The 43,607-nt window shown below is 71.6% G+C and carries 40 protein-coding genes and 4 pseudogenes; 24 read left to right on the top strand and 20 right to left on the bottom strand.

Annotation, left to right across the window (positions count from 1 at the left end; translation table 11 throughout):
• Window positions 1-95 precede the first annotated feature (95 nt).
• On the bottom strand, window positions 96-1,457 hold the full coding sequence (locus tag ACFP2V_RS23440; RefSeq protein WP_381215868.1) for a glutamine synthetase family protein: 1,362 nt from the start codon (window positions 1,455-1,457) through the stop codon (window positions 96-98).
• Window positions 1,458-1,863: 406 nt separating this feature from the next.
• Between ACFP2V_RS23440 and ACFP2V_RS23435 the strand changes: the two genes are divergently transcribed.
• On the top strand, window positions 1,864-3,051 hold the full coding sequence (locus ACFP2V_RS23435; RefSeq protein WP_381215865.1) for a globin domain-containing protein: 1,188 nt from the start codon (window positions 1,864-1,866) through the stop codon (window positions 3,049-3,051).
• Between the two features lie 22 nt (window positions 3,052-3,073).
• On the opposite strand, the gene ACFP2V_RS23430 is transcribed toward ACFP2V_RS23435, so the two are convergent.
• A complete protein-coding gene (locus ACFP2V_RS23430; protein ID WP_381215862.1) occupies window positions 3,074-3,541 on the bottom strand; it encodes an RrF2 family transcriptional regulator in 468 nt (155 codons plus the stop codon).
• A gap of 117 nt (window positions 3,542-3,658) precedes the next feature.
• On the opposite strand from ACFP2V_RS23430, the gene ACFP2V_RS23425 reads away from it, so the two are divergent.
• Entirely contained in the window at window positions 3,659-5,413 is a 1,755-nt protein-coding gene (locus ACFP2V_RS23425) for an NAD+ synthase (RefSeq protein WP_381215859.1), read from the top strand.
• Window positions 5,414-5,478: 65 nt separating this feature from the next.
• Here ACFP2V_RS23425 and ACFP2V_RS23420 read toward each other — a convergent pair whose 3' ends face one another.
• The 3 genes from ACFP2V_RS23420 to ACFP2V_RS23410 all read right to left on the bottom strand — a co-directional run bounded on the left by ACFP2V_RS23420 (window position 5,479) and on the right by ACFP2V_RS23410 (window position 9,243).
• The gene (locus ACFP2V_RS23420; protein ID WP_381215856.1) at window positions 5,479-6,534 is read right to left on the bottom strand and encodes an endonuclease/exonuclease/phosphatase family protein; all 1,056 of its coding nucleotides are present in this window, start codon (window positions 6,532-6,534) and stop codon (window positions 5,479-5,481) included.
• Window positions 6,535-6,809: 275 nt separating this feature from the next.
• Entirely contained in the window at window positions 6,810-7,535 is a 726-nt protein-coding gene (locus ACFP2V_RS23415; protein ID WP_381215853.1) for a TetR/AcrR family transcriptional regulator, read from the bottom strand.
• An 82-nt stretch (window positions 7,536-7,617) separates the two neighbouring features.
• Window positions 7,618-9,243: an MFS transporter gene (locus ACFP2V_RS23410; RefSeq protein ID WP_381215850.1), complete on the bottom strand. Its 1,626-nt coding sequence runs from the start codon at window positions 9,241-9,243 to the stop codon at window positions 7,618-7,620.
• Window positions 9,244-9,435: 192 nt separating this feature from the next.
• Here ACFP2V_RS23410 and panB point away from each other — a divergent pair, with 192 nt between their 5' ends.
• The 3 genes from panB to ACFP2V_RS23395 all read left to right on the top strand — a co-directional run bounded on the left by panB (window position 9,436) and on the right by ACFP2V_RS23395 (window position 12,569).
• Complete coding sequence (gene panB, locus ACFP2V_RS23405; RefSeq protein WP_381215847.1) at window positions 9,436-10,311, top strand: 3-methyl-2-oxobutanoate hydroxymethyltransferase; 876 nt, start codon at window positions 9,436-9,438, stop codon at window positions 10,309-10,311.
• 327 nt (window positions 10,312-10,638) lie between these two features.
• Window positions 10,639-11,664 carry an ATP-binding cassette domain-containing protein gene (locus tag ACFP2V_RS23400; protein ID WP_381215844.1) on the top strand — a complete coding sequence of 342 codons (1,026 nt, stop codon included), beginning with the start codon at window positions 10,639-10,641 and terminating at the stop codon, window positions 11,662-11,664.
• Window positions 11,661-12,569: an ABC transporter permease gene (locus ACFP2V_RS23395; protein WP_381215841.1), complete on the top strand. Its 909-nt coding sequence runs from the start codon at window positions 11,661-11,663 to the stop codon at window positions 12,567-12,569. The genes ACFP2V_RS23400 and ACFP2V_RS23395 overlap by 4 nt, the downstream gene beginning before the upstream one ends.
• Window positions 12,570-12,630: 61 nt before the next feature.
• On the opposite strand, the gene ACFP2V_RS23390 is transcribed toward ACFP2V_RS23395, so the two are convergent.
• Window positions 12,631-16,074 (bottom strand): AfsR/SARP family transcriptional regulator, encoded by a 3,444-nt coding sequence (locus ACFP2V_RS23390; RefSeq protein ID WP_381215838.1) that lies wholly within the window; start codon window positions 16,072-16,074, stop codon window positions 12,631-12,633.
• Window positions 16,075-16,343: 269 nt separating this feature from the next.
• On the opposite strand from ACFP2V_RS23390, the gene ACFP2V_RS23385 reads away from it, so the two are divergent.
• Complete coding sequence (locus ACFP2V_RS23385; RefSeq protein ID WP_381215834.1) at window positions 16,344-17,144, top strand: site-2 protease family protein; 801 nt, start codon at window positions 16,344-16,346, stop codon at window positions 17,142-17,144.
• A 52-nt stretch (window positions 17,145-17,196) separates the two neighbouring features.
• On the opposite strand, the gene ACFP2V_RS23380 is transcribed toward ACFP2V_RS23385, so the two are convergent.
• Both ACFP2V_RS23380 and npdG read right to left on the bottom strand, forming a co-directional pair.
• Window positions 17,197-17,427: a hypothetical protein gene (locus tag ACFP2V_RS23380; protein ID WP_381215831.1), complete on the bottom strand. Its 231-nt coding sequence runs from the start codon at window positions 17,425-17,427 to the stop codon at window positions 17,197-17,199.
• Between the two features lie 56 nt (window positions 17,428-17,483).
• Window positions 17,484-18,239 (bottom strand): NADPH-dependent F420 reductase, encoded by a 756-nt coding sequence (gene npdG / locus ACFP2V_RS23375; protein ID WP_381215828.1) that lies wholly within the window; start codon window positions 18,237-18,239, stop codon window positions 17,484-17,486.
• 149 nt (window positions 18,240-18,388) lie between these two features.
• Between npdG and ACFP2V_RS23370 the strand changes: the two genes are divergently transcribed.
• Window positions 18,389-18,991 (top strand): hypothetical protein, encoded by a 603-nt coding sequence (locus ACFP2V_RS23370; RefSeq protein WP_381215824.1) that lies wholly within the window; start codon window positions 18,389-18,391, stop codon window positions 18,989-18,991.
• Window positions 18,992-19,020: 29 nt separating this feature from the next.
• Here the strand turns inward: ACFP2V_RS23370 and ACFP2V_RS23365 are convergent, their stop codons facing one another.
• Window positions 19,021-19,266 (bottom strand): hypothetical protein, encoded by a 246-nt coding sequence (locus tag ACFP2V_RS23365; protein WP_381215821.1) that lies wholly within the window; start codon window positions 19,264-19,266, stop codon window positions 19,021-19,023.
• A gap of 60 nt (window positions 19,267-19,326) precedes the next feature.
• Here ACFP2V_RS23365 and map point away from each other — a divergent pair, with 60 nt between their 5' ends.
• Together map and ACFP2V_RS23355 are read left to right on the top strand one after the other, a co-directional pair.
• Complete coding sequence (gene map, locus ACFP2V_RS23360) at window positions 19,327-20,184, top strand: type I methionyl aminopeptidase (protein WP_381215818.1); 858 nt, start codon at window positions 19,327-19,329, stop codon at window positions 20,182-20,184.
• Between the two features lie 149 nt (window positions 20,185-20,333).
• Entirely contained in the window at window positions 20,334-20,999 is a 666-nt protein-coding gene (locus ACFP2V_RS23355) for a biliverdin-producing heme oxygenase (RefSeq protein WP_381215814.1), read from the top strand.
• A gap of 320 nt (window positions 21,000-21,319) precedes the next feature.
• Here the strand turns inward: ACFP2V_RS23355 and ACFP2V_RS23350 are convergent, their stop codons facing one another.
• Window positions 21,320-22,462 (bottom strand): ROK family transcriptional regulator, encoded by a 1,143-nt coding sequence (locus tag ACFP2V_RS23350; RefSeq protein WP_381215811.1) that lies wholly within the window; start codon window positions 22,460-22,462, stop codon window positions 21,320-21,322.
• A 91-nt stretch (window positions 22,463-22,553) separates the two neighbouring features.
• On the opposite strand from ACFP2V_RS23350, the gene ACFP2V_RS23345 reads away from it, so the two are divergent.
• Both ACFP2V_RS23345 and ACFP2V_RS23340 read left to right on the top strand, forming a co-directional pair.
• Window positions 22,554-23,852 carry a DUF1479 domain-containing protein gene (locus tag ACFP2V_RS23345; RefSeq protein WP_381215808.1) on the top strand — a complete coding sequence of 433 codons (1,299 nt, stop codon included), beginning with the start codon at window positions 22,554-22,556 and terminating at the stop codon, window positions 23,850-23,852.
• Between the two features lie 544 nt (window positions 23,853-24,396).
• The gene (locus ACFP2V_RS23340; RefSeq protein WP_381215805.1) at window positions 24,397-25,821 is read left to right on the top strand and encodes a sugar porter family MFS transporter; all 1,425 of its coding nucleotides are present in this window, start codon (window positions 24,397-24,399) and stop codon (window positions 25,819-25,821) included.
• Window positions 25,822-25,981: 160 nt separating this feature from the next.
• Here ACFP2V_RS23340 and ACFP2V_RS23335 read toward each other — a convergent pair whose 3' ends face one another.
• The 3 genes from ACFP2V_RS23335 to ACFP2V_RS23325 are packed head-to-tail and all read right to left on the bottom strand — an operon-like array spanning window position 25,982 to window position 28,423.
• Window positions 25,982-26,569, bottom strand: coding sequence for a DUF4276 family protein (locus tag ACFP2V_RS23335; RefSeq protein WP_381215801.1), 588 nt, complete (start codon window positions 26,567-26,569; stop codon window positions 25,982-25,984).
• Window positions 26,559-27,746, bottom strand: coding sequence for an AAA family ATPase (locus tag ACFP2V_RS23330; protein ID WP_381215798.1), 1,188 nt, complete (start codon window positions 27,744-27,746; stop codon window positions 26,559-26,561). The genes ACFP2V_RS23335 and ACFP2V_RS23330 overlap by 11 nt, the downstream gene beginning before the upstream one ends.
• A gap of 44 nt (window positions 27,747-27,790) precedes the next feature.
• Window positions 27,791-28,423 (bottom strand): ATP-binding protein, encoded by a 633-nt coding sequence (locus ACFP2V_RS23325; RefSeq protein WP_381215795.1) that lies wholly within the window; start codon window positions 28,421-28,423, stop codon window positions 27,791-27,793.
• Between the two features lie 184 nt (window positions 28,424-28,607).
• On the opposite strand from ACFP2V_RS23325, the gene ACFP2V_RS23320 reads away from it, so the two are divergent.
• Together ACFP2V_RS23320 and ACFP2V_RS23315 are read left to right on the top strand one after the other, a co-directional pair.
• On the top strand, window positions 28,608-29,480 hold the full coding sequence (locus ACFP2V_RS23320) for a helix-turn-helix domain-containing protein (RefSeq protein WP_381215792.1): 873 nt from the start codon (window positions 28,608-28,610) through the stop codon (window positions 29,478-29,480).
• Entirely contained in the window at window positions 29,477-29,671 is a 195-nt protein-coding gene (locus ACFP2V_RS23315; RefSeq protein ID WP_381215789.1) for a DUF397 domain-containing protein, read from the top strand. Before ACFP2V_RS23320 ends, ACFP2V_RS23315 begins: the two co-directional genes overlap by 4 nt.
• 2 nt (window positions 29,672-29,673) lie before the next feature.
• Here ACFP2V_RS23315 and ACFP2V_RS23310 read toward each other — a convergent pair whose 3' ends face one another.
• Window positions 29,674-30,318 (bottom strand): PhzF family phenazine biosynthesis protein, encoded by a 645-nt coding sequence (locus tag ACFP2V_RS23310; protein ID WP_381215786.1) that lies wholly within the window; start codon window positions 30,316-30,318, stop codon window positions 29,674-29,676.
• Between the two features lie 164 nt (window positions 30,319-30,482).
• Between ACFP2V_RS23310 and ACFP2V_RS23305 the strand changes: the two genes are divergently transcribed.
• Window positions 30,483-31,235 carry an SCO4225 family membrane protein gene (locus tag ACFP2V_RS23305; protein WP_381215783.1) on the top strand — a complete coding sequence of 251 codons (753 nt, stop codon included), beginning with the start codon at window positions 30,483-30,485 and terminating at the stop codon, window positions 31,233-31,235.
• A 110-nt stretch (window positions 31,236-31,345) separates the two neighbouring features.
• Window positions 31,346-31,807 carry a hypothetical protein gene (locus ACFP2V_RS23300; RefSeq protein WP_381215780.1) on the top strand — a complete coding sequence of 154 codons (462 nt, stop codon included), beginning with the start codon at window positions 31,346-31,348 and terminating at the stop codon, window positions 31,805-31,807.
• A gap of 86 nt (window positions 31,808-31,893) precedes the next feature.
• On the opposite strand, the gene ACFP2V_RS23295 is transcribed toward ACFP2V_RS23300, so the two are convergent.
• Window positions 31,894-32,367, bottom strand: coding sequence for a DNA-binding protein (locus tag ACFP2V_RS23295; protein ID WP_381215777.1), 474 nt, complete (start codon window positions 32,365-32,367; stop codon window positions 31,894-31,896).
• Between the two features lie 167 nt (window positions 32,368-32,534).
• Between ACFP2V_RS23295 and ACFP2V_RS23290 the strand changes: the two genes are divergently transcribed.
• The 4 genes and pseudogenes from ACFP2V_RS23290 (at window position 32,535) to ACFP2V_RS23275 (ending at window position 35,991) form a co-directional block, all read left to right on the top strand.
• Window positions 32,535-34,445, top strand: a complete 1,911-nt coding sequence (locus ACFP2V_RS23290; protein WP_381215774.1) for a hypothetical protein — start codon at window positions 32,535-32,537, stop codon at window positions 34,443-34,445.
• Window positions 34,438-34,674, top strand: a pseudogene (locus ACFP2V_RS23285) (hemin ABC transporter ATP-binding protein); the annotation flags it as partial. The gene ACFP2V_RS23290 and the pseudogene ACFP2V_RS23285, both read left to right, overlap by 8 nt.
• A 173-nt stretch (window positions 34,675-34,847) precedes the next feature.
• A pseudogene (locus ACFP2V_RS23280) lies at window positions 34,848-34,979 on the top strand (iron transporter); the annotation flags it as partial.
• Window positions 34,945-35,991: an SCO2278 family lipoprotein gene (locus tag ACFP2V_RS23275; protein ID WP_381215771.1), complete on the top strand. Its 1,047-nt coding sequence runs from the start codon at window positions 34,945-34,947 to the stop codon at window positions 35,989-35,991. The pseudogene ACFP2V_RS23280 and the gene ACFP2V_RS23275, both read left to right, overlap by 35 nt.
• A 41-nt stretch (window positions 35,992-36,032) precedes the next feature.
• Here the strand turns inward: ACFP2V_RS23275 and ACFP2V_RS23270 are convergent, their stop codons facing one another.
• On the bottom strand, window positions 36,033-36,770 hold the full coding sequence (locus ACFP2V_RS23270) for a bifunctional DNA primase/polymerase (protein ID WP_381215768.1): 738 nt from the start codon (window positions 36,768-36,770) through the stop codon (window positions 36,033-36,035).
• 183 nt (window positions 36,771-36,953) lie between these two features.
• Window positions 36,954-37,643: a TetR/AcrR family transcriptional regulator gene (locus ACFP2V_RS23265; RefSeq protein ID WP_381215765.1), complete on the bottom strand. Its 690-nt coding sequence runs from the start codon at window positions 37,641-37,643 to the stop codon at window positions 36,954-36,956.
• 122 nt (window positions 37,644-37,765) lie between these two features.
• Between ACFP2V_RS23265 and ACFP2V_RS23260 the strand changes: the two genes are divergently transcribed.
• Window positions 37,766-37,981, top strand: a complete 216-nt coding sequence (locus ACFP2V_RS23260; RefSeq protein ID WP_381215762.1) for a DUF6243 family protein — start codon at window positions 37,766-37,768, stop codon at window positions 37,979-37,981.
• 11 nt (window positions 37,982-37,992) lie between these two features.
• On the opposite strand, the pseudogene ACFP2V_RS23255 reads toward ACFP2V_RS23260, so the two are convergent.
• The 3 genes and pseudogenes from ACFP2V_RS23255 to ACFP2V_RS23245 form a co-directional block, all read right to left on the bottom strand.
• Window positions 37,993-38,703 (bottom strand): annotated as a pseudogene (locus ACFP2V_RS23255) (transposase); the annotation flags it as partial.
• Between the two features lie 121 nt (window positions 38,704-38,824).
• Window positions 38,825-39,481, bottom strand: coding sequence for a response regulator (locus ACFP2V_RS23250; RefSeq protein ID WP_461090157.1), 657 nt, complete (start codon window positions 39,479-39,481; stop codon window positions 38,825-38,827).
• Window positions 39,478-40,677, bottom strand: coding sequence for a sensor histidine kinase (locus ACFP2V_RS23245; RefSeq protein ID WP_381215759.1), 1,200 nt, complete (start codon window positions 40,675-40,677; stop codon window positions 39,478-39,480). Before ACFP2V_RS23245 ends, ACFP2V_RS23250 begins: the two co-directional genes overlap by 4 nt.
• A 178-nt stretch (window positions 40,678-40,855) precedes the next feature.
• Here ACFP2V_RS23245 and ACFP2V_RS23240 point away from each other — a divergent pair, with 178 nt between their 5' ends.
• The 4 genes and pseudogenes from ACFP2V_RS23240 to ACFP2V_RS23225 form a co-directional block, all read left to right on the top strand.
• The gene (locus ACFP2V_RS23240) at window positions 40,856-41,371 is read left to right on the top strand and encodes a YceI family protein (RefSeq protein WP_381215755.1); all 516 of its coding nucleotides are present in this window, start codon (window positions 40,856-40,858) and stop codon (window positions 41,369-41,371) included.
• Window positions 41,372-41,407: 36 nt separating this feature from the next.
• Window positions 41,408-42,349 carry an ABC transporter ATP-binding protein gene (locus ACFP2V_RS23235; protein ID WP_381215752.1) on the top strand — a complete coding sequence of 314 codons (942 nt, stop codon included), beginning with the start codon at window positions 41,408-41,410 and terminating at the stop codon, window positions 42,347-42,349.
• Window positions 42,346-43,152 carry an ABC transporter permease gene (locus ACFP2V_RS23230; protein WP_381215749.1) on the top strand — a complete coding sequence of 269 codons (807 nt, stop codon included), beginning with the start codon at window positions 42,346-42,348 and terminating at the stop codon, window positions 43,150-43,152. The genes ACFP2V_RS23235 and ACFP2V_RS23230 overlap by 4 nt, the downstream gene beginning before the upstream one ends.
• Window positions 43,153-43,403: 251 nt before the next feature.
• Window positions 43,404-43,523: pseudogene (locus tag ACFP2V_RS23225) on the top strand (carotenoid oxygenase family protein); the annotation flags it as partial.
• Between the last annotated feature and the right edge of the window lie 84 nt (window positions 43,524-43,607).

Below are 43,607 nucleotides of genomic sequence, written 5' to 3'. Positions count from 1 at the left end.
GGCGCTGAAGTTCCCCCGCCGAGCCGGGCACCTGGACACCGGGTGGTGAGCCGGGGTGATCGCCGGGACTTCCGTCTCCGCGCCGCAGCGGAGCGCTACAGCACCGGCAGGTTCTTGCGGAGTTCGAAGGCGGTGACCTCGGAGCGGTACTCGTGCCACTCGGCGCGCTTGTTGCGCAGGAAGAAGTCGAAGACGTGTTCGCCCAGGGTTTCGGCGACCAGGTCGCTGCGTTCCATCAGGGCGAGGGACTCGCCGAGGTTCTGCGGGAGGGGTTCGATGCCGAGGGCGCGGCGTTCGGCGTCGGAGAGGGCCCAGACGTCGTCCTCGGCGCCGGGCGGGAGTTCGTAGCCCTCCTCGACGCCCTTCAGGCCGGCGGCCAGGAGGAGCGCGTATGTCAGGTACGGGTTGGCGCCGGAGTCGATCGAGCGGACCTCGACGCGGGCGGAGCCGGTCTTGCCGGGCTTGTACATCGGGACGCGGACCAGGGCCGAGCGGTTGTTGTGACCCCAGCAGATGTACGACGGGGCCTCGCCGCCCGCGCCCGCGGTGCGCTCGGAGCCGCCCCAGATGCGCTTGTACGAGTTGACCCACTGGTTGGTGACCGCGGAGACCTCCGCCGCGTGCCGCAGCAGGCCCGCGATGAAGGAGCGCCCGACCTTGGAGAGCTGGTACTCCGCGCCCGACTCGTAGAACGCGTTGCGGTCGCCCTCGAAGAGGGACAGGTGCGTGTGCATGCCGCTGCCCGGGTACTCCGAGAACGGCTTCGGCATGAACGTGGCCTGCACGCCCTGCTCCAGCGCCACCTGCTTCATGACCAGGCGGAACGTCATGATGTTGTCGGCCGTGGACAGCGCGTCCGCGTAGCGGAGGTCGATCTCCTGCTGGCCGGGGGCGCCCTCGTGGTGGGAGAACTCCACCGAGATGCCCATCGACTCCAGCATGGTGATGGCCTGCCGGCGGAAGTCCATGCCCACGTTGTGCGGGGTGTGGTCGAAGTAGCCGGAGTTGTCCGCCGGGGTCGGGCGGCTGCCGTCGACCGGCTTGTCCCTCAGCAGGAAGAACTCGATCTCCGGGTGGGTGTAGAAGGTGAAACCCTGGTCGGAGGCGCGGGCCAGCGCGCGCTTGAGGACGTAGCGCGGGTCGGCGAAGGACGGCGAGCCGTCCGGCATCAGGATGTCGCAGAACATGCGGGCGGTGCCGGGGGCCTCGGCGCGCCACGGCAGGATCTGGAAGGTCGACGGGTCCGGCTTGGCGATCATGTCGGACTCGTACACCCGGGCGAAGCCCTCGATGGCGGAGCCGTCGAAGCCGATGCCCTCGTCGAACGCCTGCTCCAGTTCGGCCGGGGCCACGGCCACGGACTTCAGGAAGCCCAGCACGTCCGTGAACCACAGCCGTACGAACCGGATGTCGCGCTCCTCCAACGTCCGGAGCACGAATTCCTGCTGCTTGTCCATCTTCCGCTTCCCCATCCTCGCCGGTCAGGCCGCCAGCCCCTCCCGCGCCGGGGGGCCTCCTCGGGCGGCGGTCGGGCACTCGGGTCATCCCACCACATCCGGGTTTCGCCCGTGTTGCCGACCTTGATCGTTCCACGGGTCCCCGGCATGGCGTGAAGGGACTCCGCCGCGCCGGACGTATCACCCTGTGGCCCGCTCCGCCCACTGTCCATCCTGCCCTCTTGGGCCCGCATCCGTAACGGTCGGCCCGGTTCCGGTCCAGCATGCCCCGGCCTCCCTCCGGCGCACGCCTTGTACACGGTCGGCCCCTCGGCCCGACGCCCACCCCCCTTAATTGGTATTTAAGATGCAAGTTTTAATGGGTGGCGCAGGCAGTCGAGAAGGCAGTCGAGAACGAGGAGACCTGATGCTGTCCGAGCAGTCCGCCGCCACCGTCCGCGCCACACTTCCCGCCGTCGGCGGGGCCCTCGGTGAGATAACCGAGCGGTTCTACGCCGGGATGTTCGAGGCCCGCCCCGAGCTGCTGCGCGACCTGTTCAACCGCGGCAACCAGGCCGCCGGCACCCAGCGCGAGGCCCTCGCCGGGTCCATCGCGGCCTTCGCCACGCACCTGCTGGCGCACCCCGACACCCGGCCCGACGCGCTGCTGGGGCGCATCGCCCACAAGCACGCCTCGCTCGGCATCGCCCCGGACCAGTACGCGATCGTCCACGAGCACCTGTTCGCCGCGATCGTGGAGGTCCTGGGCGAGGCCGTCACGCCCGAGGTCGCGGCCGCCTGGGAGGAGGTCTACTGGCTGATGGCCAACGCCCTCATCGCCATCGAGAAGCGGCTCTACGAGGAGCAGGGCGGGCCCGGCTGGCGGGAGTGGGAGGTCGTCGGGCGGGTCACCGAGACCGCCGACGTCACCTCCTTCCGGCTGCGCCCCGCCGACGGGGGCCCGGTGCGGGACTTCCGCCCGGGCCAGTACGTCTCCGTCCGCGTCACCCTCGACGACGGCGCCCGGCAGATCCGCCAGTACAGCCTCTCCGGCGCGCCCGGCCCCGACGAGCGGCAGTTCAGCGTCAAGCGCGTGCACGACGACGGGACGCCCGAGGGCGAGGTCTCCGGCCACCTGCACGCGCGCGTGCGGGCCGGCGACGTCCTGGAGCTGTCCGAGGCGTACGGCGATCTCGTCCTCGACACCGAACCCGCCGCCCCCCTGCTGCTCGCCTCCGCGGGCATCGGCGTGACCCCGATGACCGCGATGCTGGCCCACCTCGCCGACCACGGCTACGACGCCCCCGTCACCGTCGTGCACGGCGACCGCTCCCCCGCCGACCACGCCCTGCGCGCGGACCACGAGACATACGCGGCGAAGCTGCCGGACGCGGCGGCCCACCTCTTCTACGAGCACGACGCCCCGGTCGGCGCGTCCACCGGCTACGTCGACCTCACCGACGTACCGGTCGCGGCGGGCACCCGCGCGTACCTGTGCGGTCCACTGCCGTTCATGCGCGGGGTGCGGGAGCAGCTGATCGGCAAGGGCGTCGCACCGGCCGACATCCACTACGAGGTGTTCGGCCCGGACCTCTGGCTGGCCAAGCAGGGCTGAGCGCGCCCCGCACGGCCGCGGGCTACAGCGGCAGCCGAGGCGTGCGGGAGATCTCCAGCAGCAGCGGGCCCGTCGGGCTCGCGACGATGTCCGACACGGTGAGCGGGTCCAGCGAGGCGAAGAACGCCTCCTGGGCCCGCCGCAGTGCGCCGCGCAGTCGGCAGGCGGACCGGAGCGGGCAGGGCGTGCCCGCTCCGGACGCGGACGCGCCCTCGCAGTCGACGACCTCGCCATCGCCCTCGAAGGCGCGCACCAGGGCGCCCACCGATGCCGTACGGCCCTGTTCCGTGAGGGCGAGGCCGCCGCCGCGACCGCGCCGGGCCGTGAGCAGCTCCATGTGCTGGAGTTCGGCGACGACCTTCGCGGCATGGGTGTAGGGCACGCCCATGGCCTCGGCGACCTCACGCGTCGTCGGGTTGGCGTCCCCTCCGGCCACGGCGAGGCGCATCAGGACCCGCAGGGCCAGGTCGGTGGAACGCAGCAGCCTCATACCGGGCAGCGTAGGTAATACGCATCTCGCGTTCAAATTTTCCGGCACTCGGTGGTCCACGGTTCGTCCGAAGCCCGCCGACCCCATAGCGTCGAATTGACGATTACACTGGGCCGCGTGCCTCAACTTCGTCTCGCTCTGAATCAGATCGACTCGCGTGTCGGCGACCTCACCGCCAACGCCGACACGATCGTCCGCCGGACCCGACACTGCGCCGAGCAGGGAGCCCACCTCGTGGCGTTCCCGGAGATGGCGCTGACCGGGTATCCCGTCGAGGACCTCGCGCTGAGGTCGTCCTTCGTGGAGGCCTCCCGCGAGGCCCTGCGTTCCCTCGCCGCGCGGCTCGCCGAGGAGGGCTTCGGGGAGCTGCCCGTGCTCGTCGGCTACCTCGACCGCAGCACCGCCGCCCAGCCGAAGTACGGCCAGCCCGCCGGTGCGCCGCGCAATGCCGCGGCCGTGCTGTACGGCGGCGAGGCCGTGCTGAGCTTCGCCAAGCACCATCTGCCGAACTACGGGGTCTTCGACGAGTTCCGGTACTTCGTGCCCGGCGAGACGCTGCCCGTCCTGCGGCTGCACGGCGTGGACGTCGCCTTCGCCATCTGCGAGGACCTGTGGCAGGACGGCGGCCGGGTCCCGGCCGCGCGGTCGGCGAAGGCCGGGCTGCTGCTCTCCGTCAACGCCTCGCCCTACGAGCGGGAAAAGGACGACACCCGGCTCGAACTGGTCCGCAAGCGGGCCCAGGAGGCCGGCTGCACGACCGCGTACCTCGCGATGACCGGCGGACAGGACGAGCTGGTGTTCGACGGGGACTCGATCGTCGTCGACCGTGACGGCGAGGTCGTGGCGCGCGCGCCGCAGTTCACCGAGGAGTGCGTGGTGCTCGACCTCGACCTCCCGGCGGCCGCCGCGGAGGCGCCCTCGGCCGGCGAGGTGGTCGACGACGGGCTGCGGATCGACCGCGTCGTCCTGTCCGAGGCACCGCTGCCCGCGTACGCGCCGGAGCGGCCCGGGGCATCCGCGCCCCCTCTCGAGGACGACGAGGAGGTGTACTCGGCGCTGGTCGTGGGGCTCCGGGCGTACGTCGAGAAGAACGGGTTCAAGTCGGTGCTGATCGGCCTGTCCGGCGGGATCGACTCGGCGCTCGTCGCCGCGATCGCCTGCGACGCGGTGGGCGCGGAGAACGTCCACGGCGTGACCATGCCGTCGAAGTACTCCTCGGACCACTCCAGGGGCGACGCGGCGGAGCTGGCGCGGCGGACCGGGCTGAACTTCCGGACCGTCTCCATCGAGCCGATGTTCGACGCGTACATGGGGGCGCTGGGGCTGTCCGGGCTGGCGGAGGAGAACCTGCAGCCCCGGCTCCGGGGGACGATGCTCATGGCGATCTCCAACCAGGAGGGCCACATCGTCCTGGCGCCGGGCAACAAGTCGGAACTGGCGGTCGGCTACTCGACGCTGTACGGGGACTCGGTGGGGGCGTACGGGCCCATCAAGGACGTCTACAAGACGTCGGTGTTCCGGCTCGCCCAATGGCGCAACCGCTCCGCGGCGGCGCGGGGCGAGACCCCGCCCATCCCCGAGAACTCGATCACGAAGCCGCCGAGCGCGGAACTGCGGCCGGACCAGGTCGACACGGACTCGCTGCCGGACTATCCCGTCCTCGACGCGATCCTCGAGCTGTACGTGGACCGGGACCGGGGTGCGGACGAGATCGTCGCCGCCGGGTTCGACGCGGAACTGGTGAGGAAGACACTGCGGATGGTCGACCGGGCCGAGTACAAGCGGCGGCAGTACCCGCCGGGGACGAAGATCTCCCCGAAGGGCTTCGGCAAGGACCGTCGGCTGCCGATCACGAGCGGCTGGCGAGAGTAGCGGGAGCGGGCGAGCAGGGCCCGGGGCGGTCCCGGGAACTCCGTTCCCGGGACCGCCCCGGGGTCTCAGCCGTCCGGCGTCGCGAGCTTCACCCGGGCCGCGACGGGGAGGTGGTCGCTCGTCGTCTCGGGGAGCGACCACGAGCTCTGCGGTTCCGCGCCCTTGACCATGATCTGGTCGATCCGCGCCATCGGGAACGCCGCCGGCCAGCTGAAGCCGAAGCCGTCGCCCGCCGCGCCCTGGGTCGAACGCATCTGGGAGGTGACGGCGTTCAGGGCGCGGTCGTTCATCGTGCCGTTCAGGTCGCCGAGCAGAACGACGTTCTCCAGGGGCTCCCGCGTGATGGCCGCGCCCAGGGCGTCGGCGCTCCTGTCCCGCTGGCGGGCGGTGAAGCCGGCCTCCATCTTCACCCGTACGGAGGGGAGATGAGCGACGTACACGGCGACCCGCGCCTCGGGCGTCGCCACCGTGGCCCGCATCGCGCGCTTCCAGCCGAGGCGTATGTCGACGGCCGCCACGTCGCTCAGCGGGTACTTGCTCCACAGCCCGACGGTGCCGACCACCGCGTGGTACTTGTACGTCGACGCCAGCGCCTCCCGGTACGTCGGGACCGCCGACGCCTTCAGTTCCTCCAGGGCCAGGATGTCCGCGCCCGAGGCGGCGACGTCGCGGGCGGTGCCGGACGGGTCGGGGTTCTGGGCGTTGACGTTGTGCGTGGCCACCGTGAGGTCGCCGCCGGAGCCGGCCCGGCCGACGAGCAGGCCGCCGAAGAGGTTCAGCCAGACGACCGCGGGCAGCAGCACCGCGATCAGCGCGGTGGCGGACCTGCGGACGAGGGCGGACACCAGCAGCACCGGAATGGCCAGCCCCAGCCACGGCAGGAACGTCTCGAGCAGGCTGCCCAGGTTGCCGACCACGTTGGGGATCCGGGCGTGGGCGCCCATGACCAGGGCGAGCAGCACCGCGCACACGGCCAGGATCACCCCCCGGCGCCAGATACGGCGGTCCCCGCGCCAGCCTCTGGTCAGGCGGTCCCACAGGCGCCGAAGCCGGGATGTCCGGCGTTGCTCGGGCCCCGAGCCGCCGTCGTCCGTCTCCGTCACGTACGCCTGCTGCGCCATACCGTCGCCTCACACCTTGCCGTGCACACCGTCGCCCCGTGTGCGTAGACCCTAGGGGATGATCGGTGCCTTTCCCGCCGTCCGTCGACGGCCGTACGGAGGCGAGGACGAACGGGACCGCTCCGGAAGTTCCAGGTGGGATCAAGGAAAGCGCGCTCTGTGACGAAACGCGCACAACGTGGCGGCGGGGAGTCCGGGAAGTCCCGGGAGTCCGGGAAGTCCTGGGAATCCGGGAGGTCTTGGAAGTCCCGGGCGTCCTGGGAGTCCTGGTTGTTTCAGGATTCCGGTCGGACCCGGTGTCGGCCGGAACCGCTGCCGGCCGGAGCGGGACCGCCGTCGTCGAGGGCAGGCAGGCCGGCGTCGACGACGACGGGGCGCAGGCCCTGGAGCAGGGTGTCGACGACCTGTTCGGCGAGCCCCTCCGGCAGACCGGCGTCGGGGCGCAGGAGGGTGCGGACGAGCAGGGGACCGACGACGATGTCGTTCAGCAGTTCGAGGTCGACGTCGGCGCGGAGTTCGCCGTTCTCCCTGCCGCGGCGCAGCACCTCCAGGCCGAGCCTGCGGCGCGGCAGGACGACGGTGTTGTGGTAGGCGGCCCAGAGCTTCGGGCTGCTCTTCATCTGGGCGTGGACGTTGTGCAGGATCACCGAGGCCCTGCTGGCGAGGCCGCGCCGGCGCAGGGACTCCAGCAGGGCGACGAGGTCGTCGCGCAGGCAGGTGCCGGGGAGTTCGGGGTCGACGGGTTCGGCGGCGCGCAGGACGTCGACGAAGAGTGCTTCCTTGCCGCTCCAGCGGCGGTAGATGGTGGCCTTGCCGACGCCGGCGGTGCGTGCGATCCGCTCGATGGACAGCTCCGCGAGGGGCACACCGTCCTCCAGGAGCTTCATCGCGCCCTCGATGATGGCCCGTTCGACGGCCTCGCTGCGGGGGCGGCCGCGTGGGGGGCCGTCCGACCGGGGGACGGGGCCGGGGTCGGTGGTGCCGGGGTCGGCGAGGCTCACGTCGCTGCGTCCTTTCCGTGGACTGGGACGATTCTCCCCGGTGCGCGCCCCCTGCCCGAGTCCCGCGTCCCACTCCCGCCTCTCAGTCCCGCCTCTTCGTCGCGCCCATCGCGTCCGTCGTCCGCGTCGACACCAACTCCTCTTCCTTCTCGTCCCCCTCGGGCTCCGGACTCCGGCCGGGCAGGAACAGGGCGACGACGATCGCGCCGAGCACCGCGACGCCCGCGCCCGCCAGCCCTGTGATGTGCATGGCGTGCAGGAACGCGTCGTTGGCCGAACCGACCAGGGCGTCACCGCGCGGCCCGAGCCGGGCAGCGGCGCCCAGGGTGGCCTCGATGGACTCGCCGGCGGCGTGCCGGGCACCCGGCGGCAGCAGGACGAGCTTGTCCTCGATGTGCGTGCGGTACGCCGTGGACAGCACCGAGCCGAGGATGGCGACGCCGAAGGCGCCGCCGACCTGGCGGAAGGTGTTGCTGAGCGCGGAGGCCGACCCCGCCTTCTCCCTGGGCAGCGCCTGCATGATCATGACGCTGACCGGCGTCATGACGTTCGCCATCGCGGCACCCATCAGGAAGAAGATCACCTCGAGGATCCAGATCGGCGTGTCCGATTCCAGGGCGGCGAACGCGGCCAGCGTCGCCGCGAGCAGCAGCATGCCGCCGGTGGTGGTCGCCCTGTTGCCGAACCGGTCCACCAGCAGCCGGGCCCTGGGCGCGAAAATCATCTGCGCGGCGGCCAGCGGCAGCATCAGCAGACCGGTCTCCAGCGGCGAGTATCCGCGCACGCTCTGGGTGTAGAAGACGGCGAAGAACAACACACCCAACAGTGCGAAGAAGACCAGCGCGATCGCGACGATCGAGGCCGAGAAGACCTTGTTCTTGAAATACGCCATGTCGATGGACGGGTGGGTGCTGCGCTTCTCGAACACCACGAACGCGACGAGTACGGCGAGCCCTGCGCCGATGGCCGACAGCGCCGTGGCGTCGGTGAAGTCGGCGAGCTGGCCGCCCTTGATGATGCCGTAGACCAGCAGGATCAGGCCGACCACGGACAGGACGACGCCGACGGGGTCGATCCGGCCGGGATCCGGGTCGCGGGAGTCCGGCACGAGCCACAGCATCAGGGCGAGGGCGGTCAGCACGATCGGCACGTTGACGAGGAAGACCGAGCCCCACCAGAAGTGGTCCAGGAGCAGTCCGCCGGTGACCGGGCCGATGGCGATGGCGAGGCCCACGCCTCCCGCCCAGATGCCGATGGCCTTCGGCTGCTCGTCCCGTTCGAAGACGTTCATCAGTATGGCCAGAGTCGCCGGCATGACGAACGCGGCACCCAGACCCATCAGTGCGCGGAAGCCGATCAGCTCCGTCGGGGAGCCGGAGAAAGCGGCGAGCGCCGATCCCATGCCGAACACGGCGAGGCCTCCGAGCAGCACTTTCTTACGGCCGAGCCGGTCGCCCAGCAGGCCCGCCGTGAACAGCAGGCCCGCGAAGACGAGCGTGTAGGCGTTGATCGCCCACTCCAGCTCGCTCTGTGTGGCGCCCAGGCCGGTGGGTGCGGGCGTGGAGATCGTCTTGATGGCGACGTTCAGGATCGAGTTGTCCAGGGCGACGATCAGCAGACTCAGGATCAGCACGCCGAGGATCAGCCAGCGGCGCCGGTACACGTGTTCCGGTATCCGGCGGTCGGGGGCGGCGGCGGGAGAAGTCATACGGCCACCGTAGGGCCATTTCGAAACGATACCGTCTCGTATCGGAATTCCTTTGCCGAGACCTTGCCGGGGCATTGCGCCGCCCTTCGATGGAGGCCGTCCCCTGGCACTGGCTCTCGCGAGGTGCCACCATGGAGGCGATCCGGGGACGCCGTCAGGGCGCCTCGAGATGACGTGTTAGGAGCCGTTGCAATGACGCAGCTTTCGGCTGCCCCGACTGGCAGGCCAGTCCCCTCCGACGGCAGCAAGGCGCTGTACGGAGGCAAGGGCACACGCCGTATCACCGTCCGCGACATCGCCCTCGCCAAGGAACGCGGCGAGAAGTGGCCCATGCTCACCGCCTACGACGCGATGACCGCGTCCGTCTTCGACGAGGCCGGCATCCCGGTCATGCTCGTCGGCGACTCCGCCGGCAACTGCCACCTCGGGTACGAGACGACCGTCCCCGTCACCCTCGACGAGATGGCCGTGCTGTCCGCGGCCGTGGTCCGCGGCACGAGCCGTGCCCTGATCGTCGCCGACCTGCCCTTCGGCTCGTACCAGGAGGGGCCGGTGCAGGCGCTGCGCTCGGCGACCCGGCTGGTCAAGGAGGCCGGGGTCGGCGCCGTCAAGCTGGAGGGCGGGGAGCGCTCGCACCGGCAGATCGAGCTGCTGGTCGAGTCCGGCATCCCGGTGATGGCGCACATCGGACTCACCCCGCAGTCCGTGAACGCCATGGGCTACCGCGTCCAGGGGCGCGGCGAGGAGGCCGCGCAGCAGCTGCTGCGGGACGCCAAGGCCGTGCAGGACGCGGGCGCCTTCGCCGTCGTCCTGGAACTGGTGCCGGCCGAGCTGGCCGCCGAGGTGACCGGGACGCTTCACATCCCCACCGTCGGCATCGGCGCGGGGCCTCGGACGGACGCACAGGTGCTGGTGTGGACCGACATGCTCGGGCTGACCGGCGGTCGGGTGCCGAAGTTCGTGAAGCAGTACGCGAACCTGCGTGAGGTCATGGGCGGCGCGGCGAAGGCGTTCGCCGAGGACGTCGTGGGCGGAACGTTCCCGCAGGAGGAGCACTCCGTTCACTGAGCAACCCCTGGAGCAGCGCGGTGGCGCTGCCGCTGAGCCAACGCCGCACATGACGGGCCCGCCGGTCTTCCCCCAACCGGCGGGCCCGTCCCCTCTTTCCGGCTGAGCCGGCGCCGCTTCCGCGGAAGTGGTGACTCGCCGTCGGGGTTGTTCAATCGGTGGTTGCGGTGGTTGCGGTGGTCGTCGTGGGGAGGTCGGGGACGCGGGGGATCGGCCGCCCGCCCGCACCGACGCAGTGCCCCTGCGGCAAACCTCCGACAGCCTCCCGACAGAGGGCTGTCGGACGGCTGTCGGGGCTTTGTCGGTGGGGGGTGCGAGAGTCGGGGCATGACGCGAAACGACAACGACTCCGGTGGCGCGGGCAGCGCCGTCACCGTGCGGGGGCTGGTCAAGCACTACGGCGGGACCAGGGCACTGGACGGTGTCGATCTGGAGGTGCGCGAAGGCACCGTGATGGGGGTTCTCGGGCCGAACGGCGCCGGCAAGACCACCCTCGTACGCATTCTCTCCACCCTGCTCGCCCCGACCGCGGGTGAGGCCACCGTCGCCGGGTACGACGTGCTCCGCCAACCCCGGCAGCTGCGCCGGGTGATCGGGCTGACCGGGCAGTACGCCTCCGTGGACGAGAAGCTCGCCGGCTGGGAGAACCTGTACCTGATCGGCCGGCTGCTCGACCTGTCCCGCAAGGAGGCCCGGGGCCGCGCCGACGAGCTGCTGGAGCGGTTCTCGCTCACCGAGGCGGCCCGGCGCCCGGCGGCCACGTACTCCGGCGGCATGCGGCGCCGGCTGGACCTGGCCGCGTCGATGATCGGCCGGCCCGCGGTGCTGTTCCTCGACGAGCCGACCACGGGACTGGACCCGCGCACCCGCAACGAGGTGTGGGTCGAGGTCAAGCGGCTGGTCGGGGACGGGGTGACCGTGCTGCTGACCACCCAGTACATGGAGGAGGCCGAGCAGCTCGCCTCCGAACTGACCGTCGTGGACCGCGGCAAGGTCATCGCGAACGGCGGCATCGAGGAGCTGAAGGCCAAGGTCGGCGGCCGCACCCTGCGGATCCGCCCGGCCGATCCGCTCCAGCTGCGCCCGCTCGCCTCCACACTCGACGAACTGGGCATCACCGGGCTCGCCACCGCCACCGTGGACTCCGAGCGGGGTGCCGTCCTGGTCCCGATCCTCAGCGACGAGCAGCTGACCGCGGTGGTCGGCGCCGTCACCGCGCGGGGTCTGACCCTTGCCTCCATCACCACCGAACTGCCCAGCCTGGACGAGGTGTTCCTCTCGCTCACCGGCCACCGCGCCAGTGCCCCGCAGGACACCGAGCCCGTCGAGACCCGCGAGGAGGCCGCCGCATGAGCTCCGCGACGACCGCGAAGACCACGACGACCGCAACGACGACGGCTACGACGGCTGCGACGACCGCGAAGACCGGGCCCGCTCCGGCCGGGTCGGGCGGGCCTTCCCGCGCGAGTGCCGCCGACGGCCGCATTCCGCTGCGTTCCCATCTGCGTCACACCAGCGCCCTGGTCCGCCGCAACCTGCTGTGGATCCGGCAGGACCCGGAGTCGATGTTCGACGCCGTGCTGTTCCCGATCGTGTTCACCCTGCTGTTCGTGTACGTCTTCGGCGGCTCGATCGGGCAGTCGCTGGGCGGCGGGCAGGAGGCGTACGTGCAGTACATCGTGCCCGGCCTGATGGCCATGATGGGCATGAACATGGCCATGGGGGTGGGTACCGGCTTCAACCAGGACTTCAACACGGGTGTCATGGACCGTTTCCGGTCGCTGCCCATCGGCCGTGGCTCGGTACTGTTCGCCAAGATCGCGGTCGAGGTGCTGCGCATGCTGATCGCCACCGCGATCCTCCTGGTCGTCGGTGTCCTGGTCGGCTTCGACATCACCAACTGGCCGGGGCTGTTCGCCGCCGTGGGGCTGGCGGTGCTGTTCGGCTCGGCCCTCATGTGGATCTTCATCACGCTGGGTGTGGCGATGAAGAACGCGCAGTCGGTGCAGGCGATGGGCTTCCTGGTGCTGATGCCGCTGCAGTTCGGTTCGTCGATCTTCGCGCCGACCCGGTCGATGCCGGGCTGGCTGCAGACCTTCACCGACGTCAACCCGCTGTCCTCGCTGGCCGACGCCGCGCGCGGCCTGATGGTGGGCGGCCCGGTCGCGGACGACCTGTGGCTGACGGTGGCCTGGTCGGTGGGGATCACGGCGGTGATGGCTCCGGTCGCGATCCACAGGTTCCGCACGAAGAGCTGACCGAAGCGGCTGGTCCCGCGTGCCCGCGTGCCCGTGTAACGGGTCGGACCGGAGTGACGGGTCAGACCAGGGCGGCGGCCTCCTCCGGGGAGAGGCGGCCGCCCTCCGCGTACGCGGTCTCGTACGCCGTGTCGCCGAGGGCGTCCCGGGTCCGCCGCTCGGCAAGGTCGCGCACCTCGCGCTCCATGCGCCCGGCGACGTGACCGGGTGGCAGCGAGGCGTCGGCGGCGCCGAGGCAGCGGGCCGCGTCGCGGGCGCGCCGGCCGCCGTCCACGCCGGCCAGGGCCGTGGCGCCCATGGTCAGGTGCGTGGCCCGCATATGGGCGGCGATCGCCAGGGTCAGCGGATTGTTGGACTGCGCGAGTGCCGCGCGGATCGTGACCAGCGCCCGTTCCTCCTGGCCATCGACGACGTCGAGCCAGCCCTCGGCACCGAGGATGAACGCGTCGAAGACGACGTAGTGCGCGATACGGAACTCCTCGCGCAGCATGCGCAGTTGGTCCCGGGCCTCGGCGGTGCGCCCGGTCAGCCCGAGCAACCCGGTCAGGATGAGCCGGGCGGCGGGCAACGCCGGCTCGTGTCCGCCGCCGCGCCGTTCGATGACGTCGCGCAGCAGCCGCTCGGCGCGCTCCTCATCGCCGACCTCCAGCGCGACGCCGCCCAGCCGGGCGGTGAGCACCGCCGCCTGGGCGTGGGCACCGAGGCGCTCGGCGTACTCGATCGCCGCCTCGTAGTCGGCGGCGGCGAGCAGGTACTCACCGCGTCGTTCGCGTGCCTCGGCGCGTGCGGAGAGAGCCTCGGCGGTGCCCCAGGCGTCACCGAGACGCCGGTAGATCTCCAGGGCCTCGTCGGCGTCGCGCAGCGCGTCGCCCGCCCAGTCGGTGCGGTTGGCCCGGAAGTTGGCCCTCATCTGCAGGTTGGACGCCAGTTCCCAGTCGAATCCGGGCGTCTGCCGGCAGGTGCGGACGGCGTCGTCGACGACCGTGTGCAGGCTGTTCATCTCGCCGATCAGCATCAGGGCGAACGCCCAGAACGTGCCGGGCGGGCGGCAGGTCTGCGGCTGGCCGGGCTCGTAGGTGGCGGCGATGACCCGCAGTCTGTGCTGCGCCTGTGGCGTCATCCAGTCGTCCAGCTCCGTGTCCATGCACGCCATGTGGGACAGATGCACCCCGCGTCGGGCCTCGGCGAGCATCTCGTCGCTCATCGGCGGCGGGGCGTCGGTGCAGCGCTGCCACAAGGAGGGGACGGGGCGCGCCGGTTCGGTGAAGGGGTCCGGGCCCAGCGCCATCACCTCACGGCACCAGTTGCGGGCCTCGATCCGCTGGTCGCGCATCTGCCAGTACCAGCTCAGCGACAGCGCCAGGCACAGCGCCTCCTGCTCGTCCCGGGCGACGACGGCGTGGCGCAGCGCGGTGCGCAGGTTCTCGTACTCGCGCTCTAGCCTTTCGATGGCGGCCAGTTGGTCCGGGCCGCGCAGCAACGGGTCGGTGGTACGGGCGAGTTCGCGGTAGTACGTGAGATGGGCGCGTTCGGCACCGGTCCGCCGTCCGGCCTCGTCGAGCCGCTCGGAGGCGTACTCGGCGACCGTCTCCAGCAGCCGGTAGCGCATCTCGTCACCACCGGGGCCGCCTCCCGAAGGGACCACCACCACAAGGGATTTGTCCACGAGAGAACCGAGCACGTCCAGGACGGCGGGCCCGCACACGGCCTCGGCGGCGGCGAGGTCGCAGCCGCCCGCGAAGACGGACAGCCGCCGCAGGACGTCCCGTTCACCGGCGTCGAGCAGGTCCCAGGACCAGTCGACGACGGCCCGCAGGGTCTGCTGGCGGGGCCGGACGGTGCGGCTGCCGGAGGTGAGCAGCCGGAAGCGGTCGTCGAGCCGGTCGGCGATCTGGCGCGGGGTCAGCATCCGCAGCCGGGCGGCGGCGAGTTCGATGGCGAGGGGCAGTCCGTCGAGCCGGTGGCAGATCTCCGCGCAGGCCTCCGGGTCGTCGTCGACGCGGAAGCCGGGGCGGGCGGCGGCCCCGCGGTCGGCGAGCAGCCGCAGCGCGACCGGTTCCGGCAGCGGTTCCACCGGGCGCAGCACCTCCCCCGGGACGCCGAGGGGTTCACGGCTGGTGGCGAGCACGGTGAGGCCGGGGCAGCGTTCGAGGAGCGTCTCGACCAGCCGGGCGGCGGCGTCCACGACGTGCTCGCAGTTGTCCAGGACGAGCAGCATGCGCCGCCGGCCGCAGTGTTCGGCCAGGCGGTTCACGGGGTCGTCGCCGCGTTCGGTGGCGGCCCGCATACCCTCGGCGCCGGCGCCGTACAGCACGGTCTCACGGGCGCCGACGGCGGTGACCACCGCTTCGGGGACACCGGCGGGGTCCTCGACCGGGGCGAGTTCGGCGACCCGGACTCCGTCCCGTACCCGGTCCAGGAGTCCGTCCGGTACGCGGGCCGGGAGCCCGTCCCGGGCCGCCCCTTCACCGGTGCCGTGGTGCGCGGCGGCCGCCCGCAGGAGGGCTTCGGCGGCCTCCTGCGACAGCCGGGTCTTCCCGGACCCGCCGGGCCCGAGCAGGGTGACCAGGCGGGCCGAGGCGAGATCGCCCCGGACGGCCTCGAGGTCGGCCTCCCGGCCGACGAAGGAGGTCAGCCGGGCCCGCGGGCTGCCGGGCGGGGGCGGGGTGGTGCCGTCGGGCTGGGAGGCCCGGGCGGGTCGGGAGGGGTCGGTGGGCTGTCGTGTTCCGGACGCCCCCGCCTCCACGAGCCGTGGCACCGATGCGGGCGCCACCACGTCAGGTCTCAGCAACTCGGTGTGCAGGGCGCGCAGTTCGGCGCCGGGGTCGGAGCCGAGACGGTCGGCGAGCAGCCTGCGTACGTCCTCGTAGGCGGCCAGTGCCTCGGCGGCGCGGCCGACGTCGCGCAGGGCGCGCAACCGCAGCACCTGGAGGGGCTCGTCGAGCGGGTGGCTGTCGCACAGGGCGGTCAGCTCGGGCAGCGACTGCCCGGCCTCGCCGAGGGCGAGGGCGGCGCCGTGCCGGGCACGCAGGGCGTCCAGGCGCCGGGCGTCGACGCGGGCCGCCTCGGCGGTGCGGCAGGGCAGATCGGCGAGGGCGGGGCCCCGCCACAGGGCGAGGGCGTCGTCCAGGAGGAGGCCCGCCTTGGCCGGATTCCCGTCGGACAGCGCGCGCAGGCCCTCGCCGGCCAGTCGTTCGAACCGGTGCAGGTCGATGTCGTCGGACGTGGCGGTGAGCCGGTAACCGCCGCCGTCGGAGGCCACCGCGTCCGCGCCGAGCGCCCGGCGCAGCCGCCCCACCAGCGCCTGCAGCGCCCCCGTCGCGTCGGCCGGCGGTTCGCCGTCCCACACCTCGTCGACGAGCAGACGTACCGGCACCGTACGGCCGGCCCGCAGCGCGAGCACGGTCAGCAGCGCACGCAGTCGTGCCCCGCCGACCGGGACGGCGGTGCCGTCGGGGCCGAGTGCCTGGGTGGTACCGAGGATGCGATAGCGCACGGGGTCCATTGTCTCCGTTGGTCCGGGGGTGGTCAGAGGGTGGGGCGGGTGGGCGGGTCGGCGGCCCTTCCTCACGCCCCTCCCCCTCCTGACAGGTCCCCTTACCGGTCACCTTCAGGTCCCCCACCCTCTCCGGAACCGGTGGCCGGCGCGAGACGTTTTCCGGATGCGCCCGGTACGGTCGGGCAGTCGGCGCGCGGCGTCCCGTGCGTCCCGCCGTGTGCCCGACGGCGTTGTACCCGACGGGCCGTGGCCCGACAGTCAGCCCAGGGAGCCTCATGACCACCGCCACCACCCGCCCCAGCGACCGGAGGATCAGCCCGGTGTTCCTGGGCATCCTGGCCGTCACTGCGGTCACGGGATGGGCCACCTGGACCGGGTTCGCGGGCCGGCCGGGCGTCGCCGTGTTCCTGTTCGTGACGGCCGCCTGGATCGTCTCGCTGTGCCTGCACGAGTACGCGCACGCCCGCACCGCGCTGCACAGCGGCGACATCTCGATCGGCGCGAAGGGCTACCTCACGCTGAATCCCGCGAAGTACACCCACGCCCTGCTCAGCATCGTGCTCCCCGTGCTGTTCGTGATCATGGGCGGGATCGGTCTGCCGGGCGGTGCGGTGTTCATCGAGCGGCACCGGATCCGGGGGCGCTGGCGGCACAGCCTGATCTCGGCGGCGGGCCCGCTGACGAACGTCCTGTTCGCGATCGTGTGCACGGCGCCGTTCTGGCTGGGCGCGCTGGACGGCGTGCCGGCCGACTTCCGGTTCGCGCTGGCGTTCCTGGCGCTGCTCCAGGTGACGGCCGCGATCCTGAACTTCCTGCCGGTGCCGGGCCTGGACGGCTACGGCGTGCTCGAGCCCTGGCTGTCGCGGAGCCTGCGGCGCCAGGTGGAACCGTTCGCACCGTTCGGCCTGCTGTTCGTGTTCGCGCTGCTGTGGGTGCCGGCGGTGAACAGCGTGTTCTTCGACGTGATCGACTCGATCCTGTCGGCCCTGGGCATCCACGAGGTGGAGACGTACTGCGGCCTGGAGCTGTTCCGCTTCTGGCAGGGGAAGAACGAGTTCTGCTCGGTCGCCGCGTGACGGAGCCGGCCGGCGAGCGACCGCGGCGCGGGACCGGCCGGCCCGTGACCGGTCAGCCCTTGACGGGCCGGTCGCCCTGCGCCGTCTCCGCGCCCTGCGCCGCCTCGGCGGCGGCCTGCCGCTCCATTTTCCCCCGCCGCACGTAGTACCAGGTCATGTTGGACGACAGCCCCGCGAGCAGGATCCAGACGACGCCCAGCAAGCTGCCCTGGACGAAGGACACGACGGCCGCGGCGACGGCGAGGAGACAGACGGTGAGGGAGTAGAGAGCGAGTCGGGGCATGACGGCTGGACTCCTGTCGGGGGACACTGCTTCGCCCACCAGTGTCCCCCATGAGGTCATACGTCCGTGACGCGGAGCCCGGCGTGTGCCTTGTAGCGGCGGTTGACCGAGATCAGGTTGGCGACCAGGGACTCCACCTGGTGGGCGTTGCGCAGCCGCCCGGCGAAGACGCCGCGCATGCCGGGGATGCGTCCGGCGAGGGCCTGCACGATCTCCACGTCGGCGCGGACCTCGCCGAGCACCATCACGTCGGTGTCGATCGCGTCGATCTCCGGGTCCTGGAGCAGCACGGCCGACAGGTGGTGGAAGGCGGCGGTGACCCGGGAGTCCGGCAGCAGGGCGGCGGCCTGCTGGGCGGCGCTGCCCTCCTCGGGCTTGAGCGCGTAGGCGCCCTGCTTGTCGAAGCCGAGCGGGTTGACGCAGTCGACGACGAGCTTGCCGGCCAGTTCCTCACGCAGGCTTTCGAGCGTCTTGCCGTGGCCCTCCCAGGGCACGGCGACGATCACGATGTCGCTGCGGCGGGCGGTCTCGGCGTTGTCGGCGCCCTCGACGCCGTGGCCGATCTCCTCGGCGGCGGCCCGCGCGCGTTCGGCGGCACGCGAGCCGATGATCACCTTCTGGCCGGCCCGGGCGAGCCGGTGGGCAAGGCCCTTGCCCTGCGGTCCGGTCCCGCCGAGCACGCCGACGACGAGCCCGGAGACGTCGGGCAGGTCCCAGGGGTCCTTCGCGGGGGCCTTCTCGGGGGTCTTCGCGGCCTGCGCGGGGGCTTTCTCGGGCTGCTGTGCGCTGTCGCTGGGGGTACTGGAGGTCATGGGCCCGACTCTACGGGCGCAGGGTGACCGTTTCCGGTTCACGCGGGCCCACGTGAGCGCCGTCACTGTGCCGCCCCACGCCCCCCGGCCGGGTGAATCAGGGGCGAACACCCGGCTTCCGGAGCCCGGTTGGGGCAGGGTTCGGCCTCATGGACGCCGTACGGGTCGCGCTGCTGAGGGACGTGCTCGCCGGGACCGAGTGGCTGGGGGCCACCCGGCGGTTCGCGGGGGCCCTGCGGGGGTCGGTGGTGTCGCACGGGGGCGGGCTGCTGCTCGTGGGCACGCGGGAGTACGAGCCGTGGCACCTGGCGGCGCATCTGGTGGACGAGGCCGCCTGGTCGGGCACGCCGGAGCTGGCCCCGACGCTCGTACGGCACGACGCGCGCCCCTCGGACCCCGCGCATCTGGCGGTGGGTCTCGGTCGGCTGGAGGCGGCGCGGCGGGGCGAGACACTGCTGGTGGTAGCGCCCGGGGAGCCCACGGCCCCGCTGCTGGAGCGGGTGTCCGACGCCCGCCGGGCCGGCGCGACCCTGCTGTCCCTGGGCCCCGGCGCCGGCGAGCTGCCGGCGCTGGCCCACGAGACGCTGGCCGTCCCGGAGGGCGCCGAGCTGGACCTGGACACCGTGCAGCACCTGGTCGGCGCGGCGGCCGGCGAGAACGCCCTGCCGTCACCGCGGGGCCACCGCCGCTTCCGGGACCGCATGTCCCGCCTGGCCGACCTCCTGACGGCCCCGCCCCCGGCCCGCTGGTAGCCGGAGCGGGGGCGCCCGTCACGTGGGGCTCAGCCCTCGCCGCCGCGCTCGCTGTCGCTGTCGCCGGCGGGGGCGTCGTGCCACCTGGGGTCGTTCTCCCACTGGAGGTTGCGCTCACGTGCCGTCGCCATGGCGTTCTCGGCCTCGGGGCGGCTCGCGTAGGGCCCGAAGCGGTCCTTGCCGGGGCAGTCCGGACCCTCCTCGACCTTCTGGTGTTCCAGGCAGTAGTACCACTCGCCCGGCTTTCCGACGGTCCGCTTCTTGAACAGGGGCATGACCGGCTCCTTTCGTCACGGAAGATGGTCCCCCGTAAGCACTGAATTAGACTCGCCGCCATGTCTGGCCAGTCGCTGCTCATCCCAGGGGAGCTGTCCCCCACCCGTTCCGTACCCGGAAACATCCGCCGCCCCGAGTACGTCGGGAAACCCGCTCCCACGCCGTACACCGGGCCGGAGGTGCAGACCCCCGAGACCGTGGAGGCGATGCGGACCGCCGGGCGGATCGCGGCGCGCGCGATGGCGGAGGCCGCCAAGCTCATCGCACCCGGCGTGACCACCGACGAGCTGGACCGGGTGGCGCACGCGTACATGTGCGACCACGGGGCGTACCCGTCGACGCTCGGTTACCGCGGTTTCCCCAAGTCGCTGTGCACGTCGGTCAACGAGGTGATCTGCCACGGCATCCCGGACTCGACGGTGCTGCGCGACGGCGACATCGTCAACCTGGACGTGACGGCGTACATCGGCGGGGTGCACGGCGACAACAACGCCACGTACCTGGTGGGTGACGTGGACGAGGAGAGCCGGCTCCTGGTGGAGCGCACCCGGGAGTCGCTGGACCGGGCGATCAAGGCCGTCAAGCCGGGCCGGCAGATCAACATCATCGGCCGGGTCATCGAGTCGTACGCCAAGCGCTTCGGCTACGGCGTGGTCCGGGACTTCACCGGCCACGGCATCAACACCTCGTTCCACTCCGGTCTGATCGTCCCGCACTACGACAGCCCGCACGCGACGACGGTCATCCAGCCCGGCATGACGTTCACGATCGAGCCGATGCTGACCCTGGGAACGCACGAGTACGACATGTGGGACGACGGCTGGACGGTCGTGACGAAGGACCGCAAGCGGACGGCCCAGTTCGAGCACACCCTGGTGGTGACGGACACCGGCGCGGACATCCTGACCCTGCCGTAGCCGAGTCCAGGCCCCTGACCTCGAAGCCCGCCCTCTTCGGAGGGCGGGCTTCCGTCGTTCCACAACGGGGTAGGGATACCGACGAGATACCGACGAACTGTCGGCAAACCATTGACTTAGGCAAGCCTAACCATAGAAGATCTGGACTCATGGACTCCTCCTCGACCTCCTCCGCCTTCTCGACCCTCATCCGCACCGCTTCCCACGAGCAGCACATGGAGGCGGAGACCTCGGCCTCCATGAGCGACCTGCTCGGCGGCCGACTGGGCGTGGACGCGTACGCCCGCTACACCGAGCAGCTCTGGTTCGTCTACGAGGCCCTGGAGTCGGGCGCGCGGCACCTGGCGTCGGACCCGGTGGCGGGCCCCTTCATCCGCCCGGAACTGCTGCGCCTGCCCTCCCTGGAGCAGGACCTGGCCCACCTGCGCGGCCCGGACTGGCACTCGACCCTGACCGCCCTGCCCGCCACCCGGGCCTACGCCGACCGGGTCGCCGAGTGCGCCCGGGACTGGCCGGCCGGCTACATCGCCCACCACTACACCCGCTACCTCGGCGACCTCTCCGGCGGCCAGATCATCCGCGACAAGGCGGAGCGCACCTGGGGCTTCCCGAAGAAGGGCGACGGCGTCCGCTTCTACGTCTTCGAGGGCATCTCGAACCCCGCCGCCTTCAAGCGCGAGTACCGCGACCTGCTGGACGGCGTCCAGGCCGACGACCTGGAGAAGCAGCGCATCATCACCGAATGCAAGCGCGCCTTCGCCCTGAACACGGACGTCTTCCACGCCCTGGGCGAGGAGTTCCCCCTGTCGGCATGACGTTCCCTCCGGGGTCGGTACTGCGATCACAGTTACGGGGTTCTGCGTGATCGCAGTACTGGGCTGCCCTCCGAGCGGGAAGATGCCTGCCGACAACCTCTGACCGCTTCCTCCGCCCCGCCGGACCCCGGGCCTGCGAGGCCCGTCTCGCGCTGCCGGCTGGTGGGTGACCGTCGCCTCGCCATGCCGAACGACTCCCGTCCGCGCGGCCCCCCGCACCGGCTCCTCGTGCTCGCCAGGGGCTGTCCGCACCTGGCGGAGGCCGAATGGCCGCCCCTACCGGCATCGCGTGTGGGCGCCATCCGCCCGAACGTTTCGAGTCAGTCGGACGACTCCGGGCGTGAGGTGGTGATGATGGCGGTGCGCAGGGCCTCCACGGCGCGGGCGCGGGCGCCGGCGAGTTCGGGTTCGGCGACCTGTGCCGCCGCGACCGGCACGCTGCGGGGCAGTTCGGCGAAGCGCTCGCGGATCGCCTCGGCGATCGTCGGCTCGGCGCCCCAGAGGCCTCCCAGGACGATCAGTCGGGGGTCCGCCAGGGCGACCGCCGCCGCCAGCACGCCGCCCACCGCGCGGGCCAGCGCGTCGCGGGTTCGCCGCGCCGCCGTGGAGTCGCCGAGGGCGGCCGCGCGCAGGGCGTCGACGTCGATGGCGGTGGACTCGGCCCGGCGCAGGCCGAGTTCGGCGAAGACCTCGATGAGGGGGAGCGCTGCGCCCCGGGGCCCCGCGGTGTAGAGGTGGGCGATCTCGCCGGCCAACCCGTGGTGTCCGCGGCGGACTTCCGCGTCGGTGACCACCGCGCAGCCCAGTCCCTCGCCGAGATGGACGTAGACGAAGTCGTCGACGCCGAGGGCGCATCCGGTGGCGCGTTCGGCTCGGGCGGCCCAGTTGATGTCGTTGTCGACCAGCACCGTCCCGTCCACCGGGCCGGCCAGCACCGCGGCCGGGTCCAGGTCCCCGACCAGGAACGGGGCGTCCGGCAGGTGCACCAGGCGTCCGCTGACGCGGTCGACCGGATCGGCCGCGCTGACCACGGCCGTACGCAGACGACCGTGCACCCGGGGCCGGACCAGCGTGACCGCTTCGGTCAGGGCCCGGGCGGTCGCGTGCGGGCCCGGGGCGCGGCCCAGGCCGACTTCGGCGCGGGCGGTGGTGGTGCCGAAGGCGTCGACCGTCTCCGCGACGACGCCTTCGGGGCTGATGCTCGCCACCAGCGCCGCTCCGGTGTCCGCGGCCAGCGAGTAGTAGGTGCCGACCCGGCCGCGGCCGGTGGTGCGCTCGCCCGTGTCGGCGAGCAGGCCGGCCTCGCTCAGCCGCCGCACGCTGTCGGAGACCGTCGGTTTGGAGATCCCGGTCCAAGTGGCGATCTCGGCGCGGGTCAGGCGCCCTTTCTCCATCAGCGCGCGCAGCACGTTCTCGTCGGTCAGCGCGCGCAGCATTTCGAGTGACGGCTTGGCCAGTGACATGCCGAGAATTTTAGTCAGGACTCTTGCCCAAATGGGGGAGCGCGGCTAAGTTGACGACTTAGTAAGGAGTCCTGACCAAAGGAGCCGAGCAATGACGCTGGCAACTGGTACACAGCAGGCCGGTCTCCCCGCCCTGCCGCACTGGGAGACCGTCCCCGACGACCTCGCCGCTGCCATCCGCGAGATCAAGCCCGCGCTGCGCGCCCGCATCGAGTCCTCCGGACGCACCGTCGAGGAGGTCTTCGCCGTCGTCGAGGAGCGCGTCCGCACCCGCCTGGCCGAGATCCAGGCGGACAAGGAGCGCGGCGAGAGCGTGTGGCCGGTCATCGACTACGCGGACATCGCGAACGGCACCGTCACCCCGGAGCAGCTCGACAAGCTCCGCCGCCGCGGCTGCCTCGTCGTCCGCGGCCACTTCGAGCGCGACCAGGCCCTCGCCTGGGACGCCTCGATCGTGGACTACGTGGAGCGCAACGAGTTCTTCGAGAACTACAAGGGCCCCGGCGACGACTTCTTCGGCAGCGTCGGCTCCAAGCCGGAGATCTACCCCGTCTACTGGTCGCAGGCCCAGATGGAGGCCCGCCAGAGCGACCGGATGGCCGACGTCCAGTCCTTCCTCAACTCGCTGTGGAAGCACGAGTCCGAGGGCGTGCAGTGGTTCGACCCGGACCGCGACGCGCTGTACCCCGACCGCATCCGCCGCCGTCCCCCGGGCGCCGACTCGGGCGGGCTCGGCACCCACCTCGACCCCGGCACCCTCGACCTGTGGCTGACGCAGGCCTACCAGCAGGCGTTCCGCCACCTGTTCGACGGCAGCGTCGAGGAGTACGACCCCTGGGACGCCGCCCACCGCACGGCCGGACCCCAGTACCCCGGCTCCACCATGTGCTCGGCGTTCCGCACCTTCCAGGGCTGGACCGCCCTGTCGGACATGGACCACGACCAGGGCGTCCTGCACACCGTCCCGATCCCTGAGGCCATGGCGTACCTCATGCTGCGGCCGCTGCTCTCGGACGTCGCGGACGACGACATGTGCGGCGTGACCACCAACCAGGTCTTCCCCGCCAACGAGAAGTGGCATCCGCTCCTCATGGAAGCCCTCACCGGCATCCCCGACATCAAGGCGGGCGACTCCGTCTGGTGGCACTGCGACATGATCCACAGTGTCGCGCCGATCACCGACCAGAAGGGCTGGGGCAACGTCATGTACATCCCCGCCGCCCCCTGGTGCCCCCGCAACGAGGAGTACGCGGCGAAGGTCCGCGAGGCGTTCCTGACCGGCTCCAGCCCCAGTGACTTCCCCGAGGAGCACTACGAGCGCACCTGGACCGACCGCTTCGACGTCGGCCGGCTGAACGAGACGGGCCGACGCGGCCTGGGTCTCGACTGACGGACCCGCCCCCGTACACCGGGTCGGCGCCGAGACCTCTCGGCCGCCGTGACCCGGCACGCCCCGTCGGACCCCGGCGTGACACGGACGGGGAGGACACCCGGCACCCCGCAGCGCAGTCCTCACCCGGACGGCGCCGGGGCCGGGCGCCCTCCCCGGGGCGGCCGTCGCGGCCCGCGCGCCACCTCCGCGCCGGTCCGTTCACCGCAGCGCGGAAGAACTTCGCGCAGCCGCCGGGCCGCCCCGCTCCCCCGAATGACGCGGGCACGACCACGCACCCGCGATCGACCACCCGACCGGCTTGCCCACGGACCGAAACGGCCACCCGTCAAAACGGACATCCGCCGAAACGGCCACCCGACAAAACGGCTCGCCCGGCTCGGGCAGTGCCCCGCACAGCCTGCCCGGAAGCCGGGCACCAGGTTCCCCCTTCCTCACCGAGCGCCCTCCGCAGTGTGCGTGCACCTGTCGCGGCGCCCGCTGTCCTTGCTCCCTGCCCGAAACAGTCGGCAACGGCAACGACACACATCACAGGAGTTCGCAGGTGACCAGCACAGCACAGCAGCCTGCCGCCGGAGGCCTCTCGGCCCGGCCGGACCGGCTGCGTCACGTCGTCTTCATCGCGGCGTCCGCCGCGATGGGCGGCTTCCTCTTCGGCTACGACAGCGCCGTGATCAACGGCGCCGTCGAGGGCATCAGGGGACGGTTCGACGTCGGCGCCGCCACGCTCGGCGCCGTCATCGCCATCGCCCTGCTCGGCGCGGCCGGCGGCGCCATGCTCGCGGGACGGCTCGCCGACCGCGTCGGCCGCCTCCGGGTGATGCAGCTGGCCGCCCTGCTCTTCCTGGCCAGCAGTATCGGCTCGATGCTGCCGTTCACGGCGTGGGACCTGTCCTTCTGGCGCATCGTGGGCGGCGCGGCCATCGGCATGGCGTCCGTGATCGGCCCGACGTACATCGCCGAGGTCGCGCCCACCGAGTACCGGGGCCGGCTCGTCTCCTTCCAGCAGGCCGCCGTCGTGCTGGGCATCGCCGTCTCCCAACTGGTCAACTGGATGGTGCTCACCCTCGCGGACGGGGACCAGCGCGGCAGCCTGCTGGGCCTGGAGGCGTGGCAGGTCATGCTCGGCATCGCGGTCGTTCCCGCGGCGGTCTACGGTCTGCTGGCGCTGCGCATCCCGGAGTCGCCGCGCTACCTGGTCTCGGTCGGCAGGACCGGCGAGGCCAAGGACGTGCTGCGCCGGCTCGAAGGCGAGCACGTCGATCTCGATGCCCGGGTGGCCGAGATCGACCTGGCCATGCGCAGCGACAACGCGCCGCGCTTCAGGGACCTCCGCGGCCGCTTCGGCCTGCTGCCGATCGTCTGGGTCGGCATCGGACTGTCGGTCTTCCAGCAGTTCGTCGGCATCAACGTGATCTTCTACTACAGCTCCTCGCTGTGGCAGTCGGTGGGCATCGACCCGTCGAGCTCGTTCTTCTACTCGTTCACCACGTCGGTCATCAACATCGTCGGCACGGTGATCGCGATGGTGCTCATCGACCGGGTCGGCCGCAAGCCGCTGGCCGTGACCGGTTCCGCCGGCATGGCGGTCTCCCTCGCGGCCGTCGCCTGGGCCTTCTCCCACAAGACCGGAACCGGCGACAACATCTCGCTGCCCGACACCCAGGCCGCCGTCGCGCTGGTCGCCGCCCACACCTTCGTCCTCTTCTTCGCCATGTCGCTGGGTGTGGCGGTCTGGGTGCTGCTCGGCGAGATGTTCCCCAGCCGCATCCGCGCGGCCGCACTCGGTGTCGCCGCCTGCGCGCAGTGGATCGCCAACTGGCTGGTCACCGCGACGTTTCCGACCATGTCGGAGTGGAACCTGTCCGGGTCGTACGTGATCTACGCGATCTTCGCCACCCTGGCGGTCCCGTTCATCCTCAAGTGGGTGCCGGAGACCAAGGGCAGGACGCTGGAGGAGATGGGCTGAGCATCCCGTGCGGGGATGAGTACGACTACTCGTCCCCGCACGCGAGTTCTGGAGAACGTCAGAAGCACGCCCGGCCGCTTGAAGGTCCTCTCCACCCGAACCTCGATGTCTTCCGCGCCCCTGGGCAAGGAGTTCCTCCGCCGGCATGACTCTGCCGGAATCACAGGAAGCGCAATTGCTCCATGGCCCTGCGAAGCTCAGCGGTCCAAGCCCGGTACGCGGGAACCTTGCGCAGCGCATCGAGCGCGACCGTCTGCCCCAGCCGCCCGAAGTCCCGCTCCGCGTCGCGCCGCCCACCAAGTGCCGCCCTCAGGACGGCCTTCGGGTCGGCGGCCTTCTCCACGTCACCCGGTACCACCCGTCCGGCGTCACGCGTGGGCGCCGCCTCTCTGAGCGCTTCGGGGTCCGCCAGCATCCATGCCTCGGTCTCCCGTACGGGCACCAGGGCCACGATCCGGTGAGCGTCGTCGGGGAAGCGATCACGGATGGCATCCACCTTGCCCCGCTCATTGTGGTCGTGGTGGATCATCACAATGTCGTAGTAGCAGAGCAAGTCGGTCACTTGACGCGCCACAAGGTCTCGGTGCGCCACCGTGAAGCACTCTCCGACGTCCACCCCCGCGTAATCGAAGCCGGCGGGCGCTTCAAGGGCGAGTTCGGTGATCTGCCGGTCGATGACCGGAACAAGGAACCACTGGTCACTGGCCCCCTCGGTCAGGAGGGCAAGGCTGAGATACCTACGCCCCACGCGCATACCGCCCTGTGGGGTCGAGGTATTTCCGTACCTCTGGAGGAGTGACGAACGTCCCGCGCTCCCCGCTGTCGGCCACCTTCCGCGCCCGGGTCAGCCGGCGCGGTGGGAGTCCGTCGCCGAACCGGGTCACCGTGTCCAGGAACACCACCGAGTCCGGGGCGTCCTCCAGCGCGGCGGCGAGGGCGACCGGTGAGTGCGTGGTGATCAGGATCTGCCTTCCGTCACCGGAGGTGAGCGTCGCGGGATCACTGGTCCTGGCCTTCAGCCGGGACAGCAGCTGCGGAACCCGAGTGGGATGGAGACCGTTCTCGGGCTCCTCGATCAGAAGGAGCCCTTCGTGCGCGGGATCATGAGCCGCGGCGAGCAGAGCCAGAATGCGCAGGGTGCCCGCCGACGCCGCGCCAGGAGGTACGCGGTGCTCGTGCCGGTGCTGGAGCCAGACGTCCCACTGGCTCCACTCGGCGTTGGCCTCCGCCGTGATGTCCACGAGGTCGGGGAGCAGCGCCACGGCATCGGCACGGAAGTCGTACCAGGTCTCGGGGTCCCGGGCGATCCGCCCCAGGACGGCTCCGAGGTTCTTCCCGTCCTCCGCCAGAGGCGCGGTGTCGTAGGTGGAGGAGACGACACGCATCGCCTTGGGTGAGGGTTCGAGGATCCTCCAGTTCCCGGAGGTCTCGACCAGCTCTCTGCGGTACATGGCGTTCTGTACAGGCACCTCGATGCAGTGCGGCTGACCGGTCTCGCCGAGGTTCAAGGCCGGAAGCGGAGGCAGGATCCGATCCGGGTCATACCCGTAGTGATCATGGACATTCAGGACTTCGGTGTCGACGCGCAGGGGGTCCGGCGGGTCCGCGTACGTCACCCGTGCCTCGACCCTGAGGTGGCAGTACCCCAGGTCGCCGCGCACGAGCACATGGGCCGCGATCCGCATGGCTTTGACCGGTACACCGTCCGGACCGCACCGGAACAGTTCCTTCGGTCCTCCCCGGCGGGCGTGGTCGACGATCGTCTGACTCTTCGGCTCCCGGATCAACTGGCCCAGCAGGTCCACGGCCTCCAGCAGATTGGACTTGCCCGAGGCGTTGGCTCCCACCAGGACGGCGAACGGCGGCAGGTCGAGGGCGAAGTCGTCGAACGACTTGTACCCGTCGATCTCGATCCGTGTGATCACCCTGCCACCTCCTCTCCGCGCGGCCGCATGCGCATGGCGCCACATTATCCGGAGCACTCGCCCGTCCGTACGGACAACGGCTCGGCCACGTGCACCCGCAGCGACGGGCCGTCGTCCAGCTCCAGCACCACGGCGGGACCGCCGGCCGCGTACTGGTCGCTCCCCACAGCGAGCACGGTCCGCCACTCGCCCCGTACCCGCACCGTCTGCCCGGTCCGGACCATCACCGCCGCCACCTCGCGCGTCGCCGGCTCGGCCACGATGTACGGGGCCTTCAGCTCCGCGAACACCGTCTTCCCGATGCCGGCGGCACGCTCCTCACAGCCCCAGCGATGTGCGAGGGCCGCCACGAGCAGCAGCCCCCGCCCGCCGGTCTCGTCCTCACCGGGTTCCCGGACCTCGGGCCGGCCTCCCCCCGCGTCGCTCACCTCCAGCCGCAGTACTCCCTCGGCAGCGGAGCGCGCGATCCGCACCCCGATCTGCCGATCACCCGGCACCGGCACGCGCAGCGCGTTGGTCACCAGCTCGGAGAGCACCAACTCGGCGTCTTCCAACACCTCTTGCGCGACACCCCACCCGCCGAGCACCGCATGCAGCAACGCCCGCGCCCGGGGCACGCTGCTGCGACTGCGGGAGAGGCGGAAGGTGATGTCGTCTGTACGGAAGCGATGTGTCATGGCGCCCCCATGGGGTCGGTTGCAGGAGATCAGAGGCACGTCAGAAACACCGTTGGACGCTTTTGACGTGCAGCGAATCGCAGCATATGAATTGGCGCAATATTGCACGAAACAAAGTCGACTGCTTCACTCTTTCGAGTTCCGCCTCCCTCCTCCCGAGTGCACCTCTGATAGGGAGTTGCCCATGCCTACTGTCAAACCGTCCACTGTGCTGGGCCGCCAACTCGGCGACGAACTGAAGAAGTTCCGCGAGGCCGCGGGCGTCACCATGGCGCAGGCGGCGGAGGTACTCGACTGCACCAAGGGAAAGATCAGCCGCATCGAGAACGGTCACGTTCCTGTTCGCGCACCCGACCTGACTGCTCTCATGGAGGCGTACCACGTGGACGAGCCCGAGGCTCGGGAACGCCTCGCGGCCCTCGCCCGCAGGGCCAACCGGCGACGCAGGGAAGGCTGGTGGCACCCGTACACATCCGTACTGAGTGACACCTACATCGACCAGATCGAGATGGAGGCCATCTGCGAAAGCGTCCGTACGTACCAAGCGCAACTGATCCCCGGACTACTGCAGACCGAGGCCTATGGGCGGGCGGTGACCGTCGCTTCACGCTCCTGGAAAACGCCTGAAGACATCGACCGGTTCGTGCGGGTACGCCTCACCCGGCAGGCGCGACTCACCGGTGAGAACCGCTTCGACTTCTGGGCAGTGCTGGCAGAGGGCGTTCTACGCCAGGAGGTAGGCGGCACCGACGTGATGCGGACGCAGTTGGAACACCTGGTGACCATGGCACAGCAGCCCAACGTCACCATCCAGGTGCTCCCGTACTCTCGTGGTGCTCATGCGGGCATGTTCGGTCCGTATGTGCTGCTGAGCTTTCCCCAGATGGCCGCCCTCGATCTGGTCCTCACCGAGACACCGGCGGGCAACATCTGGATGGAGCAGGAGGAAACCGTGGCCAGTTACCGAGCGATGTTCGACGACGCCAGGATGGCAGCATTGCCACCGACGGAATCACTCGCCCTGATCCAGCGCATCGCCAAGGAGCACAAGCCATGAGCCACGCGACGCTCGCCACCGACTCAGCGATATGGCGCAGGAGCAGCCACAGCGGTGGGCAGGGTGACTGCCTCGAACTCGCCCACGGCGTCCCCGCTCTCGCCCTCGTACGCGACAGCAAGGACCCGGCCGGTCCGGTGATCGCGTTCGGGCGTGACGCCTGGCGTGTCTTCCTCACGCACCTGGGCTGACGTCAGCGTTCCAGGACCACCCGGCCCCCGATCTCGGTCCACCCGTACGGCTGGGGTGCCGTGAGGATCTGGGAGCCCGCGCCCTGGGTGATGTTGAGGGCGCGGCCCAGCCGGTCGGTGAGGAGCAGGGCGGCGGCGCCGGTCGCCTCGTCCTCGTCGATGCCGTCGTCGCGGCCGGGGAAGGCGCGGGCGCGGATGCGGCCGGCGGGCTCGTCCTCCCAGGCCCAGGCGTAGATCCACTCCCCCTTCGGTGGGACGGCCAGGTCGTCGACCTCGGCGGCGGTGGCGTACTGGCGCAGGGTGCGCGGCGGCGCCCACTCCGCGCGCGCCTCGATCCAGCAGAACTCCCCGTCCTGCCGGGCGCCCACCGTCCCGGCGGGCGTGACCAGTTCGGGGACGTCGAGCAGCCAGGCCGCGCCGACGCAGGGGTGGCCGGCGAAGGGCAGGCGCAGCGTGGGGGTGTAGATGTCGATCACCCCGCGCTCGGGGTCGTCGACGAACACGGTCTCGCTGAAGCCGAGCTTCTCCGCGAACAGCTGCCGCTCGCTCGGCTCCGGCATGAAGGAACCCTCGCGGACGACACCGAGTTCGTTGCCGTACCCGCCCCGGGGGCCGCAGAAGACGCGCACCACGTCGTAGTCAGTCACGGGGGCATTCAAGCAGCCCACACGCCGCTTCGGGCCGAAGAGGTCACTCCGTGAGAGTGTGCCGATACTCCCCAGCAAGGATGAGTACACCTACTCATCCCCGCACCGGCTTCCCGGTCCATCGTTGAGGTCGACGATCCTGGACCGCTCTTAAGGAATCCGCGATGCCGAACGGCTCCCGCCCACGCATTCTCCCGCACCGGCTCCTTGTGCTCGCCACGGGCAACTGGCTTGCCCGGAGCTATCTGGCTGTCTTCGCCCTCTCCCTCCTGGTCATGTTCCTCTTTCCCGAGAGTGGCTTCGCCATGAGCTTTCTCCTGCTCACGGCGCCCCTCTCCTTCATGGCCATGGTCCTGCCCTTCGGTCCGGGCACCGAGGGCGGCTGGGCGGTCGAGGCGGGGGCCATCGGCTTCTGGGCCGTATGGCTCCTTCTGTGCGCCTTCGTGAACGCCGCCGTACTCGGTGCCCTCCTCACGAGATCCGCGAAAGCCACCTCGCCCGGCTCCCGCGAACTCCTCCCGCGTGGCCCGGACTCCCCGGAACGAGAGGGAACGGACGAGGCGCGTCCCGCAAGCCCTCGTGTGCGCAGGATCCGGGCTCTGCTGGCGCCCGCGGTGGACACCTGGCTCGCGCGGGGGTATCTCGCCGTGGTCGCGGCGTCGCTGGGATTCTTCCTCGTGGCCGCGTACCTGCTACCGGACCCGGGGTTCGCCGGGATCTGGCCGCTCATGACCACGGCGCCGCTCAGCATCGTCGCCCTCCTGCTGGCGTCCCCCGCCGAGTGGGCCTCCTCCCTCGCCTGGCTGAGCCCGTTACTCTTCTCCGCCGGCGCGGCCCTGTCCGGACTGTTCAACGCCGTCCTGCTCGGCCGGCTCGCCCGCACGCTGCGGGCGCGGGAAGCACGCCCGGCTGCCTGATGTCTCCGCGTACTGCCGCCGCGGGCTCCGGGCAGATCGGCCTGGAGCCCCCGACGACAAGGGAGATGGTGCGGTAGGCCTTCGCGGTGGATGCGTTAACGTCCGGCGTCATGAAGAGAATGGGGGCGGGGACCCGTGCGGCTGCCGTCGTGGCCGTTGCAGGACTGCTACTGGTGGGCCTGCCCACCGTGTACTTCCTGACCACCTACGGCTGCGGCGGGGCGGAGGACCGGCTCGCCGAGGCGATGGCCGACGAGGCGGTACTGGGCACGGCACCGGAGGGGGCGGACCGGGCAAGCCACGACCAGGAGTGCGACGACGACGATCTCTTCGTGACCGTGGGCACGCAGTACCGGTACGACGGCTCGCCGAAGACGGCCCTGCGGCACTACCGAGAGGCCGCCCGGGCCGACGGCTGGCGGCCTCGGGCCACGGCCGGCGGCGAGACCGTGCCCGGCTGCTTCACCAAGGCGGTGGACGGGACGACCGCATACCTCACTGTGGAGGGCCCGGAGGAAGGCGTTCTCCACGTGGACATCATCGCGGACCACGCGGAGTCGGAATGGTGCTGAATCCACGACGACCGTCTGCTCGAACTCCTTGAAGCGCGGGCCGCGGACCCGGGAGACCGGCTCCCCGGGGTGAACGGCGGGCCCTCCTACTCCGGCCCCTCCTCGAGGGTCGCCGTGCGGTCGGCCAGGCGTTCGTAGCGTTGCCTGGCGGCCTGCGGGGTGCCCAGACCGAGACCGAAGGCGATGTCCTGCCAGGTCATGCCGCGGCCGCGGGCCATCCGGAGGAGGCCGGTCTCCAGTTCGTCCATCTCGCCGCGCACCAGCGGGACGAGGCTCAGCGCGGCGGTGATGTCGGCCCGGTCCACCTCCGGTTCACCGTCGTCCGGCTGTGCGGCGCCGCTGAGCAGGAACGACACCAGCCGGACGGCCTCGTGCGGGCCGAGAACCGAGGGGTGGACCTGACGGCGGCGCTGCTCGTCGGTGGCCGCGTGCCGCTCGGCGATACGGAACAGGGAGGCGTGGACACGCTGCGCCCGCGCCTGCTCCGGCCGCGGAGGTGCGAAGGGGTCGGGGGTGGAGTCGGAGTCGGGGGCGGGGGGCTGTTCGGGAGTCGGCGGCATGGAACAAGGCTGCGACACCAACAGTTACATGTCAACTAATTGTTTTGAACAACTCGTTCAATGCCGCCGTGCACCCGAGGTCTCCCCGCCCCACGTGCAGGGCGACAACGCGAACCGAGAGGGCCGCACGATCCGCCGGACGAGCCCCAACCGTCCGTACATCGCGCATGGTTGGCCATAATGCGCGGGTGACCAGACGTCCTGTGCCGTTGCCCGTCGAACACATACCGCCCGGCACCGCCGACTGGCGGACTCCCGACGCCCAGCGCTGGCTCGCCGCCGTGCCCGCCCGGTGGGCGCGCCCTCTGTGGGCGCTGCCGGCGTTGATCGCCTCGCTGGGGTGGGACATCGCGGCGGCTCCCGACGCCCCCTGCACGTCCGCCGACCCGTGCGGCACCGACTGGCTGGGCCTCGGGACAGCCGTCGTGCTGGTGCTGACCCTGTACTGGGTGTGGCGGCAGCCGCGGCTCGCGCTCGCGGGGCTCGCGGTCACGCTGGCGGGGTTCGCCGCGGAGGGCGGCTTCGCGGCGGCGCTCGGCGAACCGTCCGCGCTCGCGTTCCTCCTGGCCGCCGGGTTCACCGCCGCCGGGCTCGTCCACCGGCTGGCCGTCGCCGGGCGGCAGCGGGCGCTGGCCCTGGAGGCGGCCGGGCCGGTCGCGCAGCCGCTGCCCGCCGCCGCGCGGGCGTTCCGCCGGGGCCGGCTCTCCTTCGTCCTGGCCGCGCTGCTGCTGGCCGCCGCCGGGGTCGGCTACTGGCAGGTCCAGCAGGTCGCCGACGCGTACGAGGAGCGGGCCGCGGGCGCCACAGGCCTGTCCGGACGGGTCACGGCCCTGAAGGAGGACGACGACGGCGTCGGCCTCCTCAAGGTGGAGGCCGACGGGCGTATCCATCGCTTCGAGACGAGCTTCCCCGAGGACTTCCCCGTGGGCAGCCGGGTCGACATCGTCGTGGACGGCGACTGGGCGGCGCTGGTCGCGGAGCCGTACGACGCCTTCGGCTGGGAGCTGCTGGTGCTGGGCGGCTCCGTCGCAGGGCTGGCGTTCCTCGCCAACGGCGTGGACGGGCGGATGCGTTCGGAGCGGCTGCGGCGCGGGCCGCTGCCGGTGCTGCGCGTGCTGGTGCGCGAGGGTGAGGACGACGGCCGCACCTGGGTGTTCGCGGCCGACGACCCGGAGGGCCTTCGGCCGATCCTGCACTTCCACTCGCTGTACGCCTTCGAGGAGGAGGAGAACGAGGACGAGAACGAGGACGGCCGCGACGCGGGCGACGGCCCCGCAGGCGTCGTCGAACTCGACAAGGTCACGGAGATTCTCCAGAGCGAGGACCCTCACCCGCCGCTGCGGGAGGCCGTCCTGTACGGCGTCCCCTACGCCGGCGCCGAAGTCGCCTTCGTCGCGCGCGAGGACGCGGACGACCCCGAGGTGTCGGTGGAGTGCAGCGTCACCGCGGTGAAGCCGGCCGTCCCCGGGTGGAAGGAGCGCGGAGCGCGGCGCCGTGGGCGGAAGAACCCGCAGCGGCCCGTCGACGAGATCGCCGCCGGTATGACACCCACGACGGGCCCGCGGGTGTGGACGGCGCACGGCTTCTCGCGCGCGGTGGGCCTCGGCCTGCTGCTGATGCAGGGCGGCGGCATCTGGGCCGCGCTCGACGAGGGGCTGTCGTGGACCTGGCTGTGGCCGGCCGTGGGCCTGCCGTGGCTGGTGACGGCCGTGGCGACGGCGCTCACCTGGCGGATCACCGCCGACCGTGACGGGCTGTGGGTGACCGGGGCGTGGCGCGTGCGGCGGATCCCGTGGAGCGGGATCACGTCCGTGCGGCACTCCGATGACAGCATCCGCATCGACCGGGCCAAGGACTCCCCCGTCGAGCTCTCCCTCACCGGCTGGGCGTGGCTGGAGCGCCGCCTGGGCCGCGAGCCGCGTGCGGGACGCGCCGTCGAGGAGGTGCGGGCGCTGCTGCTCCGCCCGGAGCTGCGGCCGCTGGAGGAGGCGCCGACGGGGCGGCAGGGCATGGCGGTCGGACCGCCGCTGGTGGCCCTGTCGGTGCTGTGGGGCGTGGCGGTGCTGCTCCTGCTGTGACCGGGCGCTCGCCGGGGACGCGGTGGTCGTCGTCCTGCACGGTCTGGGACTCGCGGCGGCCTACGCGACCCGGGCGGCGATCCTGCGCGCCGGCGAGGTCGCGGCCGACGGGCCGCCGGACGAGGTCTTCTCCGAGCGGTTGCTGTCGGAGGTGTACGACCAGCCCGTCGAGGTGCTTCCGCATCCCCGGACGGGCGCGGTCCTGGTCCTCCCGAACCGGGACGGCTGACACCCGCGTCCCACGGTTCGCTCCGGCCCGGGACGGCTGATGTCCGTCCCGGGACCGGCCGGCCGCCCCGCCCCGCCCTCCGATCCTTCCGGTCCTTCCGGCCCCTTTCCTCCGGCTCCTTTCCCTCCGATCCCTCCCTGCCCTCCGGCCCCTCACCTGGGCGGGTTTCGGGCCGGGTCACGGTGTGGCCGCTGTATCCGGTCCCGGCGTTCCCGCGGCACCTCGCCCCGGTAGGGTTCGCCTCCGGGAAGGGGAAGGTGAAGGAACCGGATGAGCAGGTATCTCGGCCTTCGAAGGCTCCGCGGGTTCCGCGGGCTCCGCGAGTTCCACGGGTTCCGCAGGTGCGACCGGAGCGTGCTGATCGTGGCAGCCTCGGTGACCGCTCTGTCGTTGACGGCGAGCGGCTGCGTGGTGGTGCACGGTGAGCGGGAGGTGCTTCCGGCCACCACCCGTGCCGAAGCGGCCACGGCGCTCCAGGAGTTCACGGCCGCCTACAACAAGGCCGACCAGGCGTACGACAGTTCCCTGGACGCCGAGTACACCACCGGCGCGCTCGCCGACATCGACACGGCGCGGCTGACGGCGGGGAAGGCCAACAGTCCGGACGGCAATGCCCGGCACACGCCGCTGAAGCTGACGGACGCGAAGTTCACCATCCCCAAGAAGGCCGGCTGGCCCCGCTGGTTCCTCGCGGACGCGTCCGGCAACAAGGGCGGCGACTCCCGCTGGCTTCTGGTGTTCACACGGAACTCCCTGGACGAGACCTGGGAGGCGGCGTATCTGACGCTGGTCGCCCCGGACGCCCTGCCGGAGTTCGCGGCGGACAAGGACGGCTGGGCCGAGGCGGTGCCCGCGAACGCGGCCGATCCGGCCGTACCGCCCGGCGAGTTGAGCGCGACCTACGCGACGTACCTGAAGGACGGCAGGACCGGCGGGGACGGCGCCACCGCCTTCGCCGAGGGCCCGCACACCAGCGCGTGGCGGGCGCGGCGGACGAAGCAGTCGGCCCGGCCGGGTCTGGCCACGCAGTACATCGACGAACCGATGACGAACGGCGACTACGCGCCGCTGGCGCTGCGTACCGAGGACGGCGGGGCGCTGGTCTTCTTCACCACGCGCCACTTCGAGAAGCAGACCGCCGCTGCCGGGGCGTCCGTGCCGACACCGAACAAGGACGTGCTGGCGCTGACCACCGGCGAGATCCGGCAGACCCTGACGATGGAGTTCGTGTCCAACCAGGTGGCTCTGGACCCGGGCGACGGCGAGGTGGAGATCCTGGGGCGGATCCAGGGACTGACGTCGGCGAAGGGCGAGTAGGGAGCGCCGTACGGTACGGCGGGCTTTCTCGGATCAGAAGGCTAGCGGCGCAGGGGCCAGGCCGCGGCGGCCGCCTGTTCGGGGTGCTCGCCGGCGTGGCGGGCGCAGGCGTCGGTGAGGTATTCCAGCAGGCTCAGCGGGTCGGGCAGCGGATGCTCCGGGCCGCGTACCCAGTGCACCGACCGGTTGTCGTCGCCGGGCAGTCGCGCGGGCGGTACCAGGACGTACGAACCGCGGCAGTGCCAGCGCAGGCCGGGGTGCTCGTCCATCGTCTCGGGGTGGCAGTCCAGCTCGCACGGCCACCACTCGTCCTCGTCCTCGGGGGTGCCCCGGGTGAGGGTGAAGACCAGCATGCGGCCGTCGTCGCTCTCCGCGACGGGGCCGACCTCGACCCCGGCCTCCAGCAGGCGCTCCAACGCCTCGCGACCGGCTTCGAGGGGCACGTCGAGTACGTCGTGCACCATGCCGGTCGCGGTGATGAAGTTGGCCTGCGGCTGGTGGCGGGCCCAGCGCTCGATCTGGGCGCGGTCGGTGGTGGACTGTGTCTGCCAGGCGAACGACACGGGGTGCCGGGCGGGAGTGGGACAGCCGACGCGGTCGCAGGAACAGCCGTATCCGGCCGGGTGGGCGGCGGGCGCGAGCGGGAGTCCCGCACCGGCGGCGGCGAGCAGCAGAGCCTCACGGTCGCCTTCGTCGACGGCCGGTTCCGGGCGGCGTCCGCGCAGCCACCGGGAGATTTTGCCCTGCCCGCCGGTCCTACCGCCGAACTCCGCGCTCATCTAGCTCCTCGCCTCGCCGTCGTGTTTCCCAGCATGCCCTATCGTCCCACCATCCTGCGCCTCGGGGGGCCGGAGCCCATAATCGGTGCAGCCGGGACAAGCGGGGTCCGGACGTGACGAGGGGCGCCCCACGGGGCGAAAGGTGTACCCGCGAGCGCGGTCGCCCTTCGGTGTCGGGCCTGGTCAGCGCGGGGCGAGGCCGTTGAGGGCGTAGTCGACGAGGGTGTCGGTGTACGCGTAGGTGATCGGCCCCGTGTACTGGAGCCAGCGCTGGGCGAGTGGCGAGACGAACAGTTCCAGGGCGATACGAGGATCGATGTCGGGGCGCATCTGGCCGGCTTCCTGCGCGGAGCGCAGCCGGTCGACGTAGAGCTGGAGCTGGGGTTCCAGCAGCTTGGCGACGAACCTCCGGCCCAGCTCCTCGTTGACGACGCCTTCGGCGGCCAGCGCGCGGGACGGCGCCTCGAACGCGGGGTTGTGCAGTTCGTCGACCGTGGCGCGCAGGACGAGCTTGAGGTCGGCGGCGAGGTCCCCGGTGTCGGGGATCCCCTGGCTCTCGTGGCCCGCTCGCCCCTCCTGTCCCTCCTGTCCCTCCTGTCCCTCCTGTCCCTCACGGTCCTCGCGTTCCTGCGCGGCGGTGCGGGCGGCCTGCTCGCTCAGGTCGAGGAAGGCCTCCAGCAGGACCTCCGCCTTCGACCCCCACCACCGGTAGATCGTCTGCTTGCCGACGCCGGCGCGGGCGGCGATGCCCTCGATCGTGGTCTTCGGGTAGCCGATCTCCACGACCAGGGCGATGGCCGCGTCGTAGATGGCACGGCGGGAGCGCTCGCTGCGGCGGGTGGAATCGGGGGGTGCGGGGTTGTTCGAGGCCATGGGTCGAATTTATCAGGTTGACAAGACGGCACGTCTCGCCTGAGAGTGGTGAGCGCGAGGCGAGACGGTACGTCTCGCCAATGGCTCATTGCCCGTCAGCGGCCGGAAGAACGGAGATCACCATGTCCCGAGGCGGATCCGGAAACATGCTGGGCGTCGGCGGCACCCGACAGCACCTCGGCCGCAAGGCCCTGCGCAGCGGCGGACGCGACGGCCGCATCGGCGGCGGACGCGACGCCCAGGCCCAGAAGCGCGAACTGCTGCGCAAGCTCCAGGAGCGACGGGAGCAGGAAGGAAGCGAGGGAGGCGGAGCGGGAGGGCCCGTGAAGCGGGCCTAGCCAGTGCCGCATCAGGCAACGTTCGCCCTGTTCACGACCTCGCGTAGGTGCTCGTCCCGGGCGTGCTTGTTCCGCCGGATGAGGGAGCGGCGGATCATGCTGCCCTGAGCCTTGTGGCTCGCGTGGTCGGTGCCGTCGAGGGTGAAGCAGCGCAGGGCGGTGAACTGGGCCTCGATGCGGTTGAGCCAGGAGCTGTTGGTCGGGCTGTAGGCGAGCTCGACGTTGCCGGCCGCCGCCCAGTCCGCCACTCTGCGGCAGCGCTTCGTGGTCAAGTGCGGGAAGAAGTCGTCGCAGACGACGGCGGTGCGCACGTCGGCCGGGTAGAGGCTGCGCGGGTAGCGGCAGAACTCGAGGAACTTCGACCGGTTCTTGGTCTTCTTGATGTGCCCGTGGAGCTTGTCCTTGCCCAGGTCGCAGGCGGCGAACAGATGCCTGACCCCGTGCGGACGGGTGCAGGTCGCCCGCCGGCCGGGCCGGGGCTCGCGGTCGGGGTCTTTGCGCTCCCCGCCGCGCTCGGCCCACTGCCGGCCCGGGTGCCGCTGGAGGTCGAGCGGGCCGAACTCGTCCGGACAGAAGATGACTTCGGGCTCGCCGTCCTCGGGTATCACCTCGCCGTCGGCGATCGCGTAGAGGTGCTCGACCCGGGCTTCCTCGGCCGCGTAGTCGGGGTCGCGGGAGGCCTTCCAGGTCTTCAGGCGTTGAAAGGAGACGCCCTCCGCCTTCCAGGACAACGCCACCAGGCTGCGCGACGAGGCGAACTCCCGCCTTGCCCCGGCCGGGAAGGTCGCCGTACTGGAGCAACTGGTGCAGGACCGGCGTACCACGCCGTGGCGCGCCTGACCCCTACGTGCCGACGATGCCCGCGTCGTGGGCGAGGAGGCCGGCCTGGGTGCGGTTGACGCAGCCCAGTTTGTCCAGCATGCGCGAGACGTAGCCCTTGATCGTGGCCTCGGAGAGGAACAGCCGGGCCGCGATCTGCGCGTTCGACAGGCCCTCGCCCAGGCCTGCCAGGACCTGGATCTCCCGCTCGGTCAGCGAGGCGACCAGGTCGCGTGCGCGGTCGCGGGCCAAGAGGCTGTCCGTCGACGCGGCGATGAGCCGGCGGGCGGCGGACGGCGAGAGGACGGTGTGCCCCTGGGCGGCCGTCCGTACGAGCCCGATCAGTTCCTCCGGCGGGGTCGACTTGACCAGGAACCCGGTCGCGCCGGCCCGCAGGGCACGCAGCACGTACTCGTCGGCGTCGAAGGTCGTCAGCACCACGATGTTCGGCGGCTCCGCGAACTCGTTGATGCGTTCGATCGCGGTCAGCCCGTCCATGCCCGGCATGCGCAGGTCCATCAGGACGACGTCCGGGCGGCTGCGCCGGACGGCCTCGATACCGGCCGCGGCGTCGTGGGCCTCGTCGACGACCTCCAGGTCCTGGGCCGATTCGAGAATGGTGCGCAGGAACACGCACACCATGGACTCGTCGTCCACCACCACTACTCGGACCACGCTCACACCGCCGATTCCGCGGTGGGGACGTACGCGGGCAGCGTCGCCTCGACGCTGAAGCCGCCGTCGGGACAGGGTCCGGCACGCAGGGTGCCGTGCACGAGTTCGATGCGCCGGCGCAGATGCGCGATGCCCAGGCCGGAGCCGGTGTCCGCGAGGGCGCTGCCGGCGCTGCCGGTCGGGGGCGTGTTGTGGACGGTGAGCCGCACCTGGGCCTCGTCGTACTCCACCCGCACGGTCACCTGGGCGCCGGGAGCGTGCTTGCGGACGTTGGTCAGCGCCTCACGCAGGACGCGGTAGGCGGTGCGCCCGACCACCGGTGAGGCGAGGGCCGGGTCGCCGTCCTCGATCAGCTCGGTCGGTGTGCCCACCGCCGCCGACTCGGCGACCAGGTCGGCGAAGCCCCCCACCGCGGGCGTGCGGTCGCCCTCGGGCGTGGTGCGCAGGATGCCGACCAGGTCCCGCAGTTCCTCCAGCGCCTGGCAGCCCGCGGCGCGCAGCTCCTCCGCCGCCTGCCGGGTCCCCTCGTCCTGTGCCGTCACCCGCAGGGCTCCGGCCTGCAGCACCATCAGGCTCACCCGGTGCGTGACGACGTCGTGCATCTCCCCGGCAAGCCGGGCGCGTTCCTCGGCGCGGGCCTGCTCGGCGAGCAGGTGGCGTTCCCGCTCGGCTCGCTCGGCGCGTTCGACGAGGGCGAGGACCATCCGCCGGCGGGCGTCGAAGTACAGCGCCAGCAGCGGCCCGACCGCGGTGCGCAGCAGCCCGATCGTCATGACGGCGACCGACGGCTCCCAGGGCCGCATGATGACGAGGGTGAAGGCCGCGAGCACGAGGAACGCCGTGCGGCGGCGGTGCTGCTGGTAGAAGAACGGGCCGTAGGCGGCCATCACAGTCGCGTAGGGGGCCCACACGTTGGTGTCGTGGGCGGGCGTGAGCGCGCCGGCCGGTGAGATCAGCAGCGTCACCGCGACCGTGAACGCGCCGAGCACGCCGACGACGGTGAGCGGGGCGACGCGGCGGACGGCCAGCGAGGCGCAGGCGAGTGCCTGCACGCCCAGCATGACCCAGGCGAGGGTGTCCGGGCGGTCCGGCCACCAGCTGGCGCCGATCAGCGTGGTACCGGTGTCGAGCAGCACGAAGGCGACCGCGATCGCCACGTCCACGGCCACCCGGTGCCGGCGGTGCCACGGTCCGTCGGTCATGAGGCTTACCGTAGGCCATCCGCGCCGCCGCCCCGTCCGCGTCGGGACCACCCCGTACCTCCGTCTCGGGGGGACCCTACGAAAGTCGCATGCCGCCCGCGACGACCAGCCGTTCGTCGGTCCCGGAACCGACCGCTCGCCCTGCCGCGCGAGGGTCCCGCTGCCGTGGAATGAGGGCATGGATACGACAGGCAACCCCATCACGACGACTCCCCGGCTCGGTCGCTACACGATCGACACGAACAGTTCGTCCATCACGTTCAAGGGCAGACACCTCTTCGGCCTGATGCCGGTGCGCGGCACGTTCGCGATCCGGGGCGGCACGGTCGACGTGGCCGAGCCGCTGTCCGAGTCGCGTCTGCGCGTGGAGATCGACGCGGCGAGCTTCAGCACCGGCAACGACCACCGCGACGGCGACGTACGGTCGGCGAAGTTCCTGGACATCGACCGGCACCCGCTGATCACCTTCGTCTCCGAGCGGGTGGACGCCACGTCCGTCTCCGGCACGCTCACCGCGTGCGGGGTCACCCGGCCCGCGAGCCTGGCGGTCGTGCGCTCGGAGGTGCGCGCCAACTCGTTCACCGTCCACGCCACCACCCGCGTCGACCGCACCGAGTTCGGTGTGACCGCGGCCCGCGGGATGGCCGGGCGACGGCTCGACCTGACGCTGGAGGTCACGTGCGTCCACGCCTGACGCCGCCGCACGCGCACCGGACGGCGGGTGACCGTCATGTCTAGCGCGGTCGTGGTCGAAGACCTGCACAAGACCTACGGCGCGGTGCGGGCCGTGGACGGGGTGAGCTTCACCGTCGAGCACGGGGAGATCTTCGCGCTGCTCGGCCGCAACGGCGCCGGCAAGACCACCACCATGGAGATCCTCGAAGGGTTCCGCACCCGGGACGGCGGACACGTCGACGTCCTCGGCCTCGACCCGGGCGACCGGTCCACGGCGCGCGCCCTGCGCGAGCGGATCGGGCTGGTGCTGCAGGACATCGCGGTCGAGCCCTACCTCACCGTCCGCGAGACCATCGCCCGCAACGCGGGCTACTACCCGGCGCCCCACGACGTCGACGAGGTGATCCGCCTGGTCGACCTCGCCGGGCAGGAGAAGAAGAAGGTTCGCACGCTCTCCGGCGGCCAGAAGCGGCGCCTGGACCTGGCGCTGGGGATGATCGGGAACCCGAGCCTGCTGTTCCTCGATGAGCCGACGACCGGGTTCGATCCGAACGCGCGCCGCGGCGCCTGGCAGCTCGTGCGCAACCTGCGCGACGCGGGCACCACCATCCTGCTCACCACGCACTACATGGAGGAGGCGCAGGAGCTGGCCGACCGGGTGGCCGTGATCTCCGCCGGACAGATCGTCGCCGAGGGCACCCCCACGGCTCTCGGGGGGCGTGACACCGCGCGGGCCCGGATCCGCTTCGTGCTGCCGCCCGGCAGCACGGTCGCCGACCTGCCGGTGGTCGCCGAGCCGGACGAGGACGACCTGGTCACCGTGGAGTCCGCGGAGCCGACCGGCACCCTGCACCAGCTCACCGACTGGGCGTTGCGGCGCGGCACCGTGCTTGCCGGGCTGACGGTCGACCGGCCGAGCCTGGAGGACGTCTATCTCCGGCTGACCGCCCAGGACCGGAGCGCGCCCGAACGCACGCCGGAAAGGAGCACACCGTGAGCATCGCCGTTCCCCGCGCCGCGGGCCGGCCGGCCCAACGCCGCGGTCTCGCCCTGCTGTGGCATCAGATCCACTACGAGCAGCTGACGTTCTGGCGCAATCCGCAGAGCGCGTTCTTCACGTTCGTCTTCCCGGTCGTCGTCATCGCGATCTTCGGCGGGCTGTTCGGCGGCATCGGCGAGAGCGAGTTCTACTACGGCCGCTCCGCCCTGCAGTACTACGTGTCGACGATCGCCGCGGTGTCCGTCCTGGGCTCCTGCTACAGCCAGTTGGCGATCGTGCTCGCGGCGCGGCGCCAGAACGGGATCCTGAAACGCGTGCGGGCGACACCGCTGCCCGCGTCCGCGTACTTCGTGGGCCTCCTGGCGCACTGCGTCGTCGTGAGCGTCGTCGACGTCCTGCTGATCACCGTGGTCGGCCGGCTCTACGGCGTCTCGCTGCCCGCCTCCTCGCAGCTGCCCGCGCTGGCCCTGACGCTGGTGCTCGGCGCCGCCGCCTTCTGCACCCTGGGGGTCGCGGTGGCATCGCTGATCCGCAACGCGGAGGCCGCGCCGTCGGTCGTGCAGTTCGTCCTGTTCCCGCTGGTGTTCCTCTCGGGCACCTACATGCCGATCCACTCCGGTCTGCTGAACGGCATCGCCGCCGCACTGCCGGTGAAGCCGTTCAACGACGCCCTGCTCCGCGCGTTCACCACGGACCACGCCGGCCTCCCCTGGCGGGATCTCGGGGTCCTGCTGCTGTGGGGCGCGCTCGGCGCGGTGGTGGCGGTGCGGCGGTTCCGCTGGGACCCGCGCGCGGAGTGATCCGGTCTCCTGCGGGAGACCCGCCGGTTGATCCGGCCTCAGGACCGGCCGATCCCCCACGGCCACAGAGTTCGCCCTCGCCCCGGACCTCCGGTCCTTCATCGAGGGCCTCACCTCTGCCCCTGACTTCAAGAGCATGCACGCGGAGGAACCACCCGGCTGTGCTCGCTCCCGGACGCGAGACCGTGCCTCACCGAACCGTGAAGCCTCTGCCGATGACCCGTCACGGCGGGGCGAACGTTGCCCGATGCGGCACCGGCGACCTGGTGATCCTGTCCGCCCAGGACTTCGGCGGCCACCCGCTCGCCCGCGTCCATCTGCCCGGCCGGGTGCCGCTGGGCTTCCACGGGAGCTGGATCCCGGACGCGTGAGCAGCGTCGCCGTCTTGCCTAGTAGGGCTTTGTTAGGTACCCCGGGTGTCCAAGGAAGGGCGGGGTCGTGATTTTCTCTCGGCT

The organism is Streptomyces incanus (assembly GCF_042656345.1).
GTDB classification, from domain to species: Bacteria; Actinomycetota; Actinomycetes; order Streptomycetales; family Streptomycetaceae; genus Streptomyces; species Streptomyces incanus.
The sequence above is the reverse complement of the archived record's forward strand: the minus strand, read 5'-3'. Positions and strand labels throughout refer to the sequence as shown.

Coding starts and splice junctions, on each gene's coding strand:
- ACFP2V_RS23305 (WP_381215783.1), top strand. CDS start 30,483: ATGCCGAACGGCTCCCGCCCACGCATTCTCCCGCACCGGCTCCTTGTG.
- ACFP2V_RS23245 (WP_381215759.1), bottom strand. CDS start 40,677: ATGACCGACGGACCGTGGCACCGCCGGCACCGGGTGGCCGTGGACGTG.
- ACFP2V_RS23265 (WP_381215765.1), bottom strand. CDS start 37,643: ATGGCCTCGAACAACCCCGCACCCCCCGATTCCACCCGCCGCAGCGAG.
- ACFP2V_RS23410 (WP_381215850.1), bottom strand. CDS start 9,243: ATGACTTCTCCCGCCGCCGCCCCCGACCGCCGGATACCGGAACACGTG.
- ACFP2V_RS23385 (WP_381215834.1), top strand. CDS start 16,344: ATGACCACCGCCACCACCCGCCCCAGCGACCGGAGGATCAGCCCGGTG.
- ACFP2V_RS23420 (WP_381215856.1), bottom strand. CDS start 6,534: ATGGCGCAGCAGGCGTACGTGACGGAGACGGACGACGGCGGCTCGGGG.
- ACFP2V_RS23435 (WP_381215865.1), top strand. CDS start 1,864: ATGCTGTCCGAGCAGTCCGCCGCCACCGTCCGCGCCACACTTCCCGCC.
- ACFP2V_RS23295 (WP_381215777.1), bottom strand. CDS start 32,367: ATGCCGCCGACTCCCGAACAGCCCCCCGCCCCCGACTCCGACTCCACC.
- ACFP2V_RS23275 (WP_381215771.1), top strand. CDS start 34,945: ATGAGCAGGTATCTCGGCCTTCGAAGGCTCCGCGGGTTCCGCGGGCTC.
- map (WP_381215818.1), top strand. CDS start 19,327: ATGTCTGGCCAGTCGCTGCTCATCCCAGGGGAGCTGTCCCCCACCCGT.
- ACFP2V_RS23315 (WP_381215789.1), top strand. CDS start 29,477: ATGAGCCACGCGACGCTCGCCACCGACTCAGCGATATGGCGCAGGAGC.
- ACFP2V_RS23390 (WP_381215838.1), bottom strand. CDS start 16,074: ATGGACCCCGTGCGCTATCGCATCCTCGGTACCACCCAGGCACTCGGC.
- ACFP2V_RS23325 (WP_381215795.1), bottom strand. CDS start 28,423: ATGACACATCGCTTCCGTACAGACGACATCACCTTCCGCCTCTCCCGC.
- ACFP2V_RS23235 (WP_381215752.1), top strand. CDS start 41,408: ATGTCTAGCGCGGTCGTGGTCGAAGACCTGCACAAGACCTACGGCGCG.
- ACFP2V_RS23300 (WP_381215780.1), top strand. CDS start 31,346: ATGAAGAGAATGGGGGCGGGGACCCGTGCGGCTGCCGTCGTGGCCGTT.
- ACFP2V_RS23430 (WP_381215862.1), bottom strand. CDS start 3,541: ATGAGGCTGCTGCGTTCCACCGACCTGGCCCTGCGGGTCCTGATGCGC.
- ACFP2V_RS23290 (WP_381215774.1), top strand. CDS start 32,535: ATGGTTGGCCATAATGCGCGGGTGACCAGACGTCCTGTGCCGTTGCCC.
- ACFP2V_RS23320 (WP_381215792.1), top strand. CDS start 28,608: ATGCCTACTGTCAAACCGTCCACTGTGCTGGGCCGCCAACTCGGCGAC.
- panB (WP_381215847.1), top strand. CDS start 9,436: ATGACGCAGCTTTCGGCTGCCCCGACTGGCAGGCCAGTCCCCTCCGAC.
- npdG (WP_381215828.1), bottom strand. CDS start 18,239: ATGACCTCCAGTACCCCCAGCGACAGCGCACAGCAGCCCGAGAAAGCC.
- ACFP2V_RS23240 (WP_381215755.1), top strand. CDS start 40,856: ATGGATACGACAGGCAACCCCATCACGACGACTCCCCGGCTCGGTCGC.
- ACFP2V_RS23345 (WP_381215808.1), top strand. CDS start 22,554: ATGACGCTGGCAACTGGTACACAGCAGGCCGGTCTCCCCGCCCTGCCG.
- ACFP2V_RS23260 (WP_381215762.1), top strand. CDS start 37,766: ATGTCCCGAGGCGGATCCGGAAACATGCTGGGCGTCGGCGGCACCCGA.
- ACFP2V_RS23400 (WP_381215844.1), top strand. CDS start 10,639: ATGACGCGAAACGACAACGACTCCGGTGGCGCGGGCAGCGCCGTCACC.
- ACFP2V_RS23355 (WP_381215814.1), top strand. CDS start 20,334: ATGGACTCCTCCTCGACCTCCTCCGCCTTCTCGACCCTCATCCGCACC.
- ACFP2V_RS23380 (WP_381215831.1), bottom strand. CDS start 17,427: ATGCCCCGACTCGCTCTCTACTCCCTCACCGTCTGTCTCCTCGCCGTC.
- ACFP2V_RS23440 (WP_381215868.1), bottom strand. CDS start 1,457: ATGGACAAGCAGCAGGAATTCGTGCTCCGGACGTTGGAGGAGCGCGAC.
- ACFP2V_RS23395 (WP_381215841.1), top strand. CDS start 11,661: ATGAGCTCCGCGACGACCGCGAAGACCACGACGACCGCAACGACGACG.
- ACFP2V_RS23370 (WP_381215824.1), top strand. CDS start 18,389: ATGGACGCCGTACGGGTCGCGCTGCTGAGGGACGTGCTCGCCGGGACC.
- ACFP2V_RS23350 (WP_381215811.1), bottom strand. CDS start 22,462: ATGTCACTGGCCAAGCCGTCACTCGAAATGCTGCGCGCGCTGACCGAC.
- ACFP2V_RS23270 (WP_381215768.1), bottom strand. CDS start 36,770: ATGAGCGCGGAGTTCGGCGGTAGGACCGGCGGGCAGGGCAAAATCTCC.
- ACFP2V_RS23365 (WP_381215821.1), bottom strand. CDS start 19,266: ATGCCCCTGTTCAAGAAGCGGACCGTCGGAAAGCCGGGCGAGTGGTAC.